At 49.2% G+C, this 57,671-nt stretch carries 55 protein-coding genes, 3 tRNA genes and 2 pseudogenes (1 of these 60 running past the window's edge); 30 read left to right on the plus strand and 30 right to left on the minus strand.

Annotated features, from left to right (window positions below):
* Both HQ50_RS07285 and HQ50_RS07290 read left to right on the plus strand, forming a co-directional pair.
* Positions 1 to 232 (plus strand): annotated as a pseudogene (locus HQ50_RS07285) (IS5/IS1182 family transposase); the annotation flags it as partial.
* 1,023 nt (positions 233 to 1,255) lie between these two features.
* The gene (locus HQ50_RS07290; protein WP_235317954.1) at positions 1,256 to 2,641 is read left to right on the plus strand and encodes a T9SS type A sorting domain-containing protein; all 1,386 of its coding nucleotides are present in this window, start codon (positions 1,256 to 1,258) and stop codon (positions 2,639 to 2,641) included.
* Between the two features lie 105 nt (positions 2,642 to 2,746).
* On the opposite strand, the gene HQ50_RS07295 is transcribed toward HQ50_RS07290, so the two are convergent.
* The 8 genes from HQ50_RS07295 to HQ50_RS07330 all read right to left on the minus strand — a co-directional run bounded on the left by HQ50_RS07295 (position 2,747) and on the right by HQ50_RS07330 (position 8,547).
* Positions 2,747 to 3,049: a Dabb family protein gene (locus HQ50_RS07295; protein ID WP_039420566.1), complete on the minus strand. Its 303-nt coding sequence runs from the start codon at positions 3,047 to 3,049 to the stop codon at positions 2,747 to 2,749.
* A gap of 11 nt (positions 3,050 to 3,060) precedes the next feature.
* On the minus strand, positions 3,061 to 4,302 hold the full coding sequence (serB, locus tag HQ50_RS07300) for a protein-serine phosphatase SerB (RefSeq protein WP_039420568.1): 1,242 nt from the start codon (positions 4,300 to 4,302) through the stop codon (positions 3,061 to 3,063).
* Between the two features lie 54 nt (positions 4,303 to 4,356).
* Positions 4,357 to 5,538 (minus strand): T9SS type A sorting domain-containing protein, encoded by a 1,182-nt coding sequence (locus HQ50_RS07305; protein ID WP_039429387.1) that lies wholly within the window; start codon positions 5,536 to 5,538, stop codon positions 4,357 to 4,359.
* Between the two features lie 260 nt (positions 5,539 to 5,798).
* The gene (gene rpmH, locus HQ50_RS07310; RefSeq protein ID WP_004585205.1) at positions 5,799 to 5,951 is read right to left on the minus strand and encodes a 50S ribosomal protein L34; all 153 of its coding nucleotides are present in this window, start codon (positions 5,949 to 5,951) and stop codon (positions 5,799 to 5,801) included.
* Between the two features lie 57 nt (positions 5,952 to 6,008).
* Positions 6,009 to 6,608, minus strand: coding sequence for a Maf-like protein (locus HQ50_RS07315; RefSeq protein WP_039429389.1), 600 nt, complete (start codon positions 6,606 to 6,608; stop codon positions 6,009 to 6,011).
* A 41-nt stretch (positions 6,609 to 6,649) separates the two neighbouring features.
* Positions 6,650 to 7,171 carry an HAD family hydrolase gene (locus tag HQ50_RS07320; protein ID WP_004585207.1) on the minus strand — a complete coding sequence of 174 codons (522 nt, stop codon included), beginning with the start codon at positions 7,169 to 7,171 and terminating at the stop codon, positions 6,650 to 6,652.
* A gap of 16 nt (positions 7,172 to 7,187) precedes the next feature.
* Positions 7,188 to 8,000, minus strand: a complete 813-nt coding sequence (locus HQ50_RS07325) for a Rossmann-like and DUF2520 domain-containing protein (protein WP_052074919.1) — start codon at positions 7,998 to 8,000, stop codon at positions 7,188 to 7,190.
* The gene (locus tag HQ50_RS07330; RefSeq protein ID WP_018964844.1) at positions 7,993 to 8,547 is read right to left on the minus strand and encodes a nitroreductase family protein; all 555 of its coding nucleotides are present in this window, start codon (positions 8,545 to 8,547) and stop codon (positions 7,993 to 7,995) included. The genes HQ50_RS07325 and HQ50_RS07330 overlap by 8 nt, the downstream gene beginning before the upstream one ends.
* Positions 8,548 to 9,255: 708 nt before the next feature.
* Here HQ50_RS07330 and HQ50_RS07335 point away from each other — a divergent pair.
* From HQ50_RS07335 to rplT, 8 genes are all read left to right on the plus strand, one after another.
* Positions 9,256 to 10,662: a Gfo/Idh/MocA family protein gene (locus HQ50_RS07335; RefSeq protein WP_039429390.1), complete on the plus strand. Its 1,407-nt coding sequence runs from the start codon at positions 9,256 to 9,258 to the stop codon at positions 10,660 to 10,662.
* A gap of 15 nt (positions 10,663 to 10,677) precedes the next feature.
* Entirely contained in the window at positions 10,678 to 14,049 is a 3,372-nt protein-coding gene (locus tag HQ50_RS07340; protein WP_039429393.1) for a glycoside hydrolase family 2 TIM barrel-domain containing protein, read from the plus strand.
* A gap of 76 nt (positions 14,050 to 14,125) precedes the next feature.
* A complete protein-coding gene (locus HQ50_RS07345) occupies positions 14,126 to 15,214 on the plus strand; it encodes a phosphotransferase enzyme family protein (RefSeq protein ID WP_039429394.1) in 1,089 nt (362 codons plus the stop codon).
* Between the two features lie 74 nt (positions 15,215 to 15,288).
* Positions 15,289 to 16,998, plus strand: coding sequence for a S41 family peptidase (locus HQ50_RS07350; RefSeq protein ID WP_039429395.1), 1,710 nt, complete (start codon positions 15,289 to 15,291; stop codon positions 16,996 to 16,998).
* Between the two features lie 291 nt (positions 16,999 to 17,289).
* Positions 17,290 to 19,251, plus strand: coding sequence for a threonine--tRNA ligase (thrS, locus tag HQ50_RS07355; protein ID WP_039429397.1), 1,962 nt, complete (start codon positions 17,290 to 17,292; stop codon positions 19,249 to 19,251).
* Positions 19,252 to 19,351: 100 nt separating this feature from the next.
* Complete coding sequence (gene infC, locus HQ50_RS07360) at positions 19,352 to 19,957, plus strand: translation initiation factor IF-3 (RefSeq protein ID WP_018964837.1); 606 nt, start codon at positions 19,352 to 19,354, stop codon at positions 19,955 to 19,957.
* 77 nt (positions 19,958 to 20,034) lie between these two features.
* Positions 20,035 to 20,232: a 50S ribosomal protein L35 gene (rpmI, locus tag HQ50_RS07365; protein ID WP_004584226.1), complete on the plus strand. Its 198-nt coding sequence runs from the start codon at positions 20,035 to 20,037 to the stop codon at positions 20,230 to 20,232.
* Between the two features lie 112 nt (positions 20,233 to 20,344).
* Positions 20,345 to 20,692, plus strand: coding sequence for a 50S ribosomal protein L20 (rplT, locus tag HQ50_RS07370; RefSeq protein WP_012457918.1), 348 nt, complete (start codon positions 20,345 to 20,347; stop codon positions 20,690 to 20,692).
* 198 nt (positions 20,693 to 20,890) lie between these two features.
* Here rplT and HQ50_RS07375 read toward each other — a convergent pair.
* From HQ50_RS07375 to HQ50_RS07385, 3 genes are all read right to left on the minus strand, one after another.
* Positions 20,891 to 20,964: transfer RNA gene (locus HQ50_RS07375), tRNA-Arg, on the minus strand.
* 59 nt (positions 20,965 to 21,023) lie between these two features.
* On the minus strand, positions 21,024 to 21,770 hold the full coding sequence (locus HQ50_RS07380; RefSeq protein ID WP_018964836.1) for a glycosyltransferase family 2 protein: 747 nt from the start codon (positions 21,768 to 21,770) through the stop codon (positions 21,024 to 21,026).
* 154 nt (positions 21,771 to 21,924) lie between these two features.
* A complete protein-coding gene (locus HQ50_RS07385; protein ID WP_039429399.1) occupies positions 21,925 to 22,659 on the minus strand; it encodes a porin family protein in 735 nt (244 codons plus the stop codon).
* A 137-nt stretch (positions 22,660 to 22,796) separates the two neighbouring features.
* Between HQ50_RS07385 and upp the strand changes: the two genes are divergently transcribed.
* Positions 22,797 to 23,447, plus strand: coding sequence for a uracil phosphoribosyltransferase (upp, locus tag HQ50_RS07390; RefSeq protein WP_018964834.1), 651 nt, complete (start codon positions 22,797 to 22,799; stop codon positions 23,445 to 23,447).
* Entirely contained in the window at positions 23,431 to 25,329 is a 1,899-nt protein-coding gene (locus tag HQ50_RS07395) for a U32 family peptidase (protein WP_039429401.1), read from the plus strand. Before upp ends, HQ50_RS07395 begins: the two co-directional genes overlap by 17 nt.
* Before the next feature lie 95 nt (positions 25,330 to 25,424).
* On the opposite strand, the gene HQ50_RS12620 is transcribed toward HQ50_RS07395, so the two are convergent.
* Complete coding sequence (locus HQ50_RS12620) at positions 25,425 to 25,499, minus strand: DUF1661 domain-containing protein (RefSeq protein ID WP_369794175.1); 75 nt, start codon at positions 25,497 to 25,499, stop codon at positions 25,425 to 25,427.
* Between HQ50_RS12620 and HQ50_RS11410 the strand changes: the two genes are divergently transcribed.
* Entirely contained in the window at positions 25,471 to 25,578 is a 108-nt protein-coding gene (locus HQ50_RS11410; RefSeq protein ID WP_235290047.1) for a DUF1661 domain-containing protein, read from the plus strand. The genes HQ50_RS12620 and HQ50_RS11410 overlap by 29 nt on opposite strands.
* A 185-nt stretch (positions 25,579 to 25,763) precedes the next feature.
* A complete protein-coding gene (locus tag HQ50_RS07400; protein WP_200880430.1) occupies positions 25,764 to 28,514 on the plus strand; it encodes a TonB-dependent receptor in 2,751 nt (916 codons plus the stop codon).
* A 443-nt stretch (positions 28,515 to 28,957) separates the two neighbouring features.
* Here the strand turns inward: HQ50_RS07400 and HQ50_RS07405 are convergent, their stop codons facing one another.
* The 8 genes from HQ50_RS07405 to HQ50_RS12625 form a co-directional block, all read right to left on the minus strand.
* Positions 28,958 to 30,361, minus strand: coding sequence for an MFS transporter (locus HQ50_RS07405; RefSeq protein ID WP_039429404.1), 1,404 nt, complete (start codon positions 30,359 to 30,361; stop codon positions 28,958 to 28,960).
* Positions 30,362 to 30,397: 36 nt separating this feature from the next.
* A complete protein-coding gene (locus tag HQ50_RS07410) occupies positions 30,398 to 31,687 on the minus strand; it encodes a folylpolyglutamate synthase/dihydrofolate synthase family protein (RefSeq protein WP_039429405.1) in 1,290 nt (429 codons plus the stop codon).
* Positions 31,684 to 32,955, minus strand: coding sequence for an adenylosuccinate synthase (locus HQ50_RS07415; RefSeq protein ID WP_039429406.1), 1,272 nt, complete (start codon positions 32,953 to 32,955; stop codon positions 31,684 to 31,686). Before HQ50_RS07415 ends, HQ50_RS07410 begins: the two co-directional genes overlap by 4 nt.
* A 28-nt stretch (positions 32,956 to 32,983) precedes the next feature.
* On the minus strand, positions 32,984 to 33,484 hold the full coding sequence (locus tag HQ50_RS07420; RefSeq protein ID WP_010956031.1) for a Fur family transcriptional regulator: 501 nt from the start codon (positions 33,482 to 33,484) through the stop codon (positions 32,984 to 32,986).
* Positions 33,485 to 33,568: 84 nt separating this feature from the next.
* A complete protein-coding gene (locus HQ50_RS07425; RefSeq protein ID WP_039429407.1) occupies positions 33,569 to 34,441 on the minus strand; it encodes an RsiV family protein in 873 nt (290 codons plus the stop codon).
* Positions 34,442 to 34,453: 12 nt separating this feature from the next.
* The gene (locus HQ50_RS07430) at positions 34,454 to 35,464 is read right to left on the minus strand and encodes a type I phosphomannose isomerase catalytic subunit (protein ID WP_039429408.1); all 1,011 of its coding nucleotides are present in this window, start codon (positions 35,462 to 35,464) and stop codon (positions 34,454 to 34,456) included.
* 22 nt (positions 35,465 to 35,486) lie between these two features.
* Positions 35,487 to 35,738: a hypothetical protein gene (locus HQ50_RS07435; protein WP_018964825.1), complete on the minus strand. Its 252-nt coding sequence runs from the start codon at positions 35,736 to 35,738 to the stop codon at positions 35,487 to 35,489.
* Positions 35,739 to 36,011: 273 nt separating this feature from the next.
* Positions 36,012 to 36,116 carry a DUF1661 domain-containing protein gene (locus HQ50_RS12625; RefSeq protein WP_235318063.1) on the minus strand — a complete coding sequence of 35 codons (105 nt, stop codon included), beginning with the start codon at positions 36,114 to 36,116 and terminating at the stop codon, positions 36,012 to 36,014.
* A 1-nt stretch (position 36,117) separates the two neighbouring features.
* Between HQ50_RS12625 and HQ50_RS12630 the strand changes: the two are divergent.
* The 5 genes and pseudogenes from HQ50_RS12630 to rnr all read left to right on the plus strand — a co-directional run.
* Positions 36,118 to 36,177 (plus strand): annotated as a pseudogene (locus HQ50_RS12630) (hypothetical protein); the annotation flags it as partial.
* 160 nt (positions 36,178 to 36,337) lie between these two features.
* Positions 36,338 to 38,188, plus strand: a complete 1,851-nt coding sequence (locus HQ50_RS07440; RefSeq protein WP_018964824.1) for an ABC transporter ATP-binding protein — start codon at positions 36,338 to 36,340, stop codon at positions 38,186 to 38,188.
* A 15-nt stretch (positions 38,189 to 38,203) separates the two neighbouring features.
* Positions 38,204 to 39,265: a leucine-rich repeat domain-containing protein gene (locus HQ50_RS07445; protein ID WP_039429410.1), complete on the plus strand. Its 1,062-nt coding sequence runs from the start codon at positions 38,204 to 38,206 to the stop codon at positions 39,263 to 39,265.
* 113 nt (positions 39,266 to 39,378) lie between these two features.
* Entirely contained in the window at positions 39,379 to 40,890 is a 1,512-nt protein-coding gene (locus HQ50_RS07450; protein ID WP_039429412.1) for a GH3 auxin-responsive promoter family protein, read from the plus strand.
* 52 nt (positions 40,891 to 40,942) lie between these two features.
* Entirely contained in the window at positions 40,943 to 43,138 is a 2,196-nt protein-coding gene (rnr, locus tag HQ50_RS07455; RefSeq protein WP_039429415.1) for a ribonuclease R, read from the plus strand.
* A 217-nt stretch (positions 43,139 to 43,355) separates the two neighbouring features.
* Here the strand turns inward: rnr and HQ50_RS12635 are convergent, their stop codons facing one another.
* The gene (locus HQ50_RS12635) at positions 43,356 to 43,439 is read right to left on the minus strand and encodes a DUF1661 domain-containing protein (protein WP_235316800.1); all 84 of its coding nucleotides are present in this window, start codon (positions 43,437 to 43,439) and stop codon (positions 43,356 to 43,358) included.
* Here HQ50_RS12635 and HQ50_RS12185 point away from each other — a divergent pair.
* From HQ50_RS12185 to HQ50_RS07495, 9 genes are all read left to right on the plus strand, one after another.
* The gene (locus HQ50_RS12185) at positions 43,408 to 43,515 is read left to right on the plus strand and encodes a DUF1661 domain-containing protein (protein WP_235317961.1); all 108 of its coding nucleotides are present in this window, start codon (positions 43,408 to 43,410) and stop codon (positions 43,513 to 43,515) included. The two genes, HQ50_RS12635 and HQ50_RS12185, sit on opposite strands and share 32 nt — an antisense overlap.
* A gap of 201 nt (positions 43,516 to 43,716) precedes the next feature.
* Positions 43,717 to 43,788 (plus strand) — tRNA-Glu (locus HQ50_RS07460).
* Positions 43,789 to 43,817: 29 nt separating this feature from the next.
* On the plus strand, positions 43,818 to 44,072 hold the full coding sequence (gene rpsT, locus HQ50_RS07465; RefSeq protein WP_026292148.1) for a 30S ribosomal protein S20: 255 nt from the start codon (positions 43,818 to 43,820) through the stop codon (positions 44,070 to 44,072).
* Between the two features lie 63 nt (positions 44,073 to 44,135).
* Positions 44,136 to 44,207: transfer RNA gene (locus tag HQ50_RS07470), tRNA-Glu, on the plus strand.
* 280 nt (positions 44,208 to 44,487) lie between these two features.
* On the plus strand, positions 44,488 to 45,519 hold the full coding sequence (gene tsaD, locus HQ50_RS07475) for a tRNA (adenosine(37)-N6)-threonylcarbamoyltransferase complex transferase subunit TsaD (protein WP_039429419.1): 1,032 nt from the start codon (positions 44,488 to 44,490) through the stop codon (positions 45,517 to 45,519).
* Entirely contained in the window at positions 45,482 to 45,994 is a 513-nt protein-coding gene (locus HQ50_RS07480; protein ID WP_235317955.1) for a CinA family protein, read from the plus strand. Before tsaD ends, HQ50_RS07480 begins: the two co-directional genes overlap by 38 nt.
* 40 nt (positions 45,995 to 46,034) lie before the next feature.
* On the plus strand, positions 46,035 to 47,447 hold the full coding sequence (locus HQ50_RS07485; RefSeq protein ID WP_230587916.1) for a PDZ domain-containing protein: 1,413 nt from the start codon (positions 46,035 to 46,037) through the stop codon (positions 47,445 to 47,447).
* A 9-nt stretch (positions 47,448 to 47,456) separates the two neighbouring features.
* The gene (locus HQ50_RS07490) at positions 47,457 to 48,320 is read left to right on the plus strand and encodes a S1 RNA-binding domain-containing protein (RefSeq protein ID WP_039429423.1); all 864 of its coding nucleotides are present in this window, start codon (positions 47,457 to 47,459) and stop codon (positions 48,318 to 48,320) included.
* 32 nt (positions 48,321 to 48,352) lie between these two features.
* Positions 48,353 to 48,844 carry a nucleoside deaminase gene (locus tag HQ50_RS07495; RefSeq protein ID WP_039429426.1) on the plus strand — a complete coding sequence of 164 codons (492 nt, stop codon included), beginning with the start codon at positions 48,353 to 48,355 and terminating at the stop codon, positions 48,842 to 48,844.
* Positions 48,845 to 49,047: 203 nt separating this feature from the next.
* On the opposite strand, the gene tpx is transcribed toward HQ50_RS07495, so the two are convergent.
* The 4 genes from tpx to HQ50_RS07520 form a co-directional block, all read right to left on the minus strand.
* A complete protein-coding gene (gene tpx, locus HQ50_RS07500; protein WP_018964814.1) occupies positions 49,048 to 49,551 on the minus strand; it encodes a thiol peroxidase in 504 nt (167 codons plus the stop codon).
* Positions 49,552 to 49,632: 81 nt separating this feature from the next.
* On the minus strand, positions 49,633 to 50,265 hold the full coding sequence (locus HQ50_RS07505) for an O-methyltransferase (RefSeq protein ID WP_018964813.1): 633 nt from the start codon (positions 50,263 to 50,265) through the stop codon (positions 49,633 to 49,635).
* 4 nt (positions 50,266 to 50,269) lie between these two features.
* Complete coding sequence (pyk, locus tag HQ50_RS07510) at positions 50,270 to 51,691, minus strand: pyruvate kinase (protein WP_039418224.1); 1,422 nt, start codon at positions 51,689 to 51,691, stop codon at positions 50,270 to 50,272.
* Positions 51,692 to 51,996: 305 nt separating this feature from the next.
* Positions 51,997 to 52,422, minus strand: coding sequence for a type II 3-dehydroquinate dehydratase (locus tag HQ50_RS07520; protein ID WP_039418225.1), 426 nt, complete (start codon positions 52,420 to 52,422; stop codon positions 51,997 to 51,999).
* Between the two features lie 116 nt (positions 52,423 to 52,538).
* On the opposite strand from HQ50_RS07520, the gene HQ50_RS07525 reads away from it, so the two are divergent.
* Both HQ50_RS07525 and HQ50_RS11420 read left to right on the plus strand, forming a co-directional pair.
* Positions 52,539 to 53,465, plus strand: a complete 927-nt coding sequence (locus tag HQ50_RS07525; RefSeq protein WP_039429430.1) for a site-specific tyrosine recombinase — start codon at positions 52,539 to 52,541, stop codon at positions 53,463 to 53,465.
* A 98-nt stretch (positions 53,466 to 53,563) separates the two neighbouring features.
* Complete coding sequence (locus HQ50_RS11420; protein WP_235317956.1) at positions 53,564 to 53,785, plus strand: DUF1661 domain-containing protein; 222 nt, start codon at positions 53,564 to 53,566, stop codon at positions 53,783 to 53,785.
* Here HQ50_RS11420 and HQ50_RS07530 read toward each other — a convergent pair.
* The 5 genes from HQ50_RS07530 to HQ50_RS07550 all read right to left on the minus strand — a co-directional run.
* Complete coding sequence (locus tag HQ50_RS07530) at positions 53,751 to 54,347, minus strand: 4'-phosphopantetheinyl transferase family protein (RefSeq protein WP_039429432.1); 597 nt, start codon at positions 54,345 to 54,347, stop codon at positions 53,751 to 53,753. The genes HQ50_RS11420 and HQ50_RS07530 overlap by 35 nt on opposite strands.
* A 37-nt stretch (positions 54,348 to 54,384) precedes the next feature.
* Positions 54,385 to 55,713 (minus strand): gliding motility-associated protein GldE, encoded by a 1,329-nt coding sequence (gene gldE / locus HQ50_RS07535; RefSeq protein ID WP_039429435.1) that lies wholly within the window; start codon positions 55,711 to 55,713, stop codon positions 54,385 to 54,387.
* A 17-nt stretch (positions 55,714 to 55,730) separates the two neighbouring features.
* Positions 55,731 to 56,201 carry a single-stranded DNA-binding protein gene (locus tag HQ50_RS07540; protein WP_018964806.1) on the minus strand — a complete coding sequence of 157 codons (471 nt, stop codon included), beginning with the start codon at positions 56,199 to 56,201 and terminating at the stop codon, positions 55,731 to 55,733.
* Between the two features lie 50 nt (positions 56,202 to 56,251).
* Positions 56,252 to 57,178, minus strand: a complete 927-nt coding sequence (locus HQ50_RS07545) for a hydrogen peroxide-inducible genes activator (RefSeq protein ID WP_039429439.1) — start codon at positions 57,176 to 57,178, stop codon at positions 56,252 to 56,254.
* Between the two features lie 73 nt (positions 57,179 to 57,251).
* Positions 57,252 to 57,671 carry the 3' portion of an exodeoxyribonuclease III gene (locus HQ50_RS07550; protein ID WP_039420187.1) on the minus strand. 345 nt of this gene lie beyond the right edge of the window, so only the last 420 of its 765 coding nucleotides appear in the window; its start codon lies beyond the right edge, outside the window — the gene reads right to left on this strand; it ends in the stop codon at positions 57,252 to 57,254.

Consider the following 57,671-nt stretch of genomic DNA (forward strand, 5'->3'; position numbering starts at 1 on the left):
GTACGAATTCGGCAATAAGGTCTCCATCATCCGCTCGGCTACGGGGCTTATTCTTGGTGCCCAATCATTTCGTAATGAGTATGATGGACACACGATAGAAGCCTCGTTGGCACAAGTAGAACGTCTCACACAGAGAAAGATCAAGATACTGGCAGGCGACAGGGGCTATCGGGGTAAGAAAGAGGTTAATGGCACTCAGATTTTAATACCGGATGTTCCCAANTCAAAAGAGCCATGAAGGCTCTTTTGCACCTGCTCAAAATAATAAGCGAAAAGCTAAGCGAGAGACCATCGATGAATGACTTCTCTCTTGCAAATGCTATTTAAGGGATGACTAAATAATTCAAATACATATATGTATTCGAGAGGGTGTTGGTGATCAAACAAATACAATCCGAAACCTAGCCATGGGAGTATTTTTTTTGCTATATTTGCGAACAATTAGGTGCTCTCCCGAAAGGCGTGTATTCCTACCGATAGAGCAACATAGCGTAGATTAAATATTTTGATAAAAGAAACAAAAGACATGTTATCCACTCTACTCCTGCCCAATGCTCATTCGAGCTTACTCGCACGAAATCGGTCGGCATATTTCATTGCCTACAAAAACAAATGCTAGTATGAAGAATAGAGCTTAATAGCTCTTATACCGACACCTCAAGACATAAGGCACCCGTTGCATTCGACCACGAATTCGACGGGTGCCTCCGTTTTATCGACTCACGAAATGAGCATCATAGACCAACGATTTATATAGAAATTATTTTCGACCTATATATTTATTGAAAACGATTTATATATAAAGTAAAAACGATCTATATATAAATCGAAAATGATTTGTATATAGATCATTAAGTGGCAGATTGAAAAATACCTTTTGATCTGGCAAAGTCTATTTTCAACTCTTTCTTGCCTCGTTTTATACTCCTCTATAGGTGCTTATTTAGAATCATTCCAAACACATCTTCGCTGTTGAAAACTTTTTTGGCACGTATTTTCATGACAGAAAAAGGATAATAAAAAAGAGAGAATCATACCCCATGAATGGATTGTAATATATCGACACTTAATATAAGAGCTATTAAAATTATCGGCCATTAGATTTTCAAAAGGAGATCGGAAGTAGATTGAAAGAAGCCATCGAATATACCTAAATAGGCACAAAAACGGAAAAAGAATACCTCAAAGTAGGTATTGGCCTGTCTGGTGGTGGCCAATACCTTTGTGTCGCTAATAACCAATGAGAAAAATCATTATGAAAAAACTTTTTTTAGCCTCCATGGCTTTCTTATGCGTATGGATATGGAATGCTGGTGCGCAGACAATGGCACCAAACTATTTCCATGCAAACCCACAACAGTTCAAACAAAGAATCGCAAAAGTAAAAAACTTCTCTTCTTGTTTTTTCTATGAATATGGGGTGAACAATCGCTTGAAAAAGATCCGTTCAGAAAACCAAACAGGACAAACTATTCAGGAAAGAGTATTCTCTTACAACGATGCCGGATACATGATTCGAGAGGAAGAATATGTGGGATTGGATCTGACTCTTTTGGGGAAATATGAGTATGAGCGGAACGATATGGGGTATATTACCCATTTCAAACGCCATATGCCCAATGAGAATCTGGAATTGGTCGAGGATATACGCATTGATTTCTTTTATGATACCGATATGAAACTGATCAAAGCAGAAATAGATGCATTTAACCATATGTCGAATGAGTGGTACGACCTGCGTACAACGAATCTTGTATACAACGAAAAAGGACTTCTAAAAGAAGTAATCCAGATAGACACTGAAAGCGGAGAAGAATTGAACAGAGAAATACTTACGTACAATAACGTCAATAAAATAGTCTCTATCAGATTTAAGCCAGGGCATGCAGGTATAGGAGAAGAAAAGGAGTGGATATTCGAATACGACAATGAGAATTTGGATATTATCAAAGCCGGGCGCGAAGATTTCTGGCGTTACTACCAGTATGACAAAGAAAAACTTGCCTCTGAAACATTTTTCCCAAAATCAAGTTTGGTTTATTTAGTATACTTCGGCCCCAAAGACTACATGGATTTTTCAGGTTTACCATCCATGAATAGTTATACGCATGCTGTGATCAAAGAGACTGAAAATGAGATGGAAGTTACTTACGAATCCAACGCCGCGTATAGTCTTACAATCATTCAGCCGGAAAACGGGGAGATAAAATTGACTGCCGATGGAGAATCTTTGAGCAGTGGTTCCATGCTGGTTGGAGGACATACGATCACCATCCACCCTACACCTGCTGATGGATATGAAGTCGATAAGGTATTGGTGAACGGACAAAGCATCGAAAAGCCGTATCAATTCGTTATTGAAAAGAATACTGAGGTGACTGCCTTGATGAAAAAGAGTAATGCTGCTGACGAGATCGCAGCACAAGACTTCCGCATCTATCCCGTACCAACCTCCAAAGATTTAACGATAGAAATACCGTTAGAAATGGTGGGAAAAGTGGCATCCCTCATAGATATGAACGGACGGATTGTTTACAGAATTATGCTTGATAATATCTTCCAGCAGATAGACATCAGCCATCTCAAAGGTGTTTTCCTCTTGCAGATCGGTGATATTACAGAAAGAGTGATCGTTCAATAACGACGCACGAGTACAGACAAAAAGATCGGGGCAGCATGGTGAGAGATTTTTTCTCTCTCCGATGCTGCCCCGATTGCTTTATTGTCTTTTCTATCCGAAAAAAAATTATATCTCGAAGTCTATACATGCCCGACCGTCCTTATACGGAGCTATCAACTCTCGAACGACGGTCATGTGAGCAGGATGCTCGGCATAGGCTTTGACATCGGCGAGACTATCAAGGTCTGCCTCCAGCATAAAGTCATACTCTTCGGTAGGATTCATATTGAGGCGAACGCTCATGCTTCGCAGGGGTTCTATTACCTGCACAAGGGCTTCCAGTGCATCCTTGATCAGGTGCAAGTGTTTCTTTTTGGCTTCTACAGAGTCAAAACCTGCCAACTTGAACATCACGATATGTTTAATCATAGTGCAGGAAGCTATAATTTTTCGGTGAGCAATTCGTCGTCTATATGCGAATCTTTATATCCGAGGAAATATAGGACCCCGTCAAGACCGACCGTGGAAAGGCTCTGCTGAGCTGTGGCCTTTACTTTCGGTTTGGCATTGAATGCAATACCGAGACCGGCAAGTCCAATCATAGGCAGGTCATTGGCTCCATCGCCTACGGCAACAGTCTGCATGAGGTCTATCTTCTCTACCTGAGCAATGAGCTTGAGCAGTTCGGCCTTGCGCTTGCCATCCACCACCTCACCAACATAACGGCCGGTGAGTTTACCGTCTTTTACCTCCAATTCATTGGCATAGACATAGTCGATCCCGAACTTCTTGGCCAAATAGTTGCCGAAGTACATGAATCCCCCGGAAAGGATAGCGATCTTGAAACCTACCATCTTGAGTATCTTCATCAGACGCTCCACCCCTTCAGTAATAGGAAGACTTTCGGCAATCTCTTGCATCACAGACACATCAAGCCCTTTCAGCAGAGCCACTCGCTGGCGGAAGCTCTCCGTAAAGTCGATTTCGCCTCTCATGGCACTCTCGGTAATGGCTTTGACCCGATCGCCTACACCGGCCCTGATAGCCAGTTCGTCTATGACCTCTGTCTGGATCAGCGTAGAGTCCATATCGAAGCAAATAAGACGACGCATACGGCGGAACATACTCTCACGCTGGAAAGAAATATCCATGTTGAGTTGAGAGGCCATTTCCATAAAGTTGCGCTGTAGCTTCTCTATATCCGTGGGAGTTCCACGCATGGAAAACTCTACACTTGCTTTGGGAGAGCGCTCTGTTTCATTGAGCGGAATACGTCCTGTCAGTCGCTTGATATCATCGATATTCAGTCCCTGCTCGGCACTGGATCGGGCAATGCCGGCAATCATTTCGGCCGTGATCTTTCGAGCTACGACGGTAATGATGTATCGGTTTCGTCCCTGCATCCCCACCCATTCGCTATAGGCTTCTTCTGTGATGGGTTCGAATCTGATAGTCACATCCAACTCATAGCTTTTGAACAAGAGGTCTTTCAGGATCGATCCCGAATGACTTTCGTCTGTCTGGAAGAGTATTCCGAGCGAGAGGTTATTGTGAATATCAGCTTGGCCGATATCCAGTATGAAGGCATTGTGCTTAGCCAGGATGGCAGTTAATTCAGCGGTAACACCCGGCTTATCTACTCCGTGGATGTTCGCTAAAATGAGTTTTCGTGTTGCACTCATATATGAGTTTTTATTTGATGAAAGATTTACGTACCCGAACTGCCCTGTGACATCTTATTTAAGTATCACTTTCGTGCGTACGATTTTGTTGTTTGCAGCTGTAACCTCAGCAATATAGGTGCCTCTTGGGAGAGATGCAACTCCGATAATGGCCAAATCGCCTGTCAGCTCGGTGGTTCTAATCAACTTACCGTTGAGGTCGAACAGAGAGAGACGAAGCAGTTGTGACCCTTCTATACGCAGAAAATCCGTGGCAGGACGAGGATAGATCTTGATCGCTTCGCTTACTGCGACATCGGTCAGAGCATTGCCCTGCATATCGGTATAGAAATAGTTGTAATCGCACACCTCGGACAAGCCGTCTCCGGAGTTATAGAAATACGTTTGCTTTGTACGCATATGCTTCATGAAACTGGGCAAAATAGGGCGGAAGAACTCTTCATGCGTGGGGAACAATACGGAAGATAAAGAGATCGACGTATCATATTCGAAGTTGTTGGCGTACTTGGTGACACCAAATTCATCTTGCTCCCAACGAATACAATTATGCTTATTGTCGTATGTATAACGGTGAGTAAACATTTCTACCCACTTGTTTTGAAGAGGAAGAAATACACTGTCACGAAGCAGTACAGCATCATTATTGGCATCAAACTCATATACCATTCTACCCGTTTCGATCAAGTCGGCCGATGGGTTTTCCTGAGTCATGATGTTTATTCTCGCGATCTTGTTGTTGCGATAGGTTATCGCACGACTTTGAAAATATCCATCGCTTGTTTCTGTCGTTGTTTCAAAAGGAAGATTGCTACCACAGAAATAGTTATAGAACTCCTTTCTTAAAGCGATCTCATCTGATGGGGAGTTCTTGAACTCCCGAAGGACCAACCGATCTCCATCGTATATGTAATCTTCCACTTGGCGCATCTGAAGAGCATTGTCCATATTCACATAATAGCGTACTTGTATCAATCTGTCATCCTCGTAGAAAAGCGAGTCTACATTAGAGACCATACCACCGATAGATCTCTGTATCTTGGTCGGTATGGTTCCTTCTTCATAGAAATAATCGAAAACTTCGCGAGAATCGGGAACACTGATCTTGTCCAACCGATAGCGTGCATCTCTTGCTATGCGAGTTTGTACATCTATTTGAGGGATTTGGGGAGACTGAGCAGATACGTTTTCTACGGCTACGAGTCCTGCAAAAAGGAAAAGAGAGAGTAATCGTTTCATTTGTTACTTGTTAGTTGCTGTTTTTATTTTTCCGAGCAAATATAATGTTTCATTCCATAAGTAAATCGCTCTTTGTGCGGTATCGGCATACAAATTTGACACCATAGAAGAGAGAGAGAAATACAAAAAAAGCCGTACTCGGTCTCTCGACCACGAGTACAGCCTCTTTTTGATGAGTGATTTTCCTTTTATTCCCTCTTACAAATGATCCGGAGAAGTCGCCGAATATAAAAGAGAGAAAGCCGTATTGCCCGAAGGTATTAGCCTACGAATTCGTCAGAAACGGTCAGTTTGGCACGGCCTTTTGCACGGCGAGCAGCCAATACACGACGGCCGTTTGCCGTTGCCATACGAGAGCGAAAGCCATGCTTGTTCAGTCTCTTACGGTTAGAGGGTTGATATGTTCTTTTCATTGCTCTTATATTGTTTTGTTAGTTATTCCTACACTTCGGGGTGCAAATATAGGGACTTTAATTTGATTCGCCAAAGTCTTTCAGCTCATTATAGAGCAAATGAACGGGTAGCCCCATGACATTGTAGAACGAACCCTCCACTCGCTGGATGGCGATATAGCCTATCCACTCCTGTATGCCGTACGAACCGGCTTTGTCATAGGGGCGGTAGCGTTCGAGGTAATAATCGATCTCCTCATCGCTCAGATGCGCGAAGGTTACCAGGCTGGAACACGAGAAAGCTCTTGTCTCCGACCGGTGGCTGACGCACACACCGGTCACCACCTGATGGGTACGCCCGCTTAATGTACGTAGCATCCGAGCAGCCTCCTCCCGGTCTTGCGGTTTGCTGAGAATGGCACCATCGATAATGACCACCGTATCGGCCGTAATCAACAAGGTCGTGTCCTGCATCATACCTTTCGATCGATAAGCCTCAGCCTTCATTCGAGCAAGATAGAGCGGTACTTTCTCCGGATCGAGGTCGGCAGGGTAATCTTCTGCGATGTCCGGCATGGCCTTTTGTTCGAATCGAATATCGAGACCGGAGAGGAGTTCTTTTCTTCGGGGCGATTGCGATCCGAGTACGATCTTATATTTCTTCAGATTGTCCAGCATAAAACAACAAGATTTTTTTCGATCAAAGAGACTTCCGTCCTCTACCATCCAAACCCATTTCCCTGTGCCCAGCAGCCTTGCGCCTTGAGCGTTTGCTCGATGACATCGCGGACGACGCCCTCTCCTCCTCGGCAATGGGATATGTATTTGGCCACCTGTTTGATCTCCGGCACTGCATCCGCCGGGGCAACGGGCAAAGCCACCCTCTGCATCACCGGCAGATCGGGTATATCGTCCCCTATATAGACTATCTCTTCGGCTTTCAACCCGGTCTCCTGCAAGAGGTGTTCGAGCTGCTCCACCTTGTTGGACGAACGCATATAGACATGTTTGATACCGAGATATTCTGCCCGTTTGGCTATGGCCGGACTGTATCCGCCCGTGATGATGGCCAGCAAGAAGCCTTGCTTGACGGCATATTGCATGGCATAACCGTCTTTTACATTCATCGTTCGCATAGGTTGGCCTTCGGCATCCATAGCCGAAACGGTATGGCTGATCACTCCGTCCACATCGAAGACGAATCCCCGTATGGACTTCAGGTCGAATGGAATACTACTCATGAGATTAAGATGGGGTTTATTGTTCTTTCGGTCCGTACATTTTCCGAATGCTATCGCTAAGCATCCGATAGATCTCCTGCCAATCCGGATATGGGTCGAGCAGACCGAGATGTTTTTGCAGAGTGTTTGTATCGTCTCTTTTGGCCGGCCCGGTCTGTGCCTCAGTGGCGGACATTTCCTGCACCTTGGCCGCAGTCTCTGCGATAAGAGGAGCCAGAGAGCGCGGTGGCAGGAAATGTGCGGCCAGCATTTGCTCACTTAGGGCATAGAGATGATTCGTGAAATTGCAGGCAAAAACAGCAGCCAAGTGGAGATAGAGTCGCTGCTCCGATGTACAGCGGAGAACGTCCCTGCTGATAAGACGAGCGACAGACTCCAACAGTCGTACCACGGCCTCATCGCTACCCTCTATATATATAGGTATGGAGGAATAGTCCACTCGGCGTTCGCGACTGAATGTCTGAAGCGGATAGAATACACCGATCGTCTCGTGATAAGGGCGCAGGGCATCCATCGGCATACTGCCTGCCGTATGCGCCCATATTCCCGTTGTGGACGGAAGGGCAGCAGCTACGGTTTCGAGGGCATGGTCGCTCACCGCAAGGAGATAAAGATCTGCATCGCAGATTAGCTCCTCTGCCCGGTCGGTAGCGGTTGCTCCCGGCAGCATGGATGCCAACCTCACGGCATGCTCGGCATTCCTGCTCCATACCTGAATGGGCGGATTGCCGGCTTCGGACAAGGCCAAAGCCGTTCGGGTAGCCAGATTTCCACTGCCGACAAGCACTATGCGCACGAAAGTATCGGGCAGTCCTACAGGATCAATCATGCGACACACTCTCCCAATCGGGATATTCGCCTATAAAAACGTTCTCCCACTTCAATTCCGATGCAGGGCGCGGATCCCTGTGCTCGGCTTTGTGTCCGATGGCAATGATACACAGGACTTCCAACTGATAGGGGATATTCAGCGTATTGCGCACATACTGAGTGGCCTCCTGCCCATTCGGTGTAAGCGATCCGAAGACCTGACACCAGCAGCTGCCCAGCCCCAGATCCTCCGCCTGCAGTTGGATATAGGTAGCGGCTATCGCAGCATCTTCGTGCCAACGCTCGGAAAACATGGGCGATCCCAGCACCACTACAGCCAAGGCAGCATCCGCCAAGAAACGGGAACCATGCTGCTTCATCAGGCTTAGCACTTGCAGCTTGTCACGGTCTTCCACCAGTATATACCGGGTCTGTTGCCTGTTCTTGCCGGATGGAGCGCGCAATGCTGCTGTCATCAGAGCCTGCACATCCTCGGGCAAAAGCTGCTCTTCCGAAAACTGTCGGATAGAGCGGCGATTCTCTATTAACTCTGCAAATGATTTCATATAGACAAAGATATACAAATAGCCCTCTTGGCTATCTTCCCATCTGCACGAGAAATAGCGACAAGGCAGTACGCCCGATCGAACCCGATGGACTCCACATCTTAAAAGGACTCGATCACGAGCAAGAAAAAGCCCATTTATGGCCCCCATAAAACGTAGTGCGAGAAAATTTCACTTTTGGAGGCCTTTGAAAAATTTATTGACAACCGCTTATTTTTTCAGACGTTTATATCGGTTTACTCGTCGCCGTTGGATTGTTTTTTTCAGGCCGGGAAAAGTTTCTCCGACAGCCGACAAAAATAAATTGCCCGGCCGGAAAAGCTATATCCAAAGCTTTCGTATATATAAACAAAGCCTTTGGATATATATTTGAAACCTTTGTTTATATATCCGAAGCCTTTGAATAAAGAATTGCATAGTGGCATTTTAACTTTTCCGTACTGCAGAAAAAACTTTTTCCGGCCGGGAACGATTGTTTCTTTTATTGCAGTGATCTGTGCCGTGTATACTACCTCCCTACGAACGAGTGCTCCGGCAAAGTATCCGCCTTCGTGAAGGCATGCGGTGCAGCACAGAATCCTTTTGCATCAGTACACGTCAATCTACTATCGCCTCCCCTCTTCGAGTATGCATGCAGAGGTACGGGAATATGGTTTGTGGTTGCGATGGGTTAGATTTATCTTTGTCGCAAAAGAAATCCTTATAAATATGGTGTACAAAGTTTTTTTGTCGCTCTGCATAGGCTTAGCCCTGACAGTAAGCACTGCCCTTCATGCCCGGAAAGTAGTATCCGGACATGCCCCCATCCAAGTAGAAACGCCTGCTCGCCCGTCGGGACAGAAGCACGTTTTGCAGTTAGTAACGCCCAAACTGGAAACGGTACGTATCGGGATCATCGGTCTCGGCATGCGTGGGCCGGGTGCAGTGGAGCGATTCACCCAAATCCCCGGAGCGCAAGTGGTAGCGCTGTGCGATGTGCTCCCCGAACGTGTGGAAAAAGCCCAAGAGATCCTCGTCAAAGCCGGACTACCCAAAGCGGCAGCATACTCCGGCAGTGAGGACGCCTGGAAGAAACTATGCGAACGCAAGGACATCGACCTCGTATATATCGTCACAGACTGGAAAACCCACGCCGAAATGGGCGTATATGCGATGGAGCACGGCAAGCATGCCGCCATCGAAGTGCCGGCAGCCATGACGCTCGAAGAGATATGGAAGCTCATCGACACTTCCGAGCGCACACGGAAACACTGTATCCAACTCGAAAACTGCGTATACGACTTTTTCGAGCTGACCACGCTGAATATGGCTCACCAAGGTGTATTCGGCGAGATCCTGCATGCAGAAGGGGCCTATATCCACAACCTCGAAGACTTCTGGCCCTACTACTGGAACAACTGGCGTCTGGACTACAACCGCAAGCATCGTGGCGATGTATATGCCACCCATGGTATGGGTCCGGCGTGCCAACTGCTCGACATCCATCGCGGCGACCGCATGAAGACCATCGTAGCCATGGACACGAAAGCCGTGAACGGGCCGGCATACATCAAGAAGAAGACCGGAGAGGTGGTGACCGACTTCCAAAACGGCGACCAGACAACCTCGCTCATCCGCACGGAAAAGGGCAAGACCATCCTCATCCAGCACAATGTAATGACTCCCCGCCCCTATAGCCGCAAGTACCAAGCCGTGGGAACAGACGGATTTGCAGACAAATACCCGCTGGAGATGTACTGCCTCCGTCCCACGCAAGTGGACTCCAACATAGCCCCTGACCACGAAAAGCTCAATGCCCACGGCCCCGTATCGGAGGAGGTGAAGAAGGCTTTGATGGAAAAATACAAACACCCCATCCATCGCGAGCTGGAAGAGACAGCGAAGAAAGTAGGCGGACACGGCGGCATGGATTACATCATGGACTATCGTCTCATCTATTGCCTCCGCAATGGCCTGCCCCTCGATATGGATGTGTACGATCTGGCCGAATGGTGTTGTCTGGCGGAGCTAAGCCGCATCTCCATCAAAAACGGCTCTGCCCCCGTAGCCATCCCCGATTTCACGCGTGGCAATTGGGATAAAGTAAAGGGCTACCGGCACGCAATGGCAGAGTAAAGACAATCGGACACTATGAGGAATTTCCTATTGGCACTTGCGGCAACTTTGACTGCCGCAAGTGTCGTTTTCGGTGCAGAGGCACAGATCGCAGAGTCGGGGCTTCCATACTGGAAAGACATTCGTACAGTAAGCGTAAACAAAGAACCGGCGCGTTCGTCCTTCATGACCTATGCCGACCGAAGCGAAGCTCTCACCGGCAAGTATGAGAAGAGTTCGTACTATCGTCTTCTGAACGGCACGTGGCGATTCTTCTATGCCGAGAGCGAGGCACATCTGCCTGCCGGCATAACGGATAGCTCGGCAAATACAGACGGATGGTACGACATCCAAGTCCCCGGCAACTGGGAGATACAGGGGCACGGTGTGGCCATCTACACCAATCACGGATACGAGTTCCAGCCTCGCAATCCGCAGCCGCCCAAGCTGCCGGAGGCCAACCCCGTAGGAGTATATCGGCGCGAGATAGAAGTACCCACGGACTGGATGGAGCGCGACATCTATCTCCATATAGCCGGAGCCAAGTCCGGACTCTACGTCTATATCAACGGGCAGGAAGTCGGCTACAGCGAAGACTCCAAGAATCCGGCCGAATTTCTCATCAATCCGTATATCCATGCCGGAAAAAACATACTCACGCTCAAGATCTATCGTTGGAGTACCGGCTCGTATCTGGAGTGTCAGGACTTCTGGCGCATCAGTGGCATCGAACGCGATGTATTCCTCTATGCACAGCCCAAGGCGGCAGTGAAGGATTTCAGGATCAAATCTACACTCGATGATAGCTACCGCAATGGTATATTCTCCCTGAAAGCCGACTTGCGAAACCGCCGTAGCGAAGCCTCCGAGCTGTCTCTGACGTACGAGCTGCTCGATGCCGAAGGGAAGGCTATCGCCACCGAAACCCGTTCGACCCTCATAGCTGCCGGCGGAGAGAGCACCCTCTCTTTCCAAGCTCGGCCGAATGCGGTACATACATGGACGTCGGAGCATCCCTACCTCTATAAGCTCTTGATGACGGTACGGGAGAATGGCCAAGTCACCGAGGTAATACCGTTCCGTGTCGGCTTTCGCAGGATCGAAATCAAGCCGATAGAGGAAAAAGCGGCCAACGGTATGCCCTACGTATGCTTCTTTGTCAATGGACAGCCCATCAAGCTTAAAGGGGTCAATATGCACGAACATAATCCCGTCACCGGTCATTACGTACCCGAGGAGCTGATGCGCCGGGATTTGGAGCTGATGAAGCAGCACAATCTGAATGCCGTCCGGCTGGCACACTACCCGCAAGATCGCCGTTTCTACGAGCTGTGCGACGAATACGGACTCTACGTGTACGACGAGGCCAATATCGAAAGCCACGGCATGTACTACAACCTGCGCCGTGGGGGCACCTTGGGCAATAACCCTGAGTGGCTGAAGCCTCATATGGATCGTATAGCGAATATGTTCGAACGCAACAAGAATCATCCATGTGTCACAATTTGGTCGCTCGGCAATGAAGCAGGCAACGGGTACAACTTCTATCAGGCCTATCTCTGGCTGAAAGAGGCCGATCGCGATCTGATGGCGCGCCCCGTAAACTACGAGCGTGCCCAATGGGAGTGGAATACGGACATGTATGTGCCCCAATATCCCGATGCGAAATGGTTGGAAGGCATCGGGCAGGCCGGTAGCGATCGCCCTGTGATCCCCTCGGAATACGCTCATGCCATGGGCAATTCCACCGGCAACCTGTGGGGGCAGTGGCAGGCTATCTACAAGTACCCCAACCTCCAAGGCGGCTTCATCTGGGACTGGGTGGATCAGGGCATCCTGCGCACTGACGATAAGGGGAAATCCTATTGGGCTTATGGAGGAGACTTCGGAGTGGATGCACCGAGCGATGGCAACTTCCTTTGCAACGGACTGGTCAATCCCGACCGCACTCCCCACCCTGCCATGCAGGAGGTGAAGTATGTACATCAAAACATAGGCTTCGAAGCAGTGGATGCAGCCAAGGGACACTTCCGCATCACGAATCGATTTTACTTCACCAACCTCAAGAAATATCACCTGCGCTATACGGTATCAGCCAATGGCAAAGCCATGCAAAGCAAGGTCATCAGCTTAGATCTGGCCCCTCAGACTTCATCGGATATTACCATACCCGTAGCTAAGCTCAAGCCGATGGCCGGTGTAGAATACTTTGTCGATTTCAGCGTGCAGACTCTACAAGCAGAGCCACTGATTCCCGCAGGATACGAGATCGCCTACGATCAATTCCGACTTCCCATCGAAGCCCAAAAGACTACCTACCGTGCCGCAGGCCCTACCCTACGCACAAGCACAGAAGGAGATGAATTGAGGGTCGTTTCGTCCAAAGTCCATTTCGTTTTCAACAAAAAGAGTGGATTGGTAACCTCTTATAGGGTGGATGGTCAGGAGTTTTTCCAAGACGGATTCGGCATACAGCCCAATTTCTGGCGTGCCCCCACCGACAACGACTACGGCAACGGTGCTCCACGACGCCTGCAGATATGGAAGGAGTCGAGCCGAGACTTCCATGTAGTCGAGGCAGGATTAGCCACCGAAGGGAATGCCGTCCTGCTCAAAGCGACCTATCTGCTTGATGCCGGCAACCTCTATGGCCTGACCTATAAAATATATCCCGATGGCGTGGTGAACGTGAAAGTCCGATTCTCTTCGACGGATATGGAGACCGACGAATACGAATGGTCCGAAGCTACCCGAACCGCTACATTCTCCCCCGGCAGAGAAGCTCTGCGCAAGGAAGCTTCTTCCCTCGAAGTGCCTCGTATAGGTGTGCGCTTCCGCCTTCCTGCGGATATGAATGAGGTACGATACTTCGGAAGAGGGCCGGATGAGAACTATATCGACCGCAATTACGGGGCGACCGTAGGCTTGTACACTACTGCTGCCGACAGGATGTACTATAACTATGTACGTCCGCAAGAGAACGGGCATCGTACCGATACACGCTGGCTGATGCTGCACGGACGAGGCTTGGGCTTGGGCATAGTAGCCGACGAAACGATCGGCTTCAACGCTCTTCGGCAAGCTATCGAGGACTTCGATTCGGAAGAAGCCAAGCACAGACCTTACCAATGGAACAACTTTTCACCGGCCGAGATACAAAGCCGAGATGAGAGCAAAGCTCGCAACGTCCTCCGTCGGCAGCATCACGTCAATGATGTGCCCGTGCGCGACTTCGTAGAGGTGTGCGTGGATATGAAACAACAAGGAGTAGGAGGATACGATAGCTGGTCGGCTCTTCCCGAACCTCAGCACCGCCTACCGGCCAATCGGGAATACAGTTGGGGCTTTACCCTTCTTCCGGTACGGTCAGCCAGCCAAATGACCACTGCCACCCGATACGCCTACTAAGCGACAGGAATAGTGAAACCAACGAGAGTATCACCCACACTCATAGATCTATACAGAATAAAATACAGCATAACGCATGAAGCAACTGAATGAAATAGTAGCACATTTCCACACCGAGGGAGGCGTGGCAGAGATCCTACCCTTAGGTGCCGGTCTTATCAATGATACTTACAAGGTAGTAACAGCCGAAGCCGATGCACCTGACTACGTTTTGCAACGAATCAATCACACCATATTCAAAGATGTGGAAATGCTACAGGCCAATATTACGGCCGTAACTGCACACATCCGGCACAAGCTGACCGAATCGGGAGCCGATGATATCGAACGCAAAGTGCTCACCCTCGTCACAAGCGATGGGGACAAGACATATTATTACGATGGAGGAAACTATTGGCGGATGATGGTTTTCATTCCCCGAGCACAAACCTTCGAGGCGGTAACACCCGAATACTCGCGATATGCAGGACAAGCATTCGGCAACTTCCAAGCCATGCTGTCGGATTTACCCGACAAATTGGGCGAAACCATTCCCGATTTCCATAATATGGAGTTCAGGCTCAGCCAGCTACACGATGCCTTGAAGGCTGATCCGGCAGGGCGCGTTGAGGAAGTTCGTTACTATATCGATGAAATAGAAAAGCGAGCAGAGGAAATGTGCAAGGCAGAGCGTCTGCATCGCGAAGGAAAACTGTCCAAACGGGTATGTCACTGCGACACGAAGGTAAACAACATGCTTTTCGACGAAGACGGACATGTACTTTGCGTCATCGACCTCGACACCGTAATGCCGAACTTTATCTTCTCCGACTATGGCGACTTTCTCCGTACCGGAGCCAATACCGGCGAGGAGGACGACAAAGACCTCGACCGTGTAAACTTCGACATGGAAATCTTCAAGGCCTTTACCGAAGGATACCTGAAGGGGGCAAGCTCTTTCCTCACCGACATCGAAATAGAGAATCTCCCGTACGCCGCGGCACTCTTTCCCTATATGCAGTGTGTACGCTTCCTGACGGACTACATCAACGGTGATATGTATTATAAGATCAAGTACCCCGAGCACAATCTGGTGCGTACTCGTGCACAGTTCAAGCTGCTACAGAGCGTGGAGGAGTACATGCCTCAGATGCAAGCATTTATCAACCAATGCCTTGGCCGATAAGCCTTTTACCCCATACGAATAGGATGTATCTTTTTGTCAATTCGGTACTACGAAAGTTTTGTACCTTAGCGCGCATGAAAAAGACCAATCTGTTTTTGTCCCTGCTGGTGATCTTTATCACCGGCAGCTTTATGACTGCCTGTGCACAGAAGTCCAAGACAAACAAACTCACCGAAGAAGATCGGAGCCGCAATGAGTATGTACAGTCGATGGATGTGCTTAGCAATATCATCGGTAACGTCAGGCTGTATTTCGTCGACACCATAAGTATCAATCAAATGACTCGGCGCGGTATAGATGCGATGTTGGGGGGGCTTGATCCCTATACCGAATATATTCCTTACGAGGAAATGGATGAACTGAAACTGATGACTACAGGTGAGTATGCCGGAGTCGGAGCTATCATATCGCAGCGACCCGACAGCTCTGTGATCATCCAACGCCCTATGGAGGGAATGCCCGCAGACGAAGCAGGGTTGATAGCCGGCGACCGCATCCTGACCATCGATGGTAAAGACTTCCGAAAATCCACCACACCGAAAGTAAGCCAAGCACTGAAAGGCATAGCCGGTACCGTTGCAAATGTGACAGTGATGCGCTACGGCGAGACCAAACCGCGCACTTTTTCGGTAAAACGAAGAAAAGTGATCATGAACTCTGTCACTTACAGCGGTATGCTCGATGGTTCGGTAGGATATATTCGGCTGAACAACTTTACGGACAAAAGTGCTGAAGAGGTGCGTTTGGCTCTATTGGATCTGCGCGACAAGCAAGGAGCGAAAAGTCTCGTTTTGGACTTGAGAGGCAATGGTGGTGGACTGATGCAGGCCGCCATAGAGATAGTCAATCTGTTTGTCCCCAAAGGTAAAGAGGTGGTAACTACCAAGGGGCGCATCGCAGAGTCGGCATCCGTATTCCGCACATTGGCAGAACCGCTCGACACGAAGCTCCCGATTGTAGTCCTGATCGACGGCCAATCGGCATCCTCCTCTGAGATTGTAGCCGGAGCACTGCAAGACATGGACAGGGCCGTACTGATGGGACAAAAGAGCTATGGCAAAGGGCTGGTACAAACTACGCGCCAGCTTCCATACAATGGTGTAATCAAATTGACCACAGCCAAATACTACATCCCAAGCGGACGGTGCATCCAGCGCATGGACTACAGCCGCACCAATCGGACGGGTGTGGCTACAGCTATTCCTGACAGCCTGCACAAAATCTTTTACACCGCTGCCGGAAGACGCGTAGAAGATGCGGGAGGAATCTTGCCCGATATCGAGGTCAAACAAGATACAGCTGCTACACTACTTTATTATATAGCAGTCAACAATGACGTATTCGATTTCGTTACAGGTTATGTGCTCAAGCATAAAACGATTGCCAAGCCGGAGGATTTTTCGATAACGAGCGAAGACTATGCGGCTTTCTGTAAGATGATGGAAGAAAAGAAGTTCGACTATGACCGTCAGAGCGGCAAGATGCTTGACAAACTGGAGGAATTGGCCAAGATAGAAGGCTACCTGCCCGAAGCCAATTCGGAACTTAAAGCTCTACGCGAAAAGCTAAAACCCAACCTGTCGCGCGACCTGCTACGATTCAAGAAAGAGATAACCAACTATCTGAACAACGAAATTGTTACCCGCTATTATTACGAGCGAGGCAGCATCCGCCAGAGTTTGCCGGAAGACAAGGTAGTCAAAGAAGCTATTAAGCTGCTGAAAGACCATCCGGAACAAATTCGACAGATCCTTGCCGGCCCGAAAGCAGAGAGTAAGGGATAAGCCTAAAAAGAGGGTATTACAGAATAGAACTCCGAACGTTTTGCACAAAATCGACGGAGTTCGTTTGTTTGCGATTGTCAAGCTCATCGTTCAAGAAAGCCTTATTATTCTTGGTTTCAAAAGGTCTTAGCGGAGAAGTGAACAAATGGATTATGCAAAAATTGTTGCTCTACACAAACCTTGCGGAGCTTTCATGGTTAAATATATTAGTCGTACTTTTGCGCGCATAGATAAGTATGTAGAGACTTATACCCTCTACCGAACAAGAAACGAAATAGACAACATAACGATATGATCAAAATTACCTTTCCCGATGGCAACTTCCGCGAATATGAAGCGGGAGTTACTGGTTGGGATATAGCCGGTAGCATCAGCCCACGTTTGCAGCAAGATGTATTGGCTGCAGGCGTAAACGGACAAACGTGGGATCTGCATCGCCCGATCAATGAAGATGCAGAAGTGAAGTTATTCAAATGGGACGATGCGGAAGGCAAGCATGCATTTTGGCACTCCAGTGCCCACTTGATGGCCGAAGCATTGGAAGAATTGTATCCGGGTATTAAATTCGGCATCGGACCTGCTATCGAAAACGGGTTCTACTATGACGTGGATCCGGGCGAAGGCATTTCTATCAAAGATGCCGACCTCCCTGCCATTGAAAAAAGAATGCAGGATTTGGCTGCTCGCAAAGAAACAATCATTCGACGCGATATAGCCAAGGCCGACGCTCTTCGGATGTTTGGAGATAAGGATGACCAATATAAAGTGGAACTGATCAGCGAACTTGCTGACGGCACGATTACAACCTATACGCAAGGTGGTTTTACCGACCTTTGCCGTGGCCCGCACTTGCCCAATACCGGTTACATCAAAGCGATCAAGCTTCTAAGCGTAGCCGGCGCATATTGGCGCGGTGACGAAAAAAGAAAACAGCTGACGCGAATCTACGGGATCACCTTCCCCAAGAAAAAGATGTTGGATGAATATCTCGAACTTTTGGAAGAAGCCAAGAAGCGTGACCACAGAAAGATTGGCAAGGAGCTTGAGCTGTTTGCTTTCTCTCAGAATGTAGGTGCCGGTTTGCCACTTTGGTTACCCCGTGGCACACAGTTGCGTTTGCGTCTGGAAGATTTTCTAAAGCAAATACAGAAGCACTTTGGCTACCAACAGGTAATGACGCCGCATATCGGCAATAAGAATCTCTACATCACCTCCGGGCACTACGCCAAATACGGACAGGATTCTTTCCGCCCGATCAATACACCGCAGGAGGGAGAAGAGTTCATGCTAAAACCGATGAACTGTCCTCACCACTGTGAGATATTCAAGATCACACCACACTCCTACCGCGATCTGCCGATTCGTTTGGCCGAGTTCGGAACAGTATATCGTTACGAACAAAGCGGAGAGTTGCATGGGCTGACACGTGTAAGAGGTTTCACGCAGGACGACGCACACCTGTTCTGCCGTCCGGATCAGCTCAAAGAAGAATTTTGCAAGGTGATGGATATCATTTTCATCATCTTCAAGGCTCTTGATTTCAAAAACTTCGAAGCACAGATATCACTTCGGGATAAAGTAAACCGAGAGAAGTATATCGGAAGCGAAGAGAATTGGGAGCGTGCCGAGCGCGCAATCATCGAGGCTTGTGAAGAAAAAGGTCTCCCCGCTGTCATAGAATACGGTGAAGCTGCGTTCTATGGTCCCAAGTTGGACTTTATGGTCAAAGATGCATTGGGTCGTCGTTGGCAGTTGGGAACCATTCAGGTGGATTACAACCTGCCCGAACGATTCGACCTAGAGTACACCGGTGAAGACAATAAAAAGCATCGCCCTGTGATGATCCATCGTGCACCGTTCGGTTCGATGGAGCGTTTCGTTGCTGTACTCATAGAGCACACAGCAGGTAAATTTCCGCTTTGGCTCACGCCTGATCAGGTTGTTGTCCTGCCCGTAAGCGAGCGCTTCAACGAGTATGCTCATCGTGTGGCTAAAGAATTGAACCAGCGAGATATCCGCGTACAGGTGGACGACAGGAATGAAAAGGTCGGACGAAAAATACGGGACAATGAGTTGAAACGTATTCCGTATATGCTCATCGTTGGCGAAAATGAAAGCCAGAAGGAAGAGGTATCAGTACGCAAACAAGGCGAAGGAGATATGGGTATTATGAAAATTACTACCTTTGCCGAGCTTATCGAGAAAGAAGTGGATGATATGATTAGCGCTTGGCGTAAAGATTATCAAAACTAAAGCTTCCTTTTTCAGAAACAATAATAAGGTAACAACAATTCAAACAATTATCAAAGGGGAAATCGGCATAACCGGCCCTTCCCCCTCTTAAACATTTTGAATGGCAATCGATAAAACGAAGAATCAACATCGGATCAACGAAGCAATCCGAGTGAAAGAGGTGCGTCTCGTCGGTGACAATGTGGAGCAAGGTGTGTACAACATCCAAGAAGCACGACGCATTGCCGAAAGCCAAGATTTGGATTTAGTCGAGATCTCACCAAATGCTGATCCGCCCGTATGCCGTGTTACCGACTATCAGAAGTTTGTTTACCAACTGAAGAAGAAGGCTAAAGAACAGAAAGCCAAATCGGTGAAAATCGTAATCAAGGAGATCCGTTTCGGACCCCAGACGGACGACCACGATTACAACTTCAAGCTCAAACATGCGAAAGAGTTTTTGCAAGAAGGATCTAAGGTAAAAGCTTACGTATTTTTCCGTGGACGTTCAATCCTTTTCAAGGAGCAAGGAGAAGTTCTTTTGCTTCGTTTTGCCAATGATTTGGAAGACTTTGCTCGCGTAGAGCAAATGCCTATTTTGGAAGGTAAGCGTATGACTATCATGCTTACGCCCAAATCCGCATCAAAAAAAGGACATACACCACCGAAAACGCAGGTGGAGACTTCTAAACAAGTCAAAGAATCCGTAGAAACCGAAGAAGAATAAAAAACACCGCTGTCCGACAAGACCTGTCCTACAGCAGTGGAATAACAAGAAGTGTTTAATAATAATAGTGTTGGAAAATGCCTAAATTGAAGACTAACTCCGGTGCCAAAAAGAGGTTCGCCCTTACCGGAACAGGTAAAATCAAGCGTAAGCACGCTTTCAAGAGTCACATCTTGACAAAGAAAACGAAGAAGCAAAAGCGTAACCTCACCTACTTCTCCACAGTACACAAGGTAGATGAGAATGCCGTTAAGCAACTCCTTTGTCTCCGATAACAAACTCTTTCAAAGCAAACTAACAACGATTTTTTTAACAGAGAGGCATGCTTTATCAAGTGCGTAGGTTTATTAAAACCGAAGCCGCTGCCAATCAAAAACAATTAGTATTATGCCAAGATCAGTCAATCACGTTGCATCACGAGCTAAACGCAAAAGAATTCTGAAGCTCACACGCGGATATTTTGGTGCTCGTAAGAATGTATGGACGGTTGCTAAGAACACGTGGGAAAAAGGTTTGACCTACGCCTATCGCGACCGTAAGAACAAAAAACGTAATTTCCGTGCTCTGTGGATACAGCGTATCAACGCTGCAGCTCGTTTGGAAGGGATGTCATATTCTCGCCTGATGGGTGCTCTCCATGCAAACGGTATCGAAATCAACCGCAAAGTTCTCGCTGATTTGGCGATGAACCACCCTGAAGCTTTCAGAGCTATTGTAGCCAAAGTAAAAAACTAAATGCTTGCCACACCTCTTATTGAGGTGGTGGTCAAAGTAACATAAAGAAGATGTGTCAAAAAGATTTTGGCACATCTTTTTTGTTTCATACGTACTACTGGCAAAGTAGAGAAGAGAGACAGGAGTGCGCAAGGGACTAAAAACAGACTATGCCGAAGGGAGACTTCTCTCTTCGGCATAGTCATTTGTAAGACTTTGTGACCCGGGCGGGATTCAAACCCGCGACCTTCAGAACCGGAATCTGACGCTCTATTCAGCTAAGCTACCAGGCCTTTTTGCTGCACAAAAGTACAAAATTCTTTCCGTTTGGGATTGATTTCTGTCAAGTGGCTTACCGCTTGCGACGGAAAAAGAAGCTCAGATGCTTCATGATCGACTTCTTGCTACCGTAGTAATGCATCATAATCAAGAATCTTTCTTTGAGCGAAGCCTTATGGTTTTTATAGGTTACACCTCTTCTATCGTCCAAAGAGTGTACCAAGATCATCTCTGTATTCACCACATTGCGAGCCGCCTGAAGAATGCGAATGCACCAATCGAAATCGGCTGAAAACCGATATTTCAAATTATATGGAGGTGCAATCAATCGCTTAGCAATAAAAGCCTGGTGACAAACCAACATCCCATCGGCAAAACTTCTCCATTGAAGTTCGAAAGGAGGACGAAGTCGTCGCAAACCTTTCTCCTTACCGTCGGCATCAATCAACATGGTATCACCGTAAAGAACATCTGGCAATCCCATTGAAGAGCCTTTAATACCGTTGGCTATCGTCTCGACAAGCTCATTGGATGGCAAAAGATCGCCCGCATTCAGAAACCAAACATAGTCTCCCGTAGCCATACGGAGTCCCTTATTCATAGCATCGTATAATCCTTTGTCCGATTCGCTGATTAGTTTGATATCCGAAGACAGCGAACGTACTACCTCAGCTGTATTGTCGGGAGAAGCTCCATCAACAACAATGTATTCTATATTAGGGTATGTCTGCGAAAGTACACTTTGGGCTGTTTTGGCAATAACGTCCCTTGCACAATAGCAGACTGTAATAATTGAAAAAACAAGTTTATTCTCTTCCATAATATTCCCCAAAGGATAGGTATCGGATCTCGACACACAAATTCACGCAGCAAGAAATGCTTGCAAAAGCATCACTTACCGAATTAAAAACTCAAGCGATTCCTATTTTGTTCGCCTGGGATTATGCGTTGCTGTTTCGAATATGGTGCGCAAATTATTCGAAATTGAACGTAAGCATAATCATTCGAGTGCGTGCCTGCCTGATGGACTGCGTATAGATGAGCTTATAATCATCCAAAAGATCGGGACGTTCGTGCATAATAACGTCGGGAAAGCCAAAACTAAAGCGCAGTTCGGGACACAACTTGAAAAATGGCAGGTAAAAATCGCAACCGAGGCCGATCTGTACCCCATAATCATTGGCTTTGGTATAAATCTCCAACCCCTTCTTTCGCCCCAACTCCATGGTCCAATAAGGACCACCAATGATGTATGGACGTATATTATTCAGGCGTCTGGAACTGTATTTCAGCAGCAAAGGAAACTCCAAATAATTGGATCGAACCGAGAAAGATGCCACAGACTTCTCTCCATCGGAAAAGACGAATTGCTTGTCCCCGAAGTGCAAGGCCGGCAGGAGACGCAAATTCAAATTAGGCAAGAGGAACATATCGCCGATCACGCCAACGGAAAACCCGGGCGAATACTTGGAGATTTGGGCAAATATCGGAGCCGATGTACTTCCCTCCGGCACGAATCCGTTGTTCGAGATAACTAAATCCTGGGCATGCATCCCTACATGGAATCCAAGATGATAGCGTTTGTAGTCCGCATAGGGACGATTCTGCACTTTTTCCGTTTGCGCCGAAAGGGTACGACCGGCCAAAGCACAGATCAGACAAAGGAGAGCGATTCTCAACGAAAAACGTGAATTATATAAGAATTGCATCTGAGGGAATAATCTTCAATTCTTTATTTGGTGTGTAAAACCAACGTCTTATGCAGCAAAGATATTGTATTTTTGCGCGAATCGGTGTTAGAACGCCTCGTTCGTGGATTCGCACAACTCACCTCACAACAATAATTATGGAAGTAATACACTTAGGTGCCGAGCACTCTCTTCTCAATAGATTCGTCATGGAGATGCGCGATGTCACCATTCAGAACGATCGACTGCGCTTTCGTCGCAATATAGAACGTGTGGGAGAAGTAATGGCCTATGAGATAAGCAAGAAGATGACGCAGCAGGTGCGTACCGTCACTACTCCTTTGGGGGAAGCCGAGTGCATCGTCCCACAGGACAAAGTAGTGCTGGCTACGATCCTTCGGGCAGGATTACCTTTCCATCATGGCTTTCTGAACTATTTCGACTATTGCGAAAACGCCTTTGTATCCGCCTACAGGAAATACAAGGACCGTCTGAATTTCGACATCCACATCGAATACATAGCCTCCCCGGACATCACGGACAAGGTCCTCATCATATCCGATCCCATGCTCGCCACAGGCAGCTCCATGGAACTGGCCTACAAAGCACTACTGACCAAAGGCAATCCGAAGCACATCCATATAGCCAGCATAATAGCCAGCCAGCAAGCCGTAGACTATATACGCGGTGTCATGCCGGAGAATACTACAATATGGATTGCAGCCATCGACCCCATCATCGACGAGCATTCCTATATCGTACCGGGATTAGGCGACGCAGGCGATTTGGCCTATGGCGAGAAGCTTTGAGCCACGGCCTGTAGAACTGCTTGCTCCGGCCAAAGATCTTGCCACGGGTCGGGCGGCAATCCTCCACGGTGCCGATGCCGTGTATATCGGTGCTCCGTCTTTTGGCGCGCGAGCTTCCGCAGGAGTATCGATAGAGGATATAGGCCGGCTGGCATACTTCGCACGACTTTATCGTGCCAAAGTATATGTAGCACTCAACACGATCCTGTACGACGATGAGCTTCCCGAGGCCGAACGCATCGCATGGGAGCTTTATCGGGCAGGAGCAGATGCCCTGATCGTACAGGACATGTCTCTATGTCGTCTAAGCCTCCCACCTATAGCCCTCCATGCCAGTACACAATGCGATATCCGCACTGTGGAGAAAGTCCGGATGTTCCAATCCCTGGGCTATGAGCAGGTGGTATTAGCCAGAGAGCTGTCTCTCCCCGAAATCCGCAAGATAGCTGACTCCACATCAGTGGTATTGGAAGCCTTTGTACATGGCGCACTCTGTGTGAGTCTGAGCGGTCAGTGCTACCTCTCCGAAGCACTGACCGGACGCAGTGCCAACCGAGGAGCTTGTGCCCAGCTTTGCAGACTGCCCTATACGATGATCGATGCCGATGGAAAGGTAATCCGAAGCAATCAGCATCTCCTTTCCTTGAAAGACTTGAATCGCTCTGCTGAACTGGAGTCGATGCTTGAGGCTGGTATCTCTTCGTTCAAGATCGAAGGCAGACTGAAAGGCATCTCCTATGTCAAAAACGTAACAGCTCACTATCGCCGTCTTCTGGACGAACTCATCAGCCGCTACCCCGAACGCTATTGCAGGGCCTCATCGGGACGGTGCTCTTTCGTTTTCCACCCCGCTCCCGAAAAGAGCTTCAACCGCGGCTTCACCGATCTGCTTCTGAGCGGCAAACGGGATACGGACTCCCTCATCACACCCGAATCGAACAAAAGCCGAGGAGCCTATATCGGCCGAGTGACCGCCGTAAAGAGGGACAAGATCAGTATCCGACTACGATCCGACAATACGGAATCCAAAACCTCTCTGGCCAATGGCGATGGTCTCTACCTCCTGCATCCTGACGGCAGCATGAGTGGCACACGCATCAATGTGGTCTTGCCCGACGGCAGCATACAGGTGGACAATCCTGCCGGCATCGTACCGGGCACAAACGTATTCCGCAATTACGACATTCGCTTCGAGAAAGCACTCTCACAGGACAACTCGGCCGTCCGCCTCATTCCCGTATCCCTTACTCTGACGGACGTTCCGGAAGGCTTCTCCCTATTGATAGAAGCAGACGGCTATCCACCGGCAAAGGGCACGATAGCGGCCGCCCACGAGCCTGCCAATCGGTTCGATGAAGAGCAGATCCGCAAGAATCTGTCCAAATTAGGAGGCACACCACTTGAAGCCTTCTCGGTCAATATCCGGCTCAGTCACGACTATTTCATTCCGCTTTCCCTCATTGGTCAGCTAAGGAGAGAAGCAGTTCAGTCTTTCATTGAGACAGCCTCGGCTATGCCCGAGCGCAAGGGAAACGCCGTTGCACGACACCGCAAACCTCCTACGGCAGACTGTCCGCGCGAGGGAGACCAGAGCCTTTCCTTTTTGGCCAACGTGGCGAACAAGGAAGCAGAAGCCTTCTACCGGCAGATGGGATATACCGCCATCGCCCCCACCTTCGAACACTCGCACCCCCAAGGCGTCCCACTTATGTTTTCGAAGCACTGTCTTCGCTACCACTTGGGATACTGCCCCACTTTCCAACACAAGAAATCGCCGTACAGAGAACCGTATTATCTGGTTCATGGCGACAGCCGCCTGCGATTGGAGTTCGACTGCCGACACTGCCAAATGCTGGTCTACCTTGACAAGCAGATCCAATAAAAGTCAAAAAAAGCCAAACCTTAGGAGGCGGTGAGAGCGAAGCGACATCGCCAATCATCTTTCCAGATCCCAAGCCTTTTGGTTCGTATTTTTTCTCAACTCACAAACCGAAAAACGTGGGGCGAGAACGTTTTTGTTTTGGTGCGAGAAGCAAAAAATTCCCGCGCCAAAACGAAAAAGTTTACGCGCGTGTTTACACGAAAACTCAGGCCACAATCCGCCTGTTTTTGGCTCGTGATCTCTCTGTAAGCCATGCCGCTTCCACCGGGTTCGACCTCCTTTTCCGTGAACACGAATTAAACTTATTTCTCTTTTCCCCTCTATTTCAGTTGTAGGGTAAATCGTAAAATACCATTTCGGAGAATGGGAACGATAGCGCCTATTTTTCTTTTCAAACTTTTCTTATGCGATCGATTTATCAATTACTGTTGTCAATGCTCCTTGCTTCTCTTGGTTTCGTTGGGCTGGAAGCCCAACAAGCCGGAGTAGCAGGTAGAGTATTGGACGAAGAAGGCAACCCCATGATTCAAGCCAACGTACAGCTTGTACAGAGTACCGGCCAAGTAGCCGTTGCCGCAGGTGCCACTAATGAAAAAGGGTTGTTCAGCCTGAAAACGTCACAGGAGGGTGACTACATTCTGCGCGTTTCATATGTAGGTTACACTACCCACGACGAAAAAATATCTCTTAGAAACGGGCAAACCATTACGCTCAAAGATATATCCATGAACGAAGATGCCCGCCTTCTACAGAGTGTGACGGTGCAGGCTAAAGCGGCAGAGGTCGTGGTACGCAACGACACGCTCGAATTCAATGCCGGATCCTATACCGTAGCACAAGGAGCTTCTATCGAGGAACTGATCAAGAAGCTACCCGGAGCAGAGATCGGATCCGATGGGAAGATCACCATCAACGGCAAGGACATTAGCAAGATTCTTGTCGATGGCAAAGAGTTTTTCTCCAAAGATCCACAGGTGGCAATAAAGAATCTTCCGGCCGATATGGTCAATAAAGTACAGGTACTGAACAAACTGAGCGAGCTGTCGCGGATGAGCGGTTTCGATGATGGAGAAGAGGAGACCGTAATCAACCTGACGGTGAAACCCGAAAAAAAGAAAGGCCTCTTCGGAACGCTTCAGGCCGGTTACGGTACTGACCAACGCTATATGGCCGGAGGGAACGTCAATCGGTTCGATGGAAATAAGCAATGGACATTGATCGGTAGCGCGAACAATACGAACAATATGGGCTTTAGCGAGATGAGCAGCGAGATGGGATCCATGACCTTCTTCTCTCCCCAAGGCGGTGGTCGACGCGGCTTCGGCAATAGTGGAGGTGTTACGTCTTCGTCGATGCTGGGCGGCAACTTCAGTGTCGAATTCTCCTCTGCCCTTAATACAGGAGGCGATGCACGCTACGGATACAACGACAAGGCCATAGAGACGACCAAACGCGTGGAAAATATCCTCGCCGAAGGGAATACTTATATGGACGAAAATATATTGGAACGCTCTTTCTCTCACAACGGTCAGGCTCGATTCAGGCTGCAATGGAAACCGTCCGAACGTACCGAAGTGGTCTTCGAGCCCGACCTCTCGATATCCAAGATGGATGGCTTCTTCAACGACGCATACGAGACGAAGAATACGACCGGAAGCATCATCAATAAAGGCTCCATCCACCAGACTACGCAAGGGAACAACTTCCGTCTGAACGGGGAACTGGACATCAGCCACAAACTCAACGATGAAGGGCGTACCCTGAGTGCTTCCATCAGCGGCGGACTGACCGACGAAGACGGAGAAGGCATATATCAGGCCGTGCTCCAAAGTGTGGAGACGAATCAGAAGCAATTCAACGACAACTCCAACCTGCAATATCGCCTTCGGCTCTCCTACGTAGAACCATTGGGCAAAAATTACTTCGCACAGGCTATTTTGAACCGACGCTTCTCGCGTCGCAATTCGGACCGTGAGGTGTACCGATTGGGCGACGACGGACTGTACTCCACACTGGACGATCAGTACGGACTCTCCTACAACAACGAGTTTACCCAGTATCGCATCGGACTGAACCTCAAGAAGATTGCCAAGACGTGGGACTACACCGTGGGGTTCAACGTGGATCCCAACAGAACTGTCAGCTATCGGAACGTAGGAGGAGTAGAGCAGGACAAGTTGGCTTTCAATCGTGTCAATCTCTCTCCGATGCTCCGAATCAACTACAAGCCGAACAAGACCACCAACCTTCGCGTAGATTACCGAGGGCGTACTACACAACCATCCATCAATCAGATCGCTCCCGTTCAGGACATCACGAATCCGCTCTTCGTGACAGAAGGAAATCCGGGCCTGAAGCCCAGCTATTCGAACAATGTGATGGCCATGTTCTCGGACTTCGACGCCAAAAGTCAGCGAGCTTTCAGCATCGTTTTCTTCGGCAACTATACATTCGACGACATCGTCCCCAATACGCACTACGACCAGTCCACAGGGATCCGTACCACCCGCTATGAAAATGCTTCCGGCACATGGCAGGCGAATCTTCATGGGACACTGTCGGTTCCGCTCAAGAACAGGGCATTTTCTTTCAGGATGTCCTTGTTCAACAGGCTGGCCGAAGGACAAAGCTTTATCAATGACAATAAGAACAAAGCCCTCTCGTTCCGAACGAGAGAACGCCTGACGCTGACCTATCGCAACGATTGGATCGACACGGGTATCGGAGGCAACATAGGATTCTATATGGCGAATAATAGTCTGAGCGGACAGAAAGATTCGCGCACATACGACTTCGGCGGCAATTATCAGGTCGCACTAACGCTTCCCTATGGATTCCGTATTGACAGCCAATTCGAATACAACACGAACTCCGGCTACAGCGGGGGATTCAGCCTGAACGAATGGCTTTGGGATGCTTCGCTCTCATACAGCTTCCTTCGCGACAAGGCCGGTACACTGCGGGTCAAAGGCTATGACATCCTCGGTCAGCGCTCTAATATCAGCCGTTCTGCTACGGCCATCAATATAGAAGAGACCATGTCCAATACGATCGGACGCTACGTGATGGTGGACTTCATCTACCGATTCAACGCCTTCAGCGGTGGCGGATCTCGCAGCGATCACCGACGTGGCAATATGAATCGTCCCGGCGCACCTTTCGGCCGTGGCGGACGACCGTCCTAATCGGACCTCTCTTCTGAGCAAGAGACAAAGTGTGTAAGTGTTTTTATAACAAACCGATCGAGGGTACACCCATACCGGGTGTACCCTCTTTTTTCAATCATAAAGCGGCCGCCGACTTCCGACGAATCGCGCCACTCTCAAGCAGCCAATGCTCAATTCAAAAGGTCGAATCAGCATGCAAATTGCGCCCTCTTTCGGCACCTATGGATCTCCCCACAGAAACCACCAGTAGATTCTCTCAAAACTACTGGTGGATTCTCGCGAAACTAATAGTAGTTTTGAGCGGAACTAATATTAGTTTGGATATATTGAAAAAAAAGAGCTGTGCACAGGGAGGATTTCACTTCTGCACAGCTCTTTTTTTGCGGGGATTATAAGCGGTTCCTCTTACGGAAGCGATCTAATCTCTTGTTTCCGCATTTTCCTTGCGGAATAAGATATGCTTACTTCTCGATATTGGGGAGTTCAAGTCCGTAGCCTTTCTTTACATCGGCCCCTTTCAGGAGAATACCGAGGATAAAGGCGAGTACACCAAATGAAGCAAAAACCAGCATCGCCAAAGTATAGTTCTTCGGTTCGCCGGCTGCAACACCCTTATTCGTGGCGTCGAGGATGGCTCCGATCACGATGGGAACAACCATCAAGCCGATATTCTGAATAAAGAAAATGGCCGAATAAGCCGAACCGAGTACTTTGGGGTCGATAATCTTGGGTACCGAAGGCCATAGAGCGGCAGGTACCAAAGAGAAAGAAATACCCAGTACGACGATGGCTGCAATGGCTATGGCCAGCGAAGAAGTGGTGCCACTCTCGAAGGGGAAAATAGCAAATGTCAGGTGACAAACGAACATCAGCACCGAACCGATAATAAGCATGGTGGCTCCTTTCCCGACCTTATCCAAGAATGCACCGAGGAAAGGCGTCAGCACCATGGCTCCCAAGGGGAACATACTGAAGATACGCGCAGCTCCTTCGGCCGTCAGACCGATATTGGACTGAAGCATCTCGGTGGCAAACTTCTGAAAGGGGAAAATGGCTGAGTAATAAAGCACGCACAAGAGGGCAACAATCCAGAACATGCTATTGCCGAATACCTGTTTGAGATCTTTGAAGCGGAAAGGTTCTTCCTCTTCCACGTTTGCATCCTGCACTTCGCGGTCGAGCTTCTTGTCGAGGATACCGTAGATGCCATAGAGAATCAACCCGATGAAAAGAAGTGCCGTAACAAAAATAACCGGTACCTGAACGCTCTGAAGCGTACCTTCGAACTGCTTTGAAATTATAGGTGAAGTCCAGAATACGGCGAAGACTCCCAAACGGGCAATAGCCATCTCAAGTCCCATGGCCAAAGCCAACTCTTTGCCATGAAACCACTTCACGATAGCACGCGAAACGGTTACGCCGGCCATTTCACAGCCACATCCGAAAATGGCAAAACCGACACAGGCCAGCTTGGCAGATGGGGGGAAGCCCATAGAAAAGGAATTGAGCATATCGTAACCGAAGCCACCGTTATTGAAGACTTCACTCAGGGCATATACCTTAATAAGGGCACCCAAAAGCATCAAACTGCCGGATAAAATGGCAGTAAAACGCACGCCCATGCGGTCTAGGATGATCCCTGCCAATATGAGGAATCCGAAGAAAACGTTGATAAAGAACTCGCTACTGCCATAAGAGCCGAAGACCGTGGAACTCCAATTGACCTGCTGCTCTAACTGTGTTTTCAGAGGAGAAAGCACATCCACGAACATGTAGGCAAAAAACATGGTGGCAGCCACTAAGATAAGTGCTGTCCACCGGACTGCGGGCTTGTCCCTGAGGGATTGTTTGATTGCGTCAGTCATTTTTTTAAAAGGTTTTTTATTGATATGATTACTTAGTTATTTGAATTCTTCTAACAAATCGGCTACGATAAAATTGCTCCCTCCGACGAAGATAAAATCATCCGCATGCGCCTCTCGTCGGGCGGCTTCGAGTGCCTCCCGAACCGAAGAGTAGGTACTACCGACCAAGCCGAAAGCAGCGGCCTGCTGCTGCAGATCGTCTTCCGGTAAAGCTCTATCGACCGAAGCACGGGTGAAATAATAAACGGCCTCCCGGGGCAAGAGAGCCAATACGGCTGTGATGTCCTTGTCATTGACCATGCCGAAGACGATACGCAGCTGTCGGTAAGTCTGTCGCCTCAGTTGCTCGGTGATCAGACGGAACCCATCTTCGTTGTGTCCGGTATCGCATACGATCCGTGGCTGCTCGGCCAGCTGCTGCCAACGGCCAAACAGCCCAGACATTGCCGTAACATGGGCAAATCCTTCACGTACGTGCTGCGAAGAAAGGTTCAGACCACATCGTTTACAAAGGACATCCACGGCACAGAGAATCGTACGGGCATTCTCTTCCTGCGCCAAGCCGGTCAGTTCGCCACGAACCGATCCATAGTCTCGTGTTCGGTATGTATAGCAACCGTTCTCTAATGTCGAGGACGTGATTACGCCCGATTCTTGTGCAAAAACAATATCCGCTCCTTCCTCATCGGCTTTGCGCTGAAAGACATCGCGCACACCGCCCTCGGCCCGGCCAACTACAACGGGGACTCCGGATTTGATGATTCCGGCCTTTTCGAAGGCTATCTTCTCCGGCTTATCCCCAAGGAACTGCACATGATCCTTGCCGATATTCGTAATGATACTCAGGATGGGGGTAATGATATTGGTGCTATCCAAACGGCCTCCCATCCCCACTTCGATAAGTGCCATATCGACCTGAGCGTGCCGGAAATAGTCGAAAGCCATCATCGTAGTCAGCTCGAAGAAAGAGGGATGCAGCGTTGTCACCATCTCACGCGTTCGCTCGCAGAAATCCACTACGTATTCTTTCGTAATGCAAATGCCGTTTACACGAATACGCTCGCGGAAATCCACCAAATGAGGAGATGTGAACAAGCCTACCCTCATACCGGCAGCCTGTAAGATGGCAGCCAGTGTAGAGGCGGTAGAGCCTTTGCCGTTAGTGCCGGCAACATGTATCGTTGGGTAAGCCTTGTGGGGATGTCCCAGCAGACGGTCTATGGTCTCTACGGTACCGAGCCCGGGTTTATATGCACTGCCTCCTTGGTGTTGGAAGACAGGGGTGGCGGTAAAGAGATATCGGATAGCTTCTGCGTATGTCATCATGCCTGCCGGATGATGGTCTGCTCTCGGTCGGGACCCACGGAAACGATAGCGATACCGACTCCCAATTCTTTTTCCAAGAAAGCGATGTAGTCGCTAAATTCTCGGGGGAAATCGGCCTCGGAGACGACGTTCTTCATCGGCCACTGCCAACCGGGGAATTCCTTGTAAACGGGCGTTACCCCTTCTGTCAGATGGAAGGGGAAATCGCGTGTCTCCTTGCCGTCTATCTGGTATGCCACACAAGCCTTGATCGTGGGGAAAAGATCCATGACATCGCTTTTCATCATGATCAGCTTGGTCACACCATTCAACATGATGGTATAGCGTAGGGCTACGAGGTCTATCCAGCCGCACCGGCGTTTACGTCCCGTCACAGAGCCGAATTCGCGTCCCAATTCACAAAGCTTGTCTCCCGTCTCGTCGAACAGCTCCGTGGGGAAAGGCCCTGCTCCGACGCGCGTGCAATAGGCTTTGAATATCCCATATACATCCCCCACATTGCGAGGGGCGACTCCCAAGCCGGTACAACAGCCGGCACATATCGTATTGCTACTGGTCACAAACGGGTAAGAACCGAAGTCAATATCCAAGAGCGATCCTTGTGCTCCTTCGGCCAACACCTTCTTGCCGGACGCAAGAGCACCATTGATCAGAAATTCACTGTCCACAAATTCGAACGTGCGCAGGTATTCTGTAGCCTCCATCCAACGCTTCTCCAGATCCGCCAGCTCGTCCGCAGGATAGTTCAGAGAATTCAGGATGCGAAGATGACGCTCCTTGGCTGCCGAATAGGCTTCCTCGAAGCCGTGCTCCAAATCTCCGACACGCAGACCGTTGCGGCTCACTTTGTCCGTATATGCGGGGCCGATCCCCTTACCTGTGGTTCCGATCTTGCCGCTTCCCTTGGCTATCTCGTTGGCAGCATCCAACAGTCGATGCGTAGGCATAATGAGGTGGGCCTTGCGCGAGATCACGAGACGCTTGGTCAGATCGTGACCGCTGCGCGCAAGAGCTTCGGCTTCTTCCTTGAAAAGCAGGGGATCGAGTACCACTCCATTGCCTATGACATTCGTTTTCTCTCCTTGGAAGATTCCCGAAGGAATGGAACGAAGCACGTATTTCTCCCCGTTGAACTCAAGCGTATGTCCGGCATTCGGGCCACCTTGAAAGCGAGCGACAATATCGTAGTGCGGAGTCAGTACATCCACTATTTTTCCTTTTCCTTCATCGCCCCATTGCAGGCCGAGAAGTACATCCACTTTTTCCATATCGGATCAATGTTATATGTCTGTGTTATTATTTTTTCTTCTTGGGAGCAGCTTTGTCTGCCGCCTTTTTGAGGGCCGACTGCTTCTTCCTGCATTTGTCGCATATCCCATAGAGACAAATGATGGCCTGCCTATAAGAGAAGCGTGGAGGTCTGAGATCCTTGTCGGCCAGTATCGACTTCACATTTCGTCGGTAGTAGGTAGAGAATTGTGCACATTCGGTACAGAAAAGCAGCGGACACTGCTCTGCGAAGGAAGCCATCAAATACTGATATTTGGTTTCGGGAGAAGGCAAACGCAGAACGATCCCGCAGCGTTCGAGCAAGGTAAGGGTATTATAGACCGTAGAAAGACTTACAGGCAAGCCATTCTCGCGAGTGAGATCGAACAAGTCGTCCGGCGTGAATATCTTCTTCAGATTATATGCGACTTCAAGAATGCTGTATCGTTCGGGGGTATGACGCAAGCCGTTCTCCGACACATACGCACGCAATCTTGAGCGAAGGTCTTCCAATGATGTGACTATCATCTTTACAACTGCCATGGCACTATCGACAGGAGCTACAAATATAGTTCTTTTGAAGAAGTTGGTCGCGAGAAAACCTGTCGGTTTTTATCTTTTCGATCCATTCTTGCCGGTAGAGAGCAAGACAGTGGGCGAATCCTCCTTGAGAATCGGAGCAAGCGAATCGAACGACAGTGTAATCTGTATCGGCCCCATGGCATAGGGAGCGATCTCGTACTCATTGTAGAGGAAAGTGATACCTCGCTCCGATATTCCAAAATTGTCCGTAGGATAAAGATCCCCCAAGGTGCCATAGCCCATTTCGTTGAGGCTTTCCAGGGAAGAAACCCCTTGGTCTGCCATCAACTGCTTCCAGAGCAAATCGGTGAGAGTAGCATCTTTGCCCTGTACGACGATGTCTTCCAAAAGAATCTGCTTGCCGGTACGCAAATCGAGGTTGAGATATGCAACGTCACCGTAACCATGACTGCCGCCCATGTATTTGAAAGCTTCGATCTCATAGACCAAGAGGCTGTCCTGCCGGAAGACGACCTTGCCCGTTATGTGATCGATATAGGCATAAAGCCCCAAGTCCGGTCTATAATCGGGCTTGAGCGTAAGTTCCTCCTTCAGCAAAGGCTCCATATCCGACAAATAGGTGGAATCGCTGGCGGCAGCATAAGCCGACATAGCCTCGGAAGGCGACATGGATGCATACGCCGGGCCGAACAGGGCATTGAGGATATTCCACCTCACCGAATCGCCTATGGCATGAGGAATGCTGTCCGACGGATATTCAAACAGGATTTTAATATCGTTGCAAGGCATGGTGGAGTCGCCTAACAAGTGAGTGCAACGCTCCATGGAAATACTGTCGAAAACGATCCTGTCGCTTTGTTTGTTCCTCTCTTTCTTACAGGATGAAATCTGCAGCAAAAGGGCGAAAGCCGCAAGCAGGAGTAATGGCATTTTTGCTTTCATCGGATAAATCTTTTAGCAGTTAGTGGAAGCAGGGATATAGGTCTCAAGCAGCTTGCACCCTGCTTGAGGGTCAGGGACAAGCTCTACATCAGCGATCAAGGCCGGGATGAGGGCACTCTGTCCCTGTCGGAGTTCGAGGAGATAGCCATTCTTGTCCGTAAGGGTAAGTCCTCCCTCCATACATATATATATAACGAAGCTATCCTCTTGTGTAAGGTCGCGCCTGATGGGCTGAACCAGTTCCAGCAGCGCGGTACGGAAATAAGGACAGTCTACCAACCGGACAGCCGTATTGGGCTGATGCGTGTAAGCAGTCCTGTACGAATCCTCCAGCCGATAGTCGATGGCATCCTTAGCCCATTCGGTATGCAGTTCGCGCAAGCGACCGTTTGCGTCAGGGCGGTCATAATCGTAGATACGATAGGTGATGTGGGATGTCTGCTGTATCTCTGCCACAAAGCAACCGGCACCGATGGCGTGTATCCGACCGGCAGGCAGGAAGAAGACGTCGCCCGCCTCGACCTTATACTCGGCCAAAGCCTGCATGATCGTGCCTTCGGCCACACGCCTTTCGTAATCTTCGGGAGAAGACTGCGTAGAAAAACCGGAATAGAGACGAGCATCCGGATCGGCATGTACCACGTACCACATCTCCGTCTTGCCGAAGGATTGGTGCCTCTCGGCTGCCAACCGGTCGTCGGGATGAACCTGTACGGAAAGATCATCGCGCGCATCGATGAACTTGATCAATAGGGGAAATTTCCGGCCATACCGCTCGAATACGTGCCGGCCAAGGAGATCTTCGCCATGATACACCAGCAAATCGTCTATCGTCTTACCGGCCAGAGGTCCGTTTGCTACGACCGAATAGTGGTCGCTCACATGCGAAATCTCCCAGCTTTCTCCGATGTTTTCATCGGTCGGCTCCATTCCCTTGAAAGGGCGTATCCTGCGGCCGCCCCACACGACCGGTCGAAGGATGGGATGGAATATGTAAGGATAGAGTTGTGCCGTGTCCGTCATACTTCATTGTAGCGTTAGGTGACTATTCGTCGGGTTTTTCATCGTATCGGGCATACTGTTCCATATCGTGCCGGCGACGCTCGCGCATCTTGTATCGCCGTATCAATACCCACCGCAACAAGATGAGTACGACCAGCTCCAAAGCGCAAACCAACAGATACGTTACCAGCCGGTCGGTACCGTCCGGAGCTATCCTTTCGCGCGGGTATCCCAATACGGACATCACTACGAAGTATATAAAGAGAAAGCCGATGGTGATATTGATTCTTTTCATTCCCTCTTTTACATCATATTATCCCCGAAACGTTTCGTCTGTAAAGGTAGGTTTTTCATTTAGAAAGAGACTTCATTTTCAAAGCTCTAACTGCAAAAAAATGTCTCTCAAGAGAATCTCCCCGTATAGCATGCATCAGCAGATTACTGTTGGGGAGCAGGTGGGCGGCTACAGCCGTCCTTGAACAAGAAAGGCTGACATCAGCCATAGGAAACGGATGCAAAGGCCGCCGGGAAGTCGCTCTTTCTCATCCTTCGGGCTTGGAATCGTTCCTCATTTTACGAGCCAAAATTCGTCCATTTCTCGTCCCTGTTTATCCGAAAAATGGTGCCAAAACTTTTTCGTTCCGGCGCGAGAATTTTTCCGTTTACGCGCCAAAACGAAAAACTTCCCGCGCCACGTTTTTACGATCCACGCATGGAGATTTTTTCAGACGTAAAAATATCAGAGAGGCAAATAACCCCTTTCTGCTCTTTTTCCCCTTTCCAAAGCCGATCCAAAGCTCGCATGGAAGTGCCCTGCGGGACACAGCTCGGGGAGCCGTCTTTCCCCAAAAACACGTATCTTTCGGAGATTTTAGCTGCAACCGCCCGATTATTATGAAGCATTTTTTCAGTGCTATACGCCGTTTCGTGCCACCCTATAAAAAGTATGTGGCATGGAGCGTGGTGGCCAATACGCTGAGTGCACTGCTCAACCTATTGTCTTTCTCTCTGATCATGCCCATCCTGCGCATCCTCTTCCGGATAGACCGCCAGGTGACCACTTACATGCCGATGGATGGGATAGACTGGAGCAGCATGGATGGGTGGAAAGCTGCCGGAGCCGCTCTGAGCAATAATTTCAGCTGGTACGTAAGCCAGCTTATAGAGGTACGTGGAGCATCGTTTACGCTTATCATGCTGGGCATCTATCTGGTGGTGATGACCTTCCTGAAAGTGGCTTCGATGTACCTCGGATTCTACAGCATGATTCCGCTTCGTACGGGTGTGGTGCGGGATATTCGCAATCAGATCAACGATAAGATCCTCGGACTCCCCCTTTCCTTTTTCAGCGAAGAGCGCAAAGGCGATATCATGGCACGCATATCGGGCGATGTGAATGAGATAGAGACTTCCGTGATCAGTTCGCTGGATATGTTGCTGAAAAATCCGATCCTCATTTCCATCTACCTGATCGGGATGATCCTGATCAGCTGGCAGCTCACCCTTTTCGTTTTCATCCTCCTGCCAATAGCCGGAGGGCTGATGGGCAAGGTGGGCAAGACACTCAAGCGTAAGAGTCTGGAAGGGCAGAATCAATGGGGAGGCCTGATGAGCCAGATAGAAGAGACGCTTGGCGGCCTGCGTATCATCAAGGCATTCAATGCCGAGAAGAAGATGCAGGATCGCTTCCATCGTGCCAACGAGCAGTTTCGCCGTACGACGATGAAGGTCTTCCGCCGCCAGCAGTTGGCACACCCGATGAGCGAATTTCTCGGCACGGCTACCATAGCCATCGTACTCTGGTATGGGGGCACGCTTATTCTGAACAATACGAGCGATATCGATGCTTCCACCTTCATATATTATCTGGTCATCTTCTATAGTCTGATCAATCCGGTCAAGGAGCTGAGCAAGGCATCCTACGCCATCGAAAAGGGCTTGGCCTCCATGTCGCGTGTGGACAAGATACTGATGGCCGAGAACGACATCAAAGATCCCGAACAACCCCACCCCGTCGTGTTCGAAGAGGCGGTCGTTTATGACCATGTGTGGTTCCGCTATGGTGAGGACTGGGTGCTGCGCGATGTATGTCTGACGATTCCCAAAGGGAAAACGGTGGCACTGGTCGGTCAGAGCGGATCGGGCAAGAGTACGATCGTGGATTTGCTGCCACGGTTCTACGACATCCAGCAAGGGCGTGTGCTGGTAGACGGGACGGATGTGCGGGACGTAAAACTGCGCGAGTTGCGTGAGCTGATCGGCAACGTCAATCAGGAAGCAATCCTTTTCAACGATACCGTCTTCAACAACATTGCCTTCGGCAAAGAGAATGCCACGGCCGAAGAGGTAGAGCATGCAGCACACATAGCCAATGCGCACGACTTCATCATGCAGATGCCCGAGGGTTATCAGTCCAACATCGGCGACCGCGGAGGCAAGCTGTCGGGAGGCCAGCGGCAACGGATCAGCATCGCCCGAGCTATTTTGAAGAATCCACCGATTTTGATTCTGGATGAGGCCACGTCCGCACTCGATACGGAAAGCGAACGTTTGGTACAGAATGCCATCGAAAAGCTGATGGCCAATAGAACGGCTATCGTCATAGCGCACCGACTGACCACGATCCGCAATGCGGATATTATATGTGTGCTGCATGAGGGGCGTATCGTGGAGCAAGGACGCCACGATGAGCTGTACGCCCTGGGCGGATACTACACAAAGCTATGCGATATGAATGCAGAATAAATAATCAACAAAAGAATGATGATGAAAAAATTTTCACAACTGCTGGTAGCGCTGGCACTGCTCCCGCTATTTTTTTCATGCAAGAATGAAGAACCGGATCCATACAGTGGCACCCCTCGCATCACTCTTACTACAGCAATCAAACCCGGAGAGAAAATCCACCTTACCATTGAGACAATGGATGATGATGTATGGGTAGACATCAATGGTGACCGCATATGTCAGCCGGAAGAAAAAATAGAGCCGGGGATGCTAGTAACATATGGAATAATCACCCTATATGGATATAAATGGTATGATGTCGTTAATCCCACTATTACTATCTATGGACGTGTGCAAGGATTGGATTGTTCGCTTAATAAAATTACCGATATTGATCTTAGCCGGTCCTCAGGTTTGCTCACATTGGTTTGCTACGGCAATTATCTGAAGTCATTAAATCTCAATAATACTCCTGATTTGGAAACGCTACACTGTTCTGGGAATGCATTGTCCAAACTGGATATAAGTAACCTCAAGGCCTTGAAAAGACTTTTTTGTGAGGGAAATTCGATTGAAAAGATCAATGTCAGCAATAACAGTGCTTTGGAGACTCTTTTTTGTTCACATAATAGGTTGAAGGAATTGTCCGTGGACAAAAATCCTCTACTTAGCGAGCTGGCCTGTGACGATAATGCACTTACTCATTTGGATCTAAGCAATAATAAACACTTACAAGTAATCAAGTGCAGCCAAAATAATCTGAAACATTTGGATGTCTCCGCCACGAAGAGTTTGACGGAACTCAATTGTTCTCAGAATAGTATCGAGACCTTACTCTTTAATCCGGATGCAAACCTATTATCATTTGTTGTTTGCTATAATAACCAAATATCGGGAGAAGGTATGGATACGTTGGTAAATAGTATACCGATTACTGATAATAATGGCGTTATTTGGATTAAAACGTTGAATGATCCGAAGGAAGGCAATGTCTGTACAGATGCTCAAATAGCAATTCTAAAAGAACGGCATTGGCTCGTTGAATACAACCAATGGCCTCAGTTTTATGGAGCAGAGAGTCTTTTGAAAAATTGAAAGTCAATACTTTATACCCCTCTTCACTTGTATTCTTTTGCGGATTGTGACGCCTGAGACAAGAGACCGCTTTCGAAAAAAGAAATGATACTTTTGTAAAGAAACGGAGACCGATGGACTATAAAACCCGTATCATACATGCTTTGTCGAAAATCAGGCTGAAAGCCATCGACACCTATGCCTCCCGAGCAGAAGAGATACAAGACCGACAGCTCAAGCGCATCCTGTCGAGTGCAGCCTACACATCCACCGGCATCCGCTACGGCTTCAGCCGTATCAGCTCGAGAGAGCGTTTCGCTCGCAACGTGCCTGTTCGCGATTACGAATCGACACAAGCCGAAATAGAACGAATGCTTCGTGGCGAAAAAGATGTGCTCTGTCCGGGACGTTGCACATGGTTTGCCAAAAGCAGCGGCACCACCAATAGCAAAAGCAAGTTCATCCCCGTTCCATATCGCTATCTGCACTATTGCCATTATCAAGGGGGGAAAGACTCCTTATGGCTGTACCTACGCAACAGACCTGACAGTCGTTTCTTCACGACGAAAGGTTTGGTACTGGGTGGCAGTCACGCCCCTGTATCCATGAATGCCGACATACAAGTTGGCGACTTGAGTGCCATCCTTGTCGAGAATATGCCTGCGCTCGGCAACAGCATACGGGTGCCCTCGAAAGAGACGCTCCTGATGGATGAGTGGACGGAGAAGCTGAAAGCCGTAGTTCGCGAAGTGGTACATGCACGGGTCGGGAGCTTGTCCGGCGTACCGTCTTGGATCCTTGTCCTGATCAAGGAAGTACTCGCAGCTACAGGCCGAGAGACTTTGTCGGATGTATGGCCGGAGTTGGAAGTATTCTTCCACGGCGGCATCAGTTTCGCGCCCTATCGAGAGCAGTATGAGAAGCTGATACCTTCTTCGCGGATGCAGTATATGGAGACGTACAACGCTTCGGAAGGTTTCTTCGGTATTCAGGATGATCCGACGGATAGCGGCATGCTACTGATGCTCGATTACGGAGTTTACTACGAATTCATCCCAATGGAGCATTTCGGCCAGCCCGAGGCGGAAGCCATCCCACTCGAAGGGGTGGAAAAAGGGTGTAACTACGCTATGATCATCAGTACGCTCGGAGGACTCTACCGCTATGTATTGGGCGACACCATACGCTTCACATCGGTCAAACCATACAAAATAGTCATCACCGGCCGCACCAAGCACTACATCAACGCATTCGGAGAAGAGCTGATGGTAGACAATAGCGACAAAGCATTGGCGGCGACATGCAAGCGATTCGGCGTGCAGGCGGTGGACTATACGGCAGCACCTCACTTTTTCCCGGAGGAGGGCAAGGGGCGGCACGACTGGCTGATCGAATTTGTCTCTGCACCGACTGATCCGGATGCGTTCGCCCAAGCGTTGGATGCCGAACTGCAAACGCTCAATTCCGACTACGAAGCCAAGCGATACGCAGACATGACTTTGCTCCCACTCTCCCTGACGATAGCCCGACCGGGCCTGTTCCACGATTGGCTGGCAGAGCAGGGCAAGCTGGGAGGGCAACACAAAGTGCCTCGTCTGAGCAATACACCAGAAATAATGAGGTCTATCCTCGAAATGAACAGTTAATCGCATCTTCCCGATTATTAGCATGGGGAGATGTTTCTGAACGAAAGAATCAATGAGTAAAAGGAAAGATAAAAGCAAGAGTAAAGCCCGCAAGGGAGACGCTCCCCGCATCAACCGCGCCAGCCGCAGGAACAAACGCATGACCAAGGAGGAAATGCGCAATGCCATTTTGGGCGTATTCCAAAGCAATCCTCAGAGCGTGATGAACTACAAGCAGGTAAGCCATCTGATGGGAATAGAAGCCACGCCGCAAAAGCTAATGGTGAACTCCCTGATGGAAGACATGGCTGTGGACGACATCCTGCACGAGATCGAGCGCGGACGCTATCGTTACAATGCCTTGGGATTGATTGTCATAGGCACCTTCGAGCGTCGGTTCAACGGCCGCAATTCGTTTATCCCCGAAGGAGGTGGCACGCCCATTTTCATTGCCGAAAGAAATTCGGCACATGCAATGGACGGCGACAAAGTGAAAGTACAACTCTTTGCCAAACGTCGTGGCCGTGCGCCGGAAGCCGCCGTGATCGAGATCATCGAACAGAAGCAGGCCTCTTTTGTCGGCAAGATCCAAGTGAATCGGGATTTCGCTTTCCTTGTTACGGAAGATCGCACCTTGGCCAATGATATTTTCATTCCCAAGGATAACCTCGGCAATGCCAAAAACGGGGATAAGGTAATAGCCCGAATACTCGAATGGCCGGAGCAATCCAAGAATCCTATCGGAGAGGTGCAAGCCGTATTGGGGCCGGCCGGAGACAACGACGCCGAGATGAATGCCATTTTGGCCGAGTTCGGATTGCCCTATGTCTACCCGAAAGAGGTGGAAGAGGCAGCCGACCGCCTGGACGGCAAGATCACAGAAGAAGAACTGACGCGAAGAGAAGATTTTCGGTCGGTGCTCACTTTCACCATCGACCCAAAGGATGCCAAAGACTTCGATGACGCCCTATCGTTCCGTCCGCTGGAGAACAATTGCTACGAGGTGGGAGTACATATTGCCGATGTCTCGTACTACGTCACTGAGGGCGACATCATCGATCAGGAAGCATACAACCGCGCCACGAGTATCTATCTCGTGGATCGCACCATCCCGATGCTCCCCGAACGACTCTGCAACGACCTTTGTTCGCTCCGCCCCGATGAAGAAAAGTACGCCTACAGCTGTATATTCCGGATGAATGATGAGGCCAAAGTATTGGATTATCGCATCTGCCGCTCCGTGATCAAGAGTGATCGTCGGTTCGCCTACGAAGAGGCACAGGCCGTGATAGAGACCGGCGAAGGCGACTGCAAGGAGGCCATTCTCAAACTCAACGAGCTGGCACAGCGACTTCGTGAGGAGCGCTTCCAAAACGGAGCGATTGCCTTCGAAAGAAAAGAAGTCCGCTTCGAGATAGACGAGAAAGGGCGTCCTCTGGGCGTAGTGGTAAAGGAGAGTAAGGAAGCCAACAAGCTGATCGAAGAATTCATGCTTCTGGCCAATAGAACGGTAGCCCGACATATAGGCGACGAGACCCAAGGGAAACGAGCCAAGACCTTCGTTTATCGTATCCACGACCTGCCTGACCCCGACAGACTGGAGACCTTATCGGACTTCATCCGCCGATTCGGCTACAAGCTGCGCACCATAGGTAGCAATGTGGAGGTAAGCAAGAGTATCAATTCACTTCTGGACAACATCCAAAACAAACCGGAGGAAAATCTGATCTCCACCGTTGCCATACGCTCCATGGCCAAGGCCATTTACTCGACGGACAACATCGGCCACTACGGATTGGCATTCGATTTTTATACCCACTTCACTTCGCCCATTCGTCGCTATCCGGACTTGATGGTGCATCGACTGCTGACGAAATACCTTTCGGGAGGAAGTTCCGTAGACAAGAATGACTATGAGGAAAAGTGCAAGCATTCATCGGCAATGGAGCAACTGGCAGCCTCGGCCGAACGCGCTTCCATCAAATACAAACAGGTGGAGTTTATGTCCGAACACCTCGGCAAAGTATTCGATGGTGTAATATCGGGCGTTACCGAGTGGGGGTTGTACGTAGAACTGAAGGAAAATATGTGCGAAGGCCTTATACCCATCCGCTGTCTCGATGATGACTACTACGAATACGACGACAAGAACTTCTGCCTCATCGGGCGTCGCTATCGTCATCGCTACAGTCTGGGCGATGCCATCACCGTACGCGTTGCCCAGGCCAATCTGGACAGAAAGCAACTCGACTTCGAACCCGTAGGCTGAGCAATCCTGCGAGACTATCCACTTGCAGGCCCTTGTCTTCGCCAAATTCGGTGGCATGGTCATACTCAAAAAGTAAGGCAATATCTCCATCGATCTTAGTTCTCTGTGCCCAAGCTGTTTGGTTTAGATGGCCAAACCCTCTGACCAAACTCTCTACCTCCTCCGATACAAAAAACGGCGAGAGGGAGCATACTCGTCTTGCACGCTTTTACGTTCGTCAATTTTGTCGTGTATGGCTCCGCAAAACGTGGCGCGAGATTTTTTTCGTTTTGGTTCGAGAATTTTTTTGTTCTCGAACCAAAACGAAATTTTTTACGCGCGTGTTTTCAGGATTTCCAGAACCACTTTCTTCTGATTTGCGGTTCGTCTTTTCCTGACGGATCGAACGCTTTAAGAATGCCGATAAGCCTCTTCGGACTATATCTTGCGAGGAGCTTTTGGAGGAGACAATGAAAAAAGAAGAGTCAAAAGTGCAGAAACTTACATGGTGCAGAAGTAAAATCGTTTGGCAATTTCAGATTTAATACTACCTTTGCAAACGCAAAACGGATTTTTGTCCTTTGCTAAGATCATCCGGAGGCCCATTCGTCTATCGGTTAGGACGCAAGATTTTCATTCTTGAAAGAGGGGTTCGATTCCCCTATGGGCTACAGAATTAAAATTATCACAAGAGAAGGATATGGCAAATCATATTTCATCAGAAAAGCGAATTCGTCAAACAAACGCGCGCAGACTGCACAATCGTTACTATGCCCGTACGGCTCGTAATGCTGTGAAAGCGTTCCGTGCACTGACGGACCGTACTGAAGCTGAAAAAAAATACCCCGTATTGGCATCGATGCTTGATCGCTTGGCTGGCAAGAATATTATTCACAAGAATAAAGCCGCCAATCTGAAGTCAAAGCTCGCTCGCCGCATGAATACATTAGCGTAAGGGAAGACTCTCCCCCTCGCTCGTACTTGTCTGCGAAGCGGAGAGGAGTGTCAGGCTCGGTTTGGCCCATTCGTCTATCGGTTAGGACGCAAGATTTTCATTCTTGAAAGAGGGGTTCGATTCCCCTATGGGCTACACGCAGAACGAATAGCAGTTCCCATACTAAGGCTGTGTCAAAGGATTATCCCCTTTATGACACAGCCTTAGTCGTTTTGCAGGCAGTCTATACTCAACTTAGAAGCAGTCGGATTTTCCTCTAAAAGAGGTAACTCCTAAGGTTCGGATCCCTCTCTCTTTGTTTTCTCATGGCAGTACCTTGTCACTAATTGAAAAAACAGCAACACTCGGAGGAAGAATTGGCTCAAACAAGGTTTTATTCGTTCTTTTGCAGATAGAAAAAAGACAAAAGACAGCAATGAAGAAAGACATTATCATATTGGGGATCGAAAGCTCCTGTGACGACACCTCAGCAGCCGTGGTCAGGAACGAAACGATGCTTAGCAACGTGATCGCAGGACAGGCCGTACACAATGCCTATGGGGGAGTGGTGCCCGAACTGGCATCGCGTGCGCATCAGCAGAACATTGTCCCGGTGGTGAGCGAGGCTATCAAACGTGCCGGCATTCGCAAAGAAGAAATTGATGCCATCGCTTTCACCCGTGGCCCGGGTTTGCTGGGATCGCTCCTTGTAGGCACCAGCTTTGCCAAGGGATTGTCTCTTTCCTTGGGTATTCCGATGCTGGAAGTCAATCATCTTCATGCCCATGTCCTGGCCAACTTTCTTCGTGAGCCGGGTGAGGAGTCGCAGCATCCCTCTTTCCCATTCCTGTGCTTGTTGGTTTCGGGGGGCAACTCCCAGATTATTCTGGTTCGCTCTCCTTATGACATGGAGGTAATAGGACAGACGATCGACGATGCAGCCGGAGAGGCTTTCGACAAATGTGCCAAGGTGATGGGGCTGGGTTACCCCGGAGGCCCCATCGTTAATAAGTTGGCCTCCGAGGGCAACCCCGATGCATTCCGCTTTGCCCGTCCACATGTGTCCGGTTACGACTACAGCTTCAGCGGACTCAAGACATCTTTCCTCTATACTCTGCGCGACAAATTGGCCGAAGATCCCGACTTCGTCGAAAAGAATAAGGCTGATCTGTGTGCATCTCTTCAGCACACGGTCATAGACATCTTGATGAAGAAACTTCGCCAAGCGGCCAAAGATCATGGCATCAAACAAGTGGCCTTGGCCGGTGGTGTATCAGCCAATACCGGACTGCGCGATGCTTTTCACGATCATGCCCGACGTTATGGATGGACTGTATTCATCCCCAAATTCGCCTATACGACGGACAATGCTGCCATGGTAGCCATTTCCGGATACTATAAGTACTTGCAGGGCGATTTCTGCCCCATCGATGCCGTCCCATTCTCGCGCTCACGATCTGATGGATAGTCCCGTTATTTCCGAACTGGCGAAGCTCTTGACAGAGCGAGGTCTTTCATTGGCTACTGCCGAGAGTTGTACCGGAGGAGCTATTGCTTCGGCTCTAACTCATTGCCCGGGAGCCTCGGTTTTTTTCAGGGGTTCGGTCGTGGCATATCAGAACGACATCAAAATACGCCTTTTGCAAGTGTCCCAAGCCGATATTGAATGCCATACAGTGGTCAGCGAGCCTGTGGCACGCAGTATGGCTGTAGGAGTTTGTCGTCTGCTTGATGCCGATATAGGAATTGCGACTACGGGAATAGCCGGACCTTCGGGCGGTTCGGATCGGGTACCGGTCGGCACAGTTTGGATCGGGCTTGCGATCGGTGAGGATACTTTCGCACACTGCCTGCATCTTAGCGGTACTCGTGAGGAGGTCATCGCTCAGGCCACCGATCAGGTGCTTTTGACTATATTTGACCTCTGTAAAAACAAATTATGACCGGTATAAATCCAATAATAAAATATCAGCAGAAATGAAGATGAATCGTTTATTTGCTGTAGCAATCGCTGCATTGCTTTCAGTAACAGCGACTTTGGCTCAGTCCGCAACGGGGAGCGATCAGGTCTGTCGCATCGGTATGCAGTACCAAATCAGCTATAACGAACATTGGGGTGCCAATAGGCCTGTTATCATCACGGTAGAGCCGGGCAGTGCTGCCGATGTGGCAGGACTCAAACCCGGCGATGTCATTGAGAAAGTGGCCGGCAAATCTACTGCGTCGCTGGACGAAGTGGATTTTCAGAAGCTCCTGATCAGTGGAAATACGACCCGACTGGAGGTCTCCAATCTGTCGGGAACCAAGCAAATCACCTTAGGACGTGACTGCCAGTCTCGGTATATTCTGTCCGAACGTCAGTTGGCACGCTCTTTCAGCTTCTACAGCTTGCAGGATGCCAGCGATCGCCGTATCGTGCGTCCATACAAAGTCAAGACATCGACCAAAGCGGACTTTACCAATCTGCGTACATACTCTTTCGCTGCTTCTTCGCCCGACAACGAGGAGATCGATATAGCTGTCTACAAGGAAGTGGGCAAATATCTGAGCGCCATGGGAATGAAAGAGACGCTGAACAATCCCGATGTAATCGTCGATTGTTATTATCTGTTCGATAACAACAAGCTCTTTACCTCATTCAATAGCTCCGCTCCTCATAATTCTTGGCAGTATTCTCCGCGTGACAAGAAGATGATATCGATCCCCATTATGCCGGCCGGTACACAGGAGATCAATGCTCCTTATGTGATCCAGCTCGGTGTACGGCTGATCAACGCCAGGAACAACCTCCAAGTCTTCTGGCAATGCGAGTCGAATGATTTCCTTTCCTCACCTTTGGGGTTGGCGGAATATGCGCGATACAACGTGCCTTTGATGATGATGGAGTTCCCGTTTATTCGCTATCGTGAGAACCCGACGTTCCGTCTGCGGAGTCAGCGTTACTTCTATACGGGGCTGTACTATCAGGCCAATGATCTTTCGCTCGTGGCAGCAGTCGATCCCGACTCTCCGGCAGCGAAGGCAGGGCTGAAAGCCGGAGACCGTATCATCAGCATCAACGGTATTCCTGCTTTGTCCGGATCCGAGGAGTATTCCGCTGCTTATAAAGAGTTTATCAAAAAGACCATGAAGTACCGTACCGAGGAGGACATCTTCACCGATGCCAATGGTTTGGCCGGATGTCGTTATTGGTCACCCAAGAACTACGAGAAGATTGCACGCATAATGGCACAGCCCAAATACAAGCCGGCTTTTGCCTATCTCTTCTTCTTCCGTTCGTACGTGAACGACCAGCAGATTACTTCGTGCGTCTTTCAGGTGCAGCGCGATGGTATGCCCGAATCCATTTTGGTGCAACCCGTCCTGCGCGACGAATCGTCAGTTACGCTTGAGTAATCCCTGCGGATGAAGCGAAGCAAATACCAGCTCGGACGCATAGGCCGTCTGACCATCGACCGTATCGTATCCATCGGGGCATATCTCGATGGAGGCGATACGGATATTTTGTTGCCCAATCGCTATCTCCCGGCGAATGCCACACCCGGAGTGGAAGTGGAGGTGTTCGTCTATCATGACAATGAAGGCAGACTCATAGCCACCACCATGCGACCGCTTGTCGAAGTGGGACAGGTGGCTCTGCTGCGTGCCGTCTCTGTCACGGATAGTGGGGCGTATATGGAATGGGGCATACACAAGGATCTCTTCGTTCCTTTTCGAGAACAGATGCAGCTCATTCGTGAAGGCGGACGCTATTTCGTCTATGCTTATATCGATCATGTGAGCGGTAAGATCGTTGGCTCGGCGAAATTGTCCAAACATTTGGGCAACATTCCCCCATCCTACTCCCCCGGGGACGAGGTGTCGGCACTGGTTTACGAACGAATCGATCCGGGTTATCGCATGATCGTGGATCATACCCACTGGGGGATGATCTATTCCGATACGTTGCCGATGCCTCTGGCGATCGGAGCACAGCTGAAGGCTTACGTAATTCGCCTCCGCGACGATGGTAAAATCGACCTCTCGCTCAAACCGATAGGCTATGGCCGTATCGACTCCGAGAGCGAACGACTGCTACACATGCTCCAAAGAAGAGGTGGTCGGCTTCCCATTGGAGATAAGAGTTCGCCCGAAGAAATTCTGGAACATACCGGTATGAGTAAGAAAACGTTCAAAATGGCTGTCGGAACGCTCTATCGTCGCCGTTTGATCAGGCTCACTCCTACGTCAATAGATCTGAACGAAACCATATCTACTCCCGAAGCATAAGCCAACAACCAGCCGGAAGCAAACAATCAAACATGCGCAATGCAATGAATCATACGGAACAAGATAAGGAGATGATGCGCGAAGCGATCCGATTGGCAGACGAAAGCGTTGCCAATGGCGGTGGTCCTTTTGGTGCTGTGATAGTAAAAGATGGAGAGATCATTGCGGCAACGAGCAATCGTGTGACCCTCGACAATGATCCCACGGCGCATGCAGAAGTGAATTGCATTCGTATGGCTTGTAAGCGGCTCGGCACTTTCGATCTTTCGGGATGTACCATTTATACCTCATGCGAGCCGTGTCCGATGTGCCTCGGAGCCATCTATTGGGCACGCATAGATCGGATTTTCTATGGTAACGGTCGGCAGGATGCTGCCGATATAGGATTCGATGACGATTTTATCTATCAAGAGTTGGCTCGTCCTTTGGATAGCCGCTCCACTCCGATCATCCCGATGCTGCGGGATGAAGCTCTCCATTCTTTTCGTCTTTGGACAGAAAAAACGGATAAGACCGAATACTAAGGGCTTTCCGGCCCATTGATTTCAGGTTTCCTCCGACCTCCCTCTTCACAATTTACAGCCATCCCTCCGGCTTTTTTCTTTTGTGATAAAAGAGAGAGGAGCATCGAAACGTTTGTTTGTTCGGTAGATACTGAAAATGGAATCGGGGCTGCGCCAATGAGATTGGACACAGCCCCGACAATATATTTGGTATTTGAGCGGAATTACTTCAGTGCAGCGATAGCAGCTTCATAATTCGGCTCTTGGGTGATCTCGGGAACAAGCTCTTCGTAAATGATCTTGCCGTTTTCGTCCACCACAACGACGGCACGAGCCAAGAGACCTTTCAGAGGGCCATCGGTCATCAGCAGACCATAACCCTTCTCGAAGCAGTCGCAGCGGAAAGCTGAAACGGTAATAACCTTGTCCAAGCCTTCGGCACCACAGAAGCGAGCCTGTGCAAAAGGCAGGTCCTTGGAGAGACAGAGTACTACCGTATTGTCCAAAGAAGATGCTTCCTGATTGAAACGGCGTACGCTGGCTGCACAGACACCTGTATCTATACTGGGGAATATGTTGATTACCACTCTTTTTCCTTTGAATTCCGAGAGCGATACTTCGCTCAGGTCAGCCTTCACGGCTTTGAAGTCGGGAGCTACTGAACCTACGCCCGGGAGCTGTCCGTTCGTATTGATGTTGATTTTGCCTTGTAATGTTACTGTTGCCATAACTGATAATGCTGTTAGAAATATTTTTAGACTCATTGTAATCATATCTTTATTCCTAAAACAAGGAGTTCGTCTTATTGTTCATCGCACACGAATCATGCTCAGCCCGTCGCGCATCGGAACGATCAAGTTCTCCACCCGCTCATCCTGCATGACCATTTCGTTGAAGCGAAGGATACCCTGTGTTTGGCTATCGGTCGGAAGAGGTTCGGCCACCACCTTACCGTCCCAAAGCGTATTATCGGCCAAGATGAGTGCTCCGGCAGGCAGGTGGTCTATGATCATTTCATAGTAAAGGGTGTATTGTCTCTTGTCTGCATCCATATAAATCAGATCGAAGCATTCATTCTTGACCAAGTCCGGTAGCAGATCCAAGGCCTCACCGATGTGCAATTCGATCTTCGCGCCCAAATCCGATGCCTCCAGATAGCGGCGGATGAAGTCCTCCATCTCGTCGTCGCGCTCCAGTGTGTGGAGCAATCCGTCCGGAGCCAATCCCTCAGCCAAGCAGAGTGAGGCATAGCCGGTATAGGTGCCGATCTCCAAGATCCGGCGTGGCCTCATCAGATGAGAGATCATCGACAGGAAACGTCCCTGCAGGTGTCCGGAGAGCATCCGCGGACGCATCAGGTGCAGATGAGCATCCCGATCCAACTTTTGCAGGAGGGGCGGTTCGGCCGATGTATGTGTCGCAATATATTCGTCGATGGTCATACTCTTAGCGTTCGCGCGAGATCAGATACTTGACCAGATCTATTTCCAGAGCAGTCGTAGAACCTTCCTTCCCACGCAGCCCGCGCATATAAGCCACCATATCCTCCGGCATCAGGCAGTGACCGTCTATGAGATGGAGCAGGGCCGCGCGGAGTCCTTCCTGATGCTCTTCTGTCGCCGATTCGTAGGCGGTAATGACCCCGTAAGAAAGAGCCAACTGGCGAATAATTTTCTCCTCGTAGCAGATGGCGTAGACAGGAACGCGCCCACGGAATGCAGCCAGATAGCGAGCCGTCCTGCCCGTAAAGGAGTCCGTAATGATGGCTTTGACTCCCAGCTTGGCAATACTCTTCACCGCCTGCTTGGCCAAAAAGGCCGTAGTGGTAACATCATCGGCATTGTATGATACACGAATATCATTGGCTGCGATTTTGTTTTTCTCCGCTTCTTCGATTATGCGACTCATCGTGCGCACGGCTTCCAACGGATATTTGCCGTAAGCCGTCTCGCCGCTGAGCATCACGGCATCTGTACGGTAGTAGATCGCATTGGCTACGTCGGTCACTTCCGCTCGTGTAGGGCGAGGATTCTTGATCATCGAGTGGAGCATCTGTGTAGCCACGATCACGGGAGATTTCCGCTCCACACACTTGCGAATCAGCATGCGCTGGATGGCCGGTATTTTCTCTTGGGGAACTTCGATACCGAGGTCTCCACGTGCAATCATCACACCATAGGCCACATCGAGGATTTCGTCTATGTTGTCCACCCCCTCCTGGTTTTCTATCTTGGCAATGATCTTAATATCACTTCCCTCCTTGTCGAGTATGTGCTGAATGTCCAGAACGTCCTGTTTGTTGCGAACGAAGGAGTGAGCGATGAAATCGACACCCTTGCGGATGGAGTACAGGATGTTTTGCTTGTCTTTTTCCGTCAGTGAAGGCAGATTGATCCGGACGCCGGGTACGTTTACACTCTTACGGCTGCCGAGTGTGCCATCATTCAGCAATACACAGGCCAAAGCATCGGCACTCTTGGCCACCACTTCGATTTCCAGATCGCCATCGTCCACCAATATGCGGCTGCCCACCTCCACATCTTGTACGAACAGCGGGTAGGAAACGCATATACAGTCGTGTGTCGTTTTTTGCTCCGGATCAGGCTTGATCAGGATACGGTCGCCTGCATGAAATTCGATCGGTTCGTCACAAACGGTCGTGCGTACTTCCGGACCTTTCGTATCCATCAGTACCGCCAAGTGAGGAGAAACGGCACGGACATTGCCGATCACACGATCGAAACCCTCCTCGTTCATGTGAGCCGAATTGAGTCGGACTACGTTGATGCCTGCTTCGTAAAGGGAGCGGATAAAGTCCACATCACAGCGAAGGTCGGAAATGGTGGCGACTATTTTTGTTTGTTTCATCTGTTACAATACTATATACAGCGTTTGATTTTATTAGTCTTTAGAAATCAGCTTAATGTTTTCTTCTGTTTCTTGATCCCACCGGATAAACAACTCTCCGGATATTACCTTGGGATAGAAATGTATCGAGTCTTTTTCCACTGAAAGTTTTTCTGAATCTATTTCACACGTGTAGACTGTGTCTTCATGAGTAATGCGGACTTGTAAAGTCTTAAAATCTTTCGGATTCCCATATTTGACTCTACAATTTTTACTTTTCGCAATTTTTCGATTTCTAACTAATTTTTCCAACATAGAGCTATTGTTTATTCTTTCACCAAAAAATCTACTGCCAACCGGTAGCTCTCCAACCCAAAACCTGATATGATTCCCCGACAAGCCGGTGCTATCATCGACTGCCGGCGGTACTCCTCGCGTGCAAAGATGGAACTGATATGCACCTCCACTACCGGAATGCCGATGGCTCGGATGGCATCCAGCAAGGCGACGGACGTATGCGTATAACCACCGGCATTGAGCACTACACCCATGGCACCGCTTTGCTCGGCGCGGTAAAGGGCATCGATCAGTTCACCCTCATGGTTGCTCTGATAGTAAGAGATGGTAGCATCGGGATAAAGACCTCGCAGATCTTCGAGATAAGCATCGAACGGACGAGGGCCGTAGATTTCCGGTTCTCGCTTGCCCAGCGACGCCAGATTGGGACCATTGATAATGTGTATAAGCTTCATAACGATTGTTTATCTTTGGGAGGCAGAGCCATAAAAAACGGCTTATGGCACAGGCTCTCCTTTCGGCGTGTGCATAGGTCTGCACACAACCTCTACAAAGGTATAGATATTTGACAATGATAGAAGATAGCCTTTCCAAGCGTTATAAGTCCTACCTCAGTCTGGAACTTCACCTGACACCCAACAGCGTGGATGCCTACCTAAAGGATTTGAGCAAGTTAGACTCTTATCTCACGGCTGAGGGCATCTCTTTTCGAGAGGTTTCGTATGAAAATCTTCAACATTTCGTAGCCGAATTGTATGACCTCGGCATCAGTGCACGTTCGATAGCGCGTATCATCAGCGGTGTCAAGAGCTTCTTCCGCTTCCTCGTTTTGGAAGAGTATATCGAAGCGGATCCAACCGAGTTGCTCGAAGGCCCTCGCATTGGTATCCATCTGCCTACGGTATTGACCATCGAAGAGATCGATCGATTGATCGGATCGATCGATCCGGCAGCTCAGGGAGCCCAACGCAATCGCGCCATTCTGGAAATACTCTATAGTTGCGGCCTGCGGGTCAGCGAACTGACTTCTTTGAAATTCGGCAACCTCTTCCTCAACGAATCGTTCTTGCGTATCGATGGCAAGGGACGCAAACAGCGTCTCGTACCCATGAGCGAGGCTGCTATCACCGAGCTGAAGCGGTATCTGTCCGATCCCGAACGCCCGACCCCTGTTCGTGGACAGGAGGAGTACGTGTTTCTGAGCAATCGTGGCAAAGCCATCTCCCGCATCATGGTTTTCGTCATGATCAAGAAGCTGGCAGAAGAAGCCGGCATAACGAAGAGTATCAGTCCCCATACATTCCGCCACAGCTTTGCCACCCATCTGCTCGAGGGGGGGGCTAATCTACAGGCCATTCAGCTCATGCTTGGCCATGAGAGCATTGCCACGACGGAGATCTATACCCATATCGACAGGGAAACTCTCCGACATGAAATCGAGACCTACCATCCACGCAATCAATCCTACCATCGATCCGGTTCCGAAGCTGACCAATAAGAAATTTCAGCCAGCCGCTTCATCAGAAAAAGACGAACCGCAAAAGAGAGAATTGCGGTTCAAGAATCGCTGAAAATACGCGCGTAAAAAAAATCGTTTTGGTTCGAGAATTTTTTCGTTCCCGAACCGGAGCGAAAAAAATCTCAAACCACATTTTTATACCCCATACGCATCAGCTTTTTGGGACGAAAATACTAAGAGGAATAAGGGGGCCGAAGCCCACGATTTTTCTTTTCTGTAAAATGAAAACGGAGAGGCCGAGAGACCTAAATCCGACTTCGAGAGTTAGTGGCTACGGCTGCAATGGCATGCACAGGTAAGGACAAATTCGTCAGTGCAAAGGGCCTGAACGGAAATGAGAATATCGCTGCCGAACGAATCCGAATAGATCAGATCGAAAGGGAACAGCGTGTTTTCGCTCGGCAATTCGGGGGGAAGTGCTGCATCAAAGCGTTTGAGGGAAGCATCGGAGGGATTGAAAATTTTGTATGCGGTCTCTTTGGCACTCCATATAATGGTCGCAAGCAATCGTCGTCTCGCCTCATCCACAGACATCAGCCATTCGTACTCTCGCTCATTCACGAACCGCGGGACTACTCGCAGAGCAAGATCCGATAGCATCTCAATGTCGATGCCCGGTATCAGGCTTGACGGTGTCACATAGATAGCTCCATAAGAACCCGTATGGCTGATACTGATGTTGTGTGCCGAGTCGAGTACCGGCTTACCACTTGGCAGATGTCCGATTGGCGGAGTATCGTGGGGAAAAACCTGTCGAAGGAGGAGTGAGATCCTTTGCCTTTCGTCCTCACGCTTGTTGCCGGAGCCTTTTTCAAAGCGGCCGACAAGTATGCCGGGGATTTCAATGGGGATCAATTGCATTGCGGAATGGGCTGCTCGACCGGAGGCGAAGAGGTGACTATTCGACCTCCCAAGTGCGCTCGAAAGGGAAAATCTTGATTTCGATGATTCGACGCTTGTCCATTTGGGTTACCTGAAAACGGAACGGCTCGTATGCCGCCGTATCGCCTACATGGGGCAGCTCCTGCTTGATCTCCAGGAAGAGTCCACTAAGCGTATCGACCTCATCCCCCAATTCTCCGAAAGCATTTTCCGGCAAGTCGAGATAGTGCCGAACATCGGAGAGAGACGTCTTTCCTTCGAAAAGATAGCTGCCATCCCCCAAAACCTTAAAGGGGAGTTCCTCCTCATCGTACTCATCCGTGATCTCACCGACGATCTCTTCCAATATGTCCTCCATCGTGATCAGTCCGCATGTACCTCCGAACTCATCCACTACGATGGAGACATGCACCTTGTTGGCTCTGAACTCTTCGAGCAGGTCGTCTATACGTTTGTTTTCGGGGACAAAATATGCTTTGCGAATCAGAGGGTGCCAATCGAAATCATCGTCTTTCTCCATGTGGGGAATAAGATCCTTGATGTAGATCACCCCTTTGATATTGTCCTCCGAGCCCTCGGATACAGGAAGCCTGGAGTAGCCTGACGAAACGACAAAGTCCAGCATCTTACGAAATGGCCAACTCAGGTCTACATCCACAATATCCATACGCGGGACCATGATCTCGCTGGCAGTCTTGTTATAGAATTTGATGATTTCGTTGATCATTTCTTTCTCCTCCGGCTCCCCTTCGGTGGTAGTGAGAGCCACTGCTTTCGACAGTTCGTCCACGGAGATGTCGTATTTTTTCTTGCTGATACTCCGGGTAACAATACCGGTACTCTTGACCAGCAATTTGGAAAACGGTGACAACACCTTATAGATAACGGACATAGCCGCAGCAGAAAAGCGCGAGTATTGCAGGGGATTTTTCCGTGCATACACTTTCGGCAGGATCTCCCCGAACAGCAAAAGGATCGTGGTCAGAAGTATCGTTTGGATAAGGAAACCGACGATGGGAGAAGAGAAATCGAACGTCTGTTCGATGGCGTAATTGGAAAGGATAACGATGGCTACGTTGATGACATTATTCCCGATCAGAATAGTAGCCAACAGCTGATTCGAATTGTCTAATAAATTGGAGAGCGAGATGTCGGAAGAGTGATTCCGTTCGCGGATGTTCTGCAGATCGATCGGCTTTAGTGAAAAATAAGCTACCTCACAAGAGGACATAAAAGCCGAACAGCAAAGAAGAAGCAGGTCGATAATGAAAGCCACTATGGCTGCTGCACCGATGGGATTGACCCGAATCCCTTCAAAAAAATCAGTAATAAGGTGTAAGTCCAAAATAAATCTGATTTGGGTTAGAACGGAAGGTCGGACGGAGGTTCCGAACTTTCTTCTTTCGCCGTATCACGGACGAATGAAGAAGACGCAAGGGGCGTCGTATCTTGAGTCGATGAAGATGTCTGTGAAGTTCTGCTCTCGTCTCGATTAGAGGAACCGCTTTCAAAAAAGTTGATTTTCTCGGCAAGGATTTCCGTCACTTGGCGGCGAACTCCTGTATTGTCCACATACGTGCGGTAGCGGATCTTTCCTTCGACATACAGGAGACTTCCTTTCTTGATCCACTTCTCGGCAAAAATGGCCAACTCACGATAAGCAACTACATTGTGCCATTCCGTTCGCTCCGGCACTTCAGTGCCATTGGCCAGCTTGTAGCCTCGCTCGGAAGTAGCCAGCGAAAAGTTCGCAACAGCCGAATTGCTGTCGAAATACCGAATCTCGGGATCCTTGCCCGTACGGCCTATTAAAATGACTTTATTCAGAGACATGAGCAATTTCTAACCAAGTGAACGAAACAAAAATAGGAAATATGATTCGTTCAAGCCAAATGCTGTCCCGTCTGCAACTTGTGCATATCCGATGGGACGGCCGAACGCAGCAAGCTAATCAACTGCTCACGCAGTCTCTGGCGAGAATAATCCTGACGCACTGCCAGACGTACTTCCCTGACCGGACGAGGCATACCGAACGGACGCACCAGCTCCTTCTGCGAAGGCGATAATTGCTCCACGGTCAGTTGTGGAATAAACGTAATTCCCTGACCGCTCTCCACCAGTCGCATAAATGCTTCCATGCTACCGCCGGAATATGCTGTCTGGCGTTCGTGCAAGCCCTTCATCTGACAAAAACGCACGAGCTGATCTCTGAAGCAATGGCCTTCGTCCAACAACCAAAGACGATGAGGATCGACCTCGGTAGTGCGAATTACGTCTTGCTCGAATAGTGGTTCACAGCGCGACACATACCCCAGAAACTCCTCATAATAGAGCAAGTCGTCTTCAAGCCCTTCGGTCTCGGTCTTGGAGGCTATGATAGCCATATCTATTTCTCCGGACAGAAGGGACGCCAGACAACGGGATGTCTGCATTTCGCTGACGTGTATTTCCAATCCTGCCAGCTCTTTTTTCCAGATCGGGAGGACACGAGGCAGGAGATAGGGTGCGATGGTTGGCAAAACGGCTATATTCAGTCTGCCGGTGAGCGATTGCTGCTCTTCCTCGATTATCCGTGTGATACTGTTAAGATCGTACAGTATTTGCTTGGCTTGCGAAATGACAAGCGCACCTATCGGTGTCGGCTCTATCGGCTGTCGGCTCCTGTCGAAAAGCTTAGCACCAAGTTCTTCCTCCAGTTTGAGAATCATGGTGCTGAGCGTAGGCTGCGACACATTGCAGTAATCTGCAGCTTTGGCAAAGTGTCGGAACTTATCCAATGCGGCTATGTATTCGAGCTGCTGTATATTCATGGGGAAGGATTGTTTTGTATTAGGGAAAATAATATCTGCGATACGGGCAGAAGCCGGACAGCTTCCGATGTGATTATTCAGCTATTTCCAAGACTACCGGACAGTGATCCGAGTGGACGGCTTCATTCAATATGTCGGCACCTTTTATTCGGTCGGTCAGATTGTTTGTCACCATACAGTAATCTATGCGCCAGCCCTTATTGTGGCTGCGTGCTTGGAACCGATAGCTCCACCAAGAGTATAGGACTAACTCCGGATGAGTATGACGAAAAGTATCGACATATCCGTCTGCTAAGAAACGGCTCATCCATTCGCGTTCTTCCGGAAGGAAGCCGCTGTTTTTGGCATTACGGATGGGATCATGAATGTCAATAGGTTCGTGACAGATATTGTAGTCGCCACACAGAATCAAGTTAGGGCGGCTCTTACGGAGTTCATTGACATAGGACTGAAAACGCTCCAGCCATACCATCTTGAAGGCCTGACGCTCATC

It is taken from the genome of Porphyromonas sp. COT-052 OH4946, assembly GCF_000765965.1.
Taxonomy (GTDB): domain Bacteria; phylum Bacteroidota; class Bacteroidia; order Bacteroidales; family Porphyromonadaceae; genus Porphyromonas; species Porphyromonas gulae.

What these genes read in the sequence shown, in the direction of transcription:
- tpx (WP_018964814.1), bottom strand. Translation starts at nt 49,551, where the DNA reads ATGGCAACAGTAACATTACAAGGCAAAATCAACATCAATACGAACGGA.
- infC (WP_018964837.1), top strand. Translation starts at nt 19,352, where the DNA reads ATGGCAATCGATAAAACGAAGAATCAACATCGGATCAACGAAGCAATC.
- HQ50_RS07395 (WP_039429401.1), top strand. Translation starts at nt 23,431, where the DNA reads ATGGCGAGAAGCTTTGAGCCACGGCCTGTAGAACTGCTTGCTCCGGCC.
- HQ50_RS07330 (WP_018964844.1), bottom strand. Translation starts at nt 8,547, where the DNA reads ATGAAATCATTTGCAGAGTTAATAGAGAATCGCCGCTCTATCCGACAG.
- HQ50_RS07450 (WP_039429412.1), top strand. Translation starts at nt 39,379, where the DNA reads ATGGACTATAAAACCCGTATCATACATGCTTTGTCGAAAATCAGGCTG.
- HQ50_RS07435 (WP_018964825.1), bottom strand. Translation starts at nt 35,738, where the DNA reads ATGAAAAGAATCAATATCACCATCGGCTTTCTCTTTATATACTTCGTA.
- HQ50_RS07385 (WP_039429399.1), bottom strand. Translation starts at nt 22,659, where the DNA reads ATGCAATTCTTATATAATTCACGTTTTTCGTTGAGAATCGCTCTCCTT.
- HQ50_RS07305 (WP_039429387.1), bottom strand. Translation starts at nt 5,538, where the DNA reads ATGAAACGATTACTCTCTCTTTTCCTTTTTGCAGGACTCGTAGCCGTA.
- HQ50_RS07505 (WP_018964813.1), bottom strand. Translation starts at nt 50,265, where the DNA reads ATGACCATCGACGAATATATTGCGACACATACATCGGCCGAACCGCCC.
- HQ50_RS07295 (WP_039420566.1), bottom strand. Translation starts at nt 3,049, where the DNA reads ATGATTAAACATATCGTGATGTTCAAGTTGGCAGGTTTTGACTCTGTA.
- HQ50_RS07525 (WP_039429430.1), top strand. Translation starts at nt 52,539, where the DNA reads ATGATAGAAGATAGCCTTTCCAAGCGTTATAAGTCCTACCTCAGTCTG.
- serB (WP_039420568.1), bottom strand. Translation starts at nt 4,302, where the DNA reads ATGAGTGCAACACGAAAACTCATTTTAGCGAACATCCACGGAGTAGAT.
- upp (WP_018964834.1), top strand. Translation starts at nt 22,797, where the DNA reads ATGGAAGTAATACACTTAGGTGCCGAGCACTCTCTTCTCAATAGATTC.
- HQ50_RS07425 (WP_039429407.1), bottom strand. Translation starts at nt 34,441, where the DNA reads ATGAAAGCAAAAATGCCATTACTCCTGCTTGCGGCTTTCGCCCTTTTG.
- HQ50_RS07410 (WP_039429405.1), bottom strand. Translation starts at nt 31,687, where the DNA reads ATGATGACATACGCAGAAGCTATCCGATATCTCTTTACCGCCACCCCT.
- HQ50_RS07430 (WP_039429408.1), bottom strand. Translation starts at nt 35,464, where the DNA reads ATGACGGACACGGCACAACTCTATCCTTACATATTCCATCCCATCCTT.
- HQ50_RS07290 (WP_235317954.1), top strand. Translation starts at nt 1,256, where the DNA reads ATGAAAAAACTTTTTTTAGCCTCCATGGCTTTCTTATGCGTATGGATA.
- HQ50_RS07350 (WP_039429395.1), top strand. Translation starts at nt 15,289, where the DNA reads ATGAAAAAGACCAATCTGTTTTTGTCCCTGCTGGTGATCTTTATCACC.
- pyk (WP_039418224.1), bottom strand. Translation starts at nt 51,691, where the DNA reads ATGAAACAAACAAAAATAGTCGCCACCATTTCCGACCTTCGCTGTGAT.
- HQ50_RS07340 (WP_039429393.1), top strand. Translation starts at nt 10,678, where the DNA reads ATGAGGAATTTCCTATTGGCACTTGCGGCAACTTTGACTGCCGCAAGT.
- HQ50_RS07420 (WP_010956031.1), bottom strand. Translation starts at nt 33,484, where the DNA reads ATGATAGTCACATCATTGGAAGACCTTCGCTCAAGATTGCGTGCGTAT.
- HQ50_RS07490 (WP_039429423.1), top strand. Translation starts at nt 47,457, where the DNA reads ATGAAGCGAAGCAAATACCAGCTCGGACGCATAGGCCGTCTGACCATC.
- HQ50_RS07335 (WP_039429390.1), top strand. Translation starts at nt 9,256, where the DNA reads ATGGTGTACAAAGTTTTTTTGTCGCTCTGCATAGGCTTAGCCCTGACA.
- rnr (WP_039429415.1), top strand. Translation starts at nt 40,943, where the DNA reads ATGAGTAAAAGGAAAGATAAAAGCAAGAGTAAAGCCCGCAAGGGAGAC.
- HQ50_RS07540 (WP_018964806.1), bottom strand. Translation starts at nt 56,201, where the DNA reads ATGTCTCTGAATAAAGTCATTTTAATAGGCCGTACGGGCAAGGATCCC.
- HQ50_RS07345 (WP_039429394.1), top strand. Translation starts at nt 14,126, where the DNA reads ATGAAGCAACTGAATGAAATAGTAGCACATTTCCACACCGAGGGAGGC.
- HQ50_RS07520 (WP_039418225.1), bottom strand. Translation starts at nt 52,422, where the DNA reads ATGAAGCTTATACACATTATCAATGGTCCCAATCTGGCGTCGCTGGGC.
- HQ50_RS07325 (WP_052074919.1), bottom strand. Translation starts at nt 8,000, where the DNA reads ATGATTGATCCTGTAGGACTGCCCGATACTTTCGTGCGCATAGTGCTT.
- HQ50_RS07440 (WP_018964824.1), top strand. Translation starts at nt 36,338, where the DNA reads ATGAAGCATTTTTTCAGTGCTATACGCCGTTTCGTGCCACCCTATAAA.
- tsaD (WP_039429419.1), top strand. Translation starts at nt 44,488, where the DNA reads ATGAAGAAAGACATTATCATATTGGGGATCGAAAGCTCCTGTGACGAC.
- HQ50_RS07485 (WP_230587916.1), top strand. Translation starts at nt 46,035, where the DNA reads ATGAATCGTTTATTTGCTGTAGCAATCGCTGCATTGCTTTCAGTAACA.
- rpmH (WP_004585205.1), bottom strand. Translation starts at nt 5,951, where the DNA reads ATGAAAAGAACATATCAACCCTCTAACCGTAAGAGACTGAACAAGCAT.
- HQ50_RS07545 (WP_039429439.1), bottom strand. Translation starts at nt 57,178, where the DNA reads ATGAATATACAGCAGCTCGAATACATAGCCGCATTGGATAAGTTCCGA.
- HQ50_RS07315 (WP_039429389.1), bottom strand. Translation starts at nt 6,608, where the DNA reads ATGCTGGACAATCTGAAGAAATATAAGATCGTACTCGGATCGCAATCG.
- rpsT (WP_026292148.1), top strand. Translation starts at nt 43,818, where the DNA reads ATGGCAAATCATATTTCATCAGAAAAGCGAATTCGTCAAACAAACGCG.
- HQ50_RS07400 (WP_200880430.1), top strand. Translation starts at nt 25,764, where the DNA reads ATGCTCCTTGCTTCTCTTGGTTTCGTTGGGCTGGAAGCCCAACAAGCC.
- rpmI (WP_004584226.1), top strand. Translation starts at nt 20,035, where the DNA reads ATGCCTAAATTGAAGACTAACTCCGGTGCCAAAAAGAGGTTCGCCCTT.
- HQ50_RS07320 (WP_004585207.1), bottom strand. Translation starts at nt 7,171, where the DNA reads ATGAGTAGTATTCCATTCGACCTGAAGTCCATACGGGGATTCGTCTTC.
- HQ50_RS07415 (WP_039429406.1), bottom strand. Translation starts at nt 32,955, where the DNA reads ATGGAAAAAGTGGATGTACTTCTCGGCCTGCAATGGGGCGATGAAGGA.
- thrS (WP_039429397.1), top strand. Translation starts at nt 17,290, where the DNA reads ATGATCAAAATTACCTTTCCCGATGGCAACTTCCGCGAATATGAAGCG.
- rplT (WP_012457918.1), top strand. Translation starts at nt 20,345, where the DNA reads ATGCCAAGATCAGTCAATCACGTTGCATCACGAGCTAAACGCAAAAGA.
- HQ50_RS07480 (WP_235317955.1), top strand. Translation starts at nt 45,482, where the DNA reads ATGCCGTCCCATTCTCGCGCTCACGATCTGATGGATAGTCCCGTTATT.
- HQ50_RS07530 (WP_039429432.1), bottom strand. Translation starts at nt 54,347, where the DNA reads ATGCAATTGATCCCCATTGAAATCCCCGGCATACTTGTCGGCCGCTTT.
- HQ50_RS07405 (WP_039429404.1), bottom strand. Translation starts at nt 30,361, where the DNA reads ATGACTGACGCAATCAAACAATCCCTCAGGGACAAGCCCGCAGTCCGG.
- HQ50_RS07445 (WP_039429410.1), top strand. Translation starts at nt 38,204, where the DNA reads ATGATGATGAAAAAATTTTCACAACTGCTGGTAGCGCTGGCACTGCTC.
- HQ50_RS07495 (WP_039429426.1), top strand. Translation starts at nt 48,353, where the DNA reads ATGCGCAATGCAATGAATCATACGGAACAAGATAAGGAGATGATGCGC.
- HQ50_RS07380 (WP_018964836.1), bottom strand. Translation starts at nt 21,770, where the DNA reads ATGGAAGAGAATAAACTTGTTTTTTCAATTATTACAGTCTGCTATTGT.